The 53,536-nt window shown below is 61.7% G+C and carries 64 protein-coding genes (2 of these 64 running past the window's edge); 35 read left to right on the top strand and 29 right to left on the bottom strand.

Features of this window, described 5'->3' with window-relative positions; all coding sequences use genetic code 11:
* The 7 genes from mpaP to LDN85_RS18225 form a co-directional block, all read left to right on the top strand.
* Window positions 1–783: the final stretch of a daptide biosynthesis intramembrane metalloprotease gene (mpaP, locus tag LDN85_RS18255; RefSeq protein WP_051421617.1), read on the top strand. The gene continues 921 nt to the left of window position 1, outside the view; only the last 783 of its 1,704 coding nucleotides appear in the window; the start codon falls outside the window, past its left edge; the stop codon is at window positions 781–783.
* Window positions 761–1,471, top strand: a complete 711-nt coding sequence (locus LDN85_RS18250; RefSeq protein ID WP_026542025.1) for an ATP-binding cassette domain-containing protein — start codon at window positions 761–763, stop codon at window positions 1,469–1,471. The genes mpaP and LDN85_RS18250 overlap by 23 nt, the downstream gene beginning before the upstream one ends.
* The gene (locus LDN85_RS18245) at window positions 1,468–2,217 is read left to right on the top strand and encodes a hypothetical protein (protein WP_035761071.1); all 750 of its coding nucleotides are present in this window, start codon (window positions 1,468–1,470) and stop codon (window positions 2,215–2,217) included. The genes LDN85_RS18250 and LDN85_RS18245 overlap by 4 nt, the downstream gene beginning before the upstream one ends.
* Window position 2,218: 1 nt before the next feature.
* Window positions 2,219–2,902, top strand: a complete 684-nt coding sequence (locus LDN85_RS18240) for a hypothetical protein (RefSeq protein WP_026542023.1) — start codon at window positions 2,219–2,221, stop codon at window positions 2,900–2,902.
* A 30-nt stretch (window positions 2,903–2,932) separates the two neighbouring features.
* Window positions 2,933–3,118: a hypothetical protein gene (locus LDN85_RS18235; RefSeq protein WP_026542022.1), complete on the top strand. Its 186-nt coding sequence runs from the start codon at window positions 2,933–2,935 to the stop codon at window positions 3,116–3,118.
* Window positions 3,119–3,245: 127 nt separating this feature from the next.
* Window positions 3,246–4,526, top strand: coding sequence for an MFS transporter (locus tag LDN85_RS18230; protein ID WP_026542021.1), 1,281 nt, complete (start codon window positions 3,246–3,248; stop codon window positions 4,524–4,526).
* Window positions 4,495–4,878: a metalloregulator ArsR/SmtB family transcription factor gene (locus tag LDN85_RS18225; RefSeq protein ID WP_026542020.1), complete on the top strand. Its 384-nt coding sequence runs from the start codon at window positions 4,495–4,497 to the stop codon at window positions 4,876–4,878. The genes LDN85_RS18230 and LDN85_RS18225 overlap by 32 nt, the downstream gene beginning before the upstream one ends.
* Before the next feature lie 58 nt (window positions 4,879–4,936).
* On the opposite strand, the gene ggt is transcribed toward LDN85_RS18225, so the two are convergent.
* Together ggt and LDN85_RS18215 are read right to left on the bottom strand one after the other, a co-directional pair.
* Window positions 4,937–6,772: a gamma-glutamyltransferase gene (gene ggt / locus LDN85_RS18220; protein WP_026542019.1), complete on the bottom strand. Its 1,836-nt coding sequence runs from the start codon at window positions 6,770–6,772 to the stop codon at window positions 4,937–4,939.
* Between the two features lie 128 nt (window positions 6,773–6,900).
* Window positions 6,901–7,299, bottom strand: a complete 399-nt coding sequence (locus LDN85_RS18215) for a hypothetical protein (RefSeq protein WP_026542018.1) — start codon at window positions 7,297–7,299, stop codon at window positions 6,901–6,903.
* Window positions 7,300–7,371: 72 nt separating this feature from the next.
* On the opposite strand from LDN85_RS18215, the gene LDN85_RS18210 reads away from it, so the two are divergent.
* Genes LDN85_RS18210 through LDN85_RS18200 form a run of 3 tightly spaced genes read left to right on the top strand, consistent with a single transcriptional unit; the run spans window position 7,372 to window position 9,058 of the window.
* Complete coding sequence (locus tag LDN85_RS18210) at window positions 7,372–8,145, top strand: class I SAM-dependent methyltransferase (protein WP_223943738.1); 774 nt, start codon at window positions 7,372–7,374, stop codon at window positions 8,143–8,145.
* On the top strand, window positions 8,145–8,537 hold the full coding sequence (locus LDN85_RS18205) for a hypothetical protein (RefSeq protein ID WP_026542017.1): 393 nt from the start codon (window positions 8,145–8,147) through the stop codon (window positions 8,535–8,537). The genes LDN85_RS18210 and LDN85_RS18205 overlap by 1 nt, the downstream gene beginning before the upstream one ends.
* Before the next feature lie 17 nt (window positions 8,538–8,554).
* A complete protein-coding gene (locus LDN85_RS18200) occupies window positions 8,555–9,058 on the top strand; it encodes a GNAT family N-acetyltransferase (protein ID WP_035761070.1) in 504 nt (167 codons plus the stop codon).
* On the opposite strand, the gene LDN85_RS18195 is transcribed toward LDN85_RS18200, so the two are convergent.
* The 4 genes from LDN85_RS18195 to LDN85_RS18180 all read right to left on the bottom strand — a co-directional run bounded on the left by LDN85_RS18195 (window position 9,055) and on the right by LDN85_RS18180 (window position 13,272).
* The gene (locus tag LDN85_RS18195; RefSeq protein ID WP_223943737.1) at window positions 9,055–9,807 is read right to left on the bottom strand and encodes a hypothetical protein; all 753 of its coding nucleotides are present in this window, start codon (window positions 9,805–9,807) and stop codon (window positions 9,055–9,057) included. The two genes, LDN85_RS18200 and LDN85_RS18195, sit on opposite strands and share 4 nt — an antisense overlap.
* Window positions 9,808–10,132: 325 nt before the next feature.
* The gene (locus tag LDN85_RS18190) at window positions 10,133–11,221 is read right to left on the bottom strand and encodes a type I restriction endonuclease (RefSeq protein ID WP_026542015.1); all 1,089 of its coding nucleotides are present in this window, start codon (window positions 11,219–11,221) and stop codon (window positions 10,133–10,135) included.
* A gap of 119 nt (window positions 11,222–11,340) precedes the next feature.
* Window positions 11,341–12,243, bottom strand: a complete 903-nt coding sequence (locus LDN85_RS18185) for an NAD(+)/NADH kinase (protein WP_026542014.1) — start codon at window positions 12,241–12,243, stop codon at window positions 11,341–11,343.
* A gap of 9 nt (window positions 12,244–12,252) precedes the next feature.
* On the bottom strand, window positions 12,253–13,272 hold the full coding sequence (locus tag LDN85_RS18180) for an SPFH domain-containing protein (RefSeq protein ID WP_026542013.1): 1,020 nt from the start codon (window positions 13,270–13,272) through the stop codon (window positions 12,253–12,255).
* 107 nt (window positions 13,273–13,379) lie between these two features.
* Here LDN85_RS18180 and LDN85_RS18175 point away from each other — a divergent pair, with 107 nt between their 5' ends.
* The 4 genes from LDN85_RS18175 to LDN85_RS18160 all read left to right on the top strand — a co-directional run bounded on the left by LDN85_RS18175 (window position 13,380) and on the right by LDN85_RS18160 (window position 16,128).
* Window positions 13,380–14,114, top strand: a complete 735-nt coding sequence (locus tag LDN85_RS18175) for an NUDIX domain-containing protein (protein ID WP_026542012.1) — start codon at window positions 13,380–13,382, stop codon at window positions 14,112–14,114.
* Window positions 14,115–14,577: 463 nt separating this feature from the next.
* A complete protein-coding gene (locus LDN85_RS18170) occupies window positions 14,578–15,123 on the top strand; it encodes a hypothetical protein (RefSeq protein WP_026542011.1) in 546 nt (181 codons plus the stop codon).
* A gap of 120 nt (window positions 15,124–15,243) precedes the next feature.
* Complete coding sequence (locus LDN85_RS18165) at window positions 15,244–15,702, top strand: T6SS immunity protein Tdi1 domain-containing protein (protein WP_155854630.1); 459 nt, start codon at window positions 15,244–15,246, stop codon at window positions 15,700–15,702.
* Window positions 15,703–15,897: 195 nt separating this feature from the next.
* Window positions 15,898–16,128 carry a hypothetical protein gene (locus LDN85_RS18160; protein ID WP_026542009.1) on the top strand — a complete coding sequence of 77 codons (231 nt, stop codon included), beginning with the start codon at window positions 15,898–15,900 and terminating at the stop codon, window positions 16,126–16,128.
* A gap of 93 nt (window positions 16,129–16,221) precedes the next feature.
* Here LDN85_RS18160 and LDN85_RS18155 read toward each other — a convergent pair whose 3' ends face one another.
* From LDN85_RS18155 to LDN85_RS18100, 12 genes are all read right to left on the bottom strand, one after another.
* Window positions 16,222–16,569, bottom strand: a complete 348-nt coding sequence (locus LDN85_RS18155; protein ID WP_155854629.1) for a hypothetical protein — start codon at window positions 16,567–16,569, stop codon at window positions 16,222–16,224.
* A 532-nt stretch (window positions 16,570–17,101) separates the two neighbouring features.
* Window positions 17,102–17,971 (bottom strand): hypothetical protein, encoded by an 870-nt coding sequence (locus LDN85_RS18150; RefSeq protein WP_202900183.1) that lies wholly within the window; start codon window positions 17,969–17,971, stop codon window positions 17,102–17,104.
* 2 nt (window positions 17,972–17,973) lie between these two features.
* On the bottom strand, window positions 17,974–18,477 hold the full coding sequence (locus LDN85_RS18145; protein WP_026542005.1) for a sigma-70 family RNA polymerase sigma factor: 504 nt from the start codon (window positions 18,475–18,477) through the stop codon (window positions 17,974–17,976).
* Between the two features lie 145 nt (window positions 18,478–18,622).
* Entirely contained in the window at window positions 18,623–19,585 is a 963-nt protein-coding gene (locus tag LDN85_RS18140; protein ID WP_026542004.1) for a hypothetical protein, read from the bottom strand.
* Window positions 19,586–19,802: 217 nt separating this feature from the next.
* Window positions 19,803–20,144 (bottom strand): hypothetical protein, encoded by a 342-nt coding sequence (locus LDN85_RS18135; protein WP_035761067.1) that lies wholly within the window; start codon window positions 20,142–20,144, stop codon window positions 19,803–19,805.
* A gap of 165 nt (window positions 20,145–20,309) precedes the next feature.
* Entirely contained in the window at window positions 20,310–20,765 is a 456-nt protein-coding gene (locus LDN85_RS18130; RefSeq protein ID WP_026542002.1) for a hypothetical protein, read from the bottom strand.
* A gap of 362 nt (window positions 20,766–21,127) precedes the next feature.
* Window positions 21,128–21,541 (bottom strand): ester cyclase, encoded by a 414-nt coding sequence (locus LDN85_RS18125; RefSeq protein ID WP_026542000.1) that lies wholly within the window; start codon window positions 21,539–21,541, stop codon window positions 21,128–21,130.
* Between the two features lie 25 nt (window positions 21,542–21,566).
* Window positions 21,567–22,034, bottom strand: coding sequence for a MarR family winged helix-turn-helix transcriptional regulator (locus tag LDN85_RS18120; protein ID WP_051421616.1), 468 nt, complete (start codon window positions 22,032–22,034; stop codon window positions 21,567–21,569).
* Between the two features lie 32 nt (window positions 22,035–22,066).
* Window positions 22,067–22,657, bottom strand: a complete 591-nt coding sequence (locus tag LDN85_RS18115) for an AAA family ATPase (protein WP_026541999.1) — start codon at window positions 22,655–22,657, stop codon at window positions 22,067–22,069.
* A gap of 65 nt (window positions 22,658–22,722) precedes the next feature.
* On the bottom strand, window positions 22,723–23,574 hold the full coding sequence (locus LDN85_RS18110; protein ID WP_026541998.1) for an enoyl-CoA hydratase/isomerase family protein: 852 nt from the start codon (window positions 23,572–23,574) through the stop codon (window positions 22,723–22,725).
* Entirely contained in the window at window positions 23,571–24,806 is a 1,236-nt protein-coding gene (locus tag LDN85_RS18105; protein WP_223943736.1) for a CoA transferase, read from the bottom strand. The genes LDN85_RS18110 and LDN85_RS18105 overlap by 4 nt, the downstream gene beginning before the upstream one ends.
* Before the next feature lie 25 nt (window positions 24,807–24,831).
* Entirely contained in the window at window positions 24,832–26,211 is a 1,380-nt protein-coding gene (locus LDN85_RS18100; RefSeq protein ID WP_223943735.1) for an SLC13 family permease, read from the bottom strand.
* A gap of 113 nt (window positions 26,212–26,324) precedes the next feature.
* On the opposite strand from LDN85_RS18100, the gene LDN85_RS18095 reads away from it, so the two are divergent.
* The 11 genes from LDN85_RS18095 (at window position 26,325) to LDN85_RS18045 (ending at window position 33,400) form a co-directional block, all read left to right on the top strand.
* Window positions 26,325–27,089 (top strand): IclR family transcriptional regulator, encoded by a 765-nt coding sequence (locus tag LDN85_RS18095; RefSeq protein WP_026541996.1) that lies wholly within the window; start codon window positions 26,325–26,327, stop codon window positions 27,087–27,089.
* A gap of 230 nt (window positions 27,090–27,319) precedes the next feature.
* Complete coding sequence (locus LDN85_RS18090; RefSeq protein ID WP_167332882.1) at window positions 27,320–27,478, top strand: hypothetical protein; 159 nt, start codon at window positions 27,320–27,322, stop codon at window positions 27,476–27,478.
* Window positions 27,475–27,738 (top strand): hypothetical protein, encoded by a 264-nt coding sequence (locus LDN85_RS18085; protein WP_223943734.1) that lies wholly within the window; start codon window positions 27,475–27,477, stop codon window positions 27,736–27,738. The genes LDN85_RS18090 and LDN85_RS18085 overlap by 4 nt, the downstream gene beginning before the upstream one ends.
* Window positions 27,739–27,856: 118 nt before the next feature.
* On the top strand, window positions 27,857–28,060 hold the full coding sequence (locus LDN85_RS18080; RefSeq protein WP_026541994.1) for a hypothetical protein: 204 nt from the start codon (window positions 27,857–27,859) through the stop codon (window positions 28,058–28,060).
* Window positions 28,057–28,527 carry a hypothetical protein gene (locus LDN85_RS18075; RefSeq protein WP_223943733.1) on the top strand — a complete coding sequence of 157 codons (471 nt, stop codon included), beginning with the start codon at window positions 28,057–28,059 and terminating at the stop codon, window positions 28,525–28,527. The genes LDN85_RS18080 and LDN85_RS18075 overlap by 4 nt, the downstream gene beginning before the upstream one ends.
* Window positions 28,524–29,753 carry an Nramp family divalent metal transporter gene (locus tag LDN85_RS18070; protein ID WP_026541992.1) on the top strand — a complete coding sequence of 410 codons (1,230 nt, stop codon included), beginning with the start codon at window positions 28,524–28,526 and terminating at the stop codon, window positions 29,751–29,753. The genes LDN85_RS18075 and LDN85_RS18070 overlap by 4 nt, the downstream gene beginning before the upstream one ends.
* Window positions 29,750–30,172: a hypothetical protein gene (locus tag LDN85_RS18065; protein WP_223943732.1), complete on the top strand. Its 423-nt coding sequence runs from the start codon at window positions 29,750–29,752 to the stop codon at window positions 30,170–30,172. The genes LDN85_RS18070 and LDN85_RS18065 overlap by 4 nt, the downstream gene beginning before the upstream one ends.
* Window positions 30,159–30,494, top strand: a complete 336-nt coding sequence (locus LDN85_RS18060) for a PRC-barrel domain-containing protein (protein WP_223943731.1) — start codon at window positions 30,159–30,161, stop codon at window positions 30,492–30,494. Before LDN85_RS18065 ends, LDN85_RS18060 begins: the two co-directional genes overlap by 14 nt.
* A gap of 129 nt (window positions 30,495–30,623) precedes the next feature.
* Complete coding sequence (locus LDN85_RS18055) at window positions 30,624–30,977, top strand: hypothetical protein (RefSeq protein WP_026541989.1); 354 nt, start codon at window positions 30,624–30,626, stop codon at window positions 30,975–30,977.
* 79 nt (window positions 30,978–31,056) lie between these two features.
* Entirely contained in the window at window positions 31,057–31,686 is a 630-nt protein-coding gene (locus LDN85_RS18050) for an SRPBCC family protein (protein ID WP_223943730.1), read from the top strand.
* A gap of 181 nt (window positions 31,687–31,867) precedes the next feature.
* On the top strand, window positions 31,868–33,400 hold the full coding sequence (locus tag LDN85_RS18045) for a CYTH and CHAD domain-containing protein (protein ID WP_223943729.1): 1,533 nt from the start codon (window positions 31,868–31,870) through the stop codon (window positions 33,398–33,400).
* Here LDN85_RS18045 and LDN85_RS18040 read toward each other — a convergent pair.
* Both LDN85_RS18040 and LDN85_RS18035 read right to left on the bottom strand, forming a co-directional pair.
* The gene (locus LDN85_RS18040; RefSeq protein ID WP_223943728.1) at window positions 33,390–34,226 is read right to left on the bottom strand and encodes an alpha/beta hydrolase; all 837 of its coding nucleotides are present in this window, start codon (window positions 34,224–34,226) and stop codon (window positions 33,390–33,392) included. The genes LDN85_RS18045 and LDN85_RS18040 overlap by 11 nt on opposite strands.
* A 53-nt stretch (window positions 34,227–34,279) precedes the next feature.
* Entirely contained in the window at window positions 34,280–34,696 is a 417-nt protein-coding gene (locus LDN85_RS18035) for a helix-turn-helix domain-containing protein (RefSeq protein ID WP_223943727.1), read from the bottom strand.
* A 123-nt stretch (window positions 34,697–34,819) separates the two neighbouring features.
* Here LDN85_RS18035 and LDN85_RS18030 point away from each other — a divergent pair, with 123 nt between their 5' ends.
* Window positions 34,820–35,488, top strand: coding sequence for an NAD(P)H-dependent oxidoreductase (locus LDN85_RS18030; RefSeq protein ID WP_223943726.1), 669 nt, complete (start codon window positions 34,820–34,822; stop codon window positions 35,486–35,488).
* A gap of 6 nt (window positions 35,489–35,494) precedes the next feature.
* Here the strand turns inward: LDN85_RS18030 and LDN85_RS18025 are convergent, their stop codons facing one another.
* Both LDN85_RS18025 and LDN85_RS18020 read right to left on the bottom strand, forming a co-directional pair.
* Window positions 35,495–36,493, bottom strand: a complete 999-nt coding sequence (locus LDN85_RS18025; protein ID WP_091552093.1) for an aldo/keto reductase — start codon at window positions 36,491–36,493, stop codon at window positions 35,495–35,497.
* A 106-nt stretch (window positions 36,494–36,599) separates the two neighbouring features.
* A complete protein-coding gene (locus tag LDN85_RS18020; RefSeq protein ID WP_091552091.1) occupies window positions 36,600–37,082 on the bottom strand; it encodes a PASTA domain-containing protein in 483 nt (160 codons plus the stop codon).
* Between the two features lie 156 nt (window positions 37,083–37,238).
* On the opposite strand from LDN85_RS18020, the gene LDN85_RS18015 reads away from it, so the two are divergent.
* The 3 genes from LDN85_RS18015 to LDN85_RS18005 are packed head-to-tail and all read left to right on the top strand — an operon-like array spanning window position 37,239 to window position 42,404.
* Window positions 37,239–38,972, top strand: a complete 1,734-nt coding sequence (locus LDN85_RS18015; RefSeq protein ID WP_026546950.1) for an ABC transporter ATP-binding protein — start codon at window positions 37,239–37,241, stop codon at window positions 38,970–38,972.
* Entirely contained in the window at window positions 38,969–40,939 is a 1,971-nt protein-coding gene (locus LDN85_RS18010) for an ABC transporter ATP-binding protein (protein ID WP_275966388.1), read from the top strand. Before LDN85_RS18015 ends, LDN85_RS18010 begins: the two co-directional genes overlap by 4 nt.
* 4 nt (window positions 40,940–40,943) lie before the next feature.
* Window positions 40,944–42,404, top strand: a complete 1,461-nt coding sequence (locus LDN85_RS18005) for an HD domain-containing protein (RefSeq protein ID WP_223943725.1) — start codon at window positions 40,944–40,946, stop codon at window positions 42,402–42,404.
* Between the two features lie 82 nt (window positions 42,405–42,486).
* On the opposite strand, the gene LDN85_RS18000 is transcribed toward LDN85_RS18005, so the two are convergent.
* Together LDN85_RS18000 and LDN85_RS17995 are read right to left on the bottom strand one after the other, a co-directional pair.
* Complete coding sequence (locus tag LDN85_RS18000) at window positions 42,487–43,197, bottom strand: hypothetical protein (protein WP_223943724.1); 711 nt, start codon at window positions 43,195–43,197, stop codon at window positions 42,487–42,489.
* A 61-nt stretch (window positions 43,198–43,258) separates the two neighbouring features.
* Window positions 43,259–43,831: an MOSC domain-containing protein gene (locus tag LDN85_RS17995; RefSeq protein WP_223943723.1), complete on the bottom strand. Its 573-nt coding sequence runs from the start codon at window positions 43,829–43,831 to the stop codon at window positions 43,259–43,261.
* A gap of 76 nt (window positions 43,832–43,907) precedes the next feature.
* On the opposite strand from LDN85_RS17995, the gene LDN85_RS17990 reads away from it, so the two are divergent.
* Genes LDN85_RS17990 through LDN85_RS17980 form a run of 3 tightly spaced genes read left to right on the top strand, consistent with a single transcriptional unit; the run spans window position 43,908 to window position 45,368 of the window.
* Window positions 43,908–44,345, top strand: a complete 438-nt coding sequence (locus LDN85_RS17990) for a hypothetical protein (protein WP_223943722.1) — start codon at window positions 43,908–43,910, stop codon at window positions 44,343–44,345.
* Window positions 44,342–44,533, top strand: coding sequence for a helix-turn-helix transcriptional regulator (locus tag LDN85_RS17985; RefSeq protein WP_026541974.1), 192 nt, complete (start codon window positions 44,342–44,344; stop codon window positions 44,531–44,533). Before LDN85_RS17990 ends, LDN85_RS17985 begins: the two co-directional genes overlap by 4 nt.
* A 55-nt stretch (window positions 44,534–44,588) precedes the next feature.
* Window positions 44,589–45,368, top strand: a complete 780-nt coding sequence (locus LDN85_RS17980; RefSeq protein WP_223943721.1) for an alpha/beta hydrolase — start codon at window positions 44,589–44,591, stop codon at window positions 45,366–45,368.
* On the opposite strand, the gene LDN85_RS17975 is transcribed toward LDN85_RS17980, so the two are convergent.
* Window positions 45,365–45,964, bottom strand: coding sequence for a TetR/AcrR family transcriptional regulator; helix-turn-helix transcriptional regulator (locus LDN85_RS17975; RefSeq protein WP_223943720.1), 600 nt, complete (start codon window positions 45,962–45,964; stop codon window positions 45,365–45,367). The genes LDN85_RS17980 and LDN85_RS17975 overlap by 4 nt on opposite strands.
* An 80-nt stretch (window positions 45,965–46,044) precedes the next feature.
* Here LDN85_RS17975 and LDN85_RS17970 point away from each other — a divergent pair, with 80 nt between their 5' ends.
* Window positions 46,045–46,824 (top strand): SDR family NAD(P)-dependent oxidoreductase, encoded by a 780-nt coding sequence (locus LDN85_RS17970; RefSeq protein WP_026546940.1) that lies wholly within the window; start codon window positions 46,045–46,047, stop codon window positions 46,822–46,824.
* Here LDN85_RS17970 and LDN85_RS17965 read toward each other — a convergent pair.
* Window positions 46,819–47,298 carry an NUDIX domain-containing protein gene (locus LDN85_RS17965; protein WP_026541970.1) on the bottom strand — a complete coding sequence of 160 codons (480 nt, stop codon included), beginning with the start codon at window positions 47,296–47,298 and terminating at the stop codon, window positions 46,819–46,821. The genes LDN85_RS17970 and LDN85_RS17965 overlap by 6 nt on opposite strands.
* Before the next feature lie 299 nt (window positions 47,299–47,597).
* On the opposite strand from LDN85_RS17965, the gene LDN85_RS17960 reads away from it, so the two are divergent.
* The gene (locus tag LDN85_RS17960; protein WP_223943719.1) at window positions 47,598–48,917 is read left to right on the top strand and encodes a hypothetical protein; all 1,320 of its coding nucleotides are present in this window, start codon (window positions 47,598–47,600) and stop codon (window positions 48,915–48,917) included.
* Between the two features lie 86 nt (window positions 48,918–49,003).
* Here LDN85_RS17960 and LDN85_RS17955 read toward each other — a convergent pair whose 3' ends face one another.
* From LDN85_RS17955 to LDN85_RS17945, 3 genes are all read right to left on the bottom strand, one after another.
* Window positions 49,004–49,180, bottom strand: a complete 177-nt coding sequence (locus LDN85_RS17955; RefSeq protein WP_172325873.1) for a hypothetical protein — start codon at window positions 49,178–49,180, stop codon at window positions 49,004–49,006.
* A 7-nt stretch (window positions 49,181–49,187) separates the two neighbouring features.
* Window positions 49,188–50,345, bottom strand: coding sequence for a glycosyltransferase family 2 protein (locus LDN85_RS17950; RefSeq protein WP_223943718.1), 1,158 nt, complete (start codon window positions 50,343–50,345; stop codon window positions 49,188–49,190).
* A 305-nt stretch (window positions 50,346–50,650) separates the two neighbouring features.
* Complete coding sequence (locus tag LDN85_RS17945; protein WP_209320065.1) at window positions 50,651–50,821, bottom strand: hypothetical protein; 171 nt, start codon at window positions 50,819–50,821, stop codon at window positions 50,651–50,653.
* Window positions 50,822–51,863: 1,042 nt separating this feature from the next.
* On the opposite strand from LDN85_RS17945, the gene LDN85_RS17940 reads away from it, so the two are divergent.
* Window positions 51,864–53,536, top strand: the 5' portion of a protein-coding gene (locus tag LDN85_RS17940) for a rhamnogalacturonan lyase (protein ID WP_275966381.1). The gene runs 361 nt beyond the window's last position; 1,673 of the gene's 2,034 nt are visible here — the first part of the coding sequence; the start codon lies at window positions 51,864–51,866; its stop codon lies beyond the right edge, outside the window.

The following is a 53,536-nucleotide window of genomic DNA, read 5'->3' as shown; positions in this document are numbered from 1 at the left end:
GAGGCATTGGCTGAGGTGGCCGGCTACCGGCTCCTCGGATCCCGCCGGATGCCTGCACGGGACCGGTACCTTTCATGGTTTGGCCTTGCGAGCTTTGTTGCCGGGATCGCCTTCATGGTGGTCGGGTACCAGCGCCTGATGCCGATCTTCCTTCAGCTGGGTTATGCAGGCCATCTGGTGGTCCTTGCGGTCCTCTGCCTGCTGTTGGTGATGGCGCTCAGGGGAGTGGTCCGGTTCTTTCGGGCTGCGGCAGACAATGGAAGCCCACGCTGGCGGCGGATCCTGGTGGTGATGCTCGGGTTGCTGACCATCGGGGTGGTGCTGGTGATCATTCCCGTCAGGGCGGTGACCGTAGCGGGCTACACCTACCAAGGCGGCCAGCTGAAGATCGTGATGCCGGTCCAAGGGCCTTCCGGCGTTTTGGCGCCCGGGGACCAGGTCACGTTGCAATCGCAGGGGATGATCATCCACGAAAACCTGGGCAGGGCCACCATTGGTGACCAGCCGCCGTCGAACTCCATGGCACCCCTGGACACTTTGGTCCCGGTCGTCTTCCCCGGTGACCCAGTGCCGGTACTGACCTTCTCCAGTGAACTGGCCTCGGGGACCAACCTCGCGGCCGCCGGGAGGGCGGAAGTAGCGAGCCAACGAGAGATACGCCTGGGGGAGTGGCTCTGGGCTTCCATCACCACGTCGCCCTTGTGGCCAGGGCAAACCGGGGCGCAAACCGGGACGCCCTCAGACCCACGAAAGGTCAGCCGTGACAAATCACGCCAGTTTTGAACATTTCAGCAAGAAGAGGGGACCGCGTCTTGTCGTCGAGGATCTGACGTTCGATGTTCCAGCCGGACGGGTGGTTGGACTGATCGGTCCCAACGGAGCAGGGAAAAGCACCGCGCTCGCGGGCCTCACAGGATTGCTGGAGGCGACCTCCGGCAAGGCAACGGTGTTCGGCGTCGGCTACCGATCCCTCCGGCGGCCTGCCATCAGGGTTGGCGTGAACCTGGACGGGATGGATGTGGAGCCAGGGCTGACGGGTCGGCGGCATCTGCAGATCTGCCAGCTCGCTGCGGGAGTGGGCAGGGAAAGTGTGGAGCGTGTATTGGAACAAGTGGGTCTGGCGGGCGAGGCCAACAAAAAGGTCCGCGATTACTCGCTGGGCATGAAGCAACGCTTGGGCATCGGCTCCGCACTGGTAGGGAATCCCGGGCTGCTTGTTCTGGACGAGCCCGCCAACGGACTGGATCCGGAGGGCATTCAGTGGCTGCGGAGTTTCCTGCGGGAGTTCGCCGCTGCCGGGGGAAGCGCGTTGGTTTCCAGTCATCAACTGATGGAACTGGAGCAAGTGGCGGACCAGGTTGTCATCCTCAAACAGAAGGTCCTGTTCCGCGGGACTCTCGGGGAAGCCAAAGTGCTTGGCGGTGGCAGCCTTGAATCGGCCTACTTCAAGATCCTGGCCGGTGCCCAATGAGCAGCGGAGCCTTCGCCGCTGTGATCAGCGGGATCCGATCCGAGCTTCTGAGGTACGTTAGCGGGTACTCCATTCTGGGCATCGTAGCGTTCAGTGCTTTGGTGCCGTGGTTCGTGGCCAACTTCCTTGGGTGGCCGGACAGCTCGGGTGCTTTGTCGGTTTCGGACAACATCCAGATCTTCAGGTCACTGGCCGCAAGTATTGCGCCTGTGGCCACGTTCGCCGGGAGCTATCTGGTCACCCGCGAAGCCTATTACGGGACACTCCGCCGAACTGTGGTGGCAGCGGGGATGGCGAACGTGGTGGCGGCCAAATACGTGGCTGCGGTGATAGTGGGAATCGGCACCCTGTTAGCGGGACTCGTGGCCTGGGGTGGGACCATCGCGTTCTCGCTGCCACCGGACGTTGTCCCGCGACTCCTGGCCCCGGATTCGCTGGGACTGTTGCCGGGGGTGGTGGTGGCCTCAGCAATAGCCGCCGTCTGGGGTTGCTCGTTGGGATGGATCTTTCAGCACTACTACGCGACGACGATCATCACCCTGGTGATTCCACTCGCCGTCGAACTGCCTCTGTTGGCGAACGCTCCGGACATGGCCCGCTGGCTTCCGTCCGGCGCGTTGGCGGGAATAGCTTCCGTGCCTTTTGAAGGCTTGCTTGAACCGGTTCCGGCCTTCTTCGTGTCCCTTGGATGGCTGCTTGTTGCGGGCCTTTGTGCAGAGTGGTCCCTCCGCCGGAAGGAGCTCTAAGGTGGGTTCCGCATTCCTCTCGGAGCTGCGACGGCCGTGGCTGTGGAAAGGTTCGGCGGTGGGGGCCGCACTGGTGCTGGGGTTTATTGCCTTGATGGTTCTTGCAGCTGCCCTTGAAGCCGGACCATCGCTGGCGAGCCTCGGCGGACCATTGATGGAAGCGGGCCTGACTCTGACATTGACGGGGTCCGCAGTGGTGGGTTCCTTTGCCTTCACCGCTGATTTCCGCACAGGAAGCTTCAGCCGGCGGGTCTTGATGTTCCAGCGTGTTCCGGCGTTCCTGGGCCGGGCAGCAGCTACAGCACTGGCAGCGCTGATCAGCGGTGCGCTGATCGGGCTGATCTTTGTCCTGGCAGGGGAACTACTGGGTGAAGCGTGGCAGTTAGGTTTGCCAGCTTGCCCGGCCTTTGCGGGGGTTGCCGGCATGGGATCCATCTGGGGCTTCGCAGCGGGGTCGCTCATCCGAAATCATCTGGTGAGCTTGTTCGCCGTGCCGCTTACTTTGCTGCTTCCTGAGATGTTGCCAGGATCAGGCCTCCCTTTCTTTCCCGTCCTGGCAGCGGACTGGGCAACCCAAGCAACTGTCAACATACCGGCCTGGGGCTCTTTCGCCGGGGCTGCAGCCTGGCTTTTAGTGGTCTTAGCAGTAGCCTTCGTCATTTTCCTGAAGCGCGACCTCGCCTGACTTTCAAACCCTTCTCGAAGGAAGATAAAAATGAATCGCAAACCCCTAATCTGGCTGCTGCTGGCCCTGGTGCTCGCCGCCTATTCAGCCTCGATCTTCGTTACCGGCCCGGGCCAATCGCCGTGGTCCGTACTCTCGGGAGTCATCATCGGGGCGGCTTCGCTGGTGATGGTGTGGAAATACAGTCGGGAGATCAGGAACAACCGGCCATCTTGACGGGCGCGACAAAAGGGGCGCGAGATCGGTCACCCACCCAAGAATCCCCGACCGGAGGCCCGGGACGAGCCTGAGTCTATTACAATAGGTGCACATATATGTACTTGTGCACCTAAAGGATGGGTAGATGTTAGCGGTTCTGCGGAACGTGACGTACCGGCAATTGTTCGCCGCCCAGATTGTGGCGCTGATTGGCACGGGCCTTCTTACGGTTGCTCTTGGCCTCTTGGCCTACGATCTGGCCGGGAGTAGCGCCGGTGGCGTGATCGGGACCGCGTTGACAATCAAAATGCTCGCTTATGTGGGACTGGCGCCGGTGATCAATGCCCTGGTTGCCCGTTTGCCGAAGAAGCGCGTGCTGATCGGGGCCGACCTGATCCGGGCCGCCATGGCGTTGTGCCTGCCTTTCATCACTGAGGTGTGGCAGATCTACGTGGTGATCTTCCTGCTGCAGTCGGCCTCGGCGACGTTCACTCCGGCCTTCCAGTCTCTGATTCCGACCATCCTGACCGCTGAGCGGGACTACACCCGGGCTTTGTCGCTGTCCCGTCTGGCATATGACATGGAAGCATTGGTAAGCCCTGCCCTTGCAGCGCTGCTGCTGACCGTAACCAGCTACAACAACCTCTTCGTGGGCACGGTCGCCGGATTCCTCTTCTCCGCATTGCTCGTGGCGCTCACAAACCTGCCCAGGGGAGTCACAGGGACTGGATCGCCGACCACGTCGCTCTGGCACCGGACTACCTTGGGTACCCGGATCTTCTGGCGAAACCGGCGGCTGCGATCCTTGCTGGCCTTAAACCTGGTGGTTGCCGCGCCGACGGCTCTGGTTCTGGTCAACACCGTGGTCTACGTCCGGAACGTTTTGCACCGGCCGGACTCGGATCTGGCGCTTGCCCTGGCCTGCTTCGGTGTCGGTTCCATGCTGGTTGCTCTCAGTGCTCCACGGTTCCTGGACCGGTTCGGGGACAGGGCCGTGATGCTCACCGGAGCCTCGCTGATCCCCGCTGCTTTGGCCGTGGCGACAATCGTGACTGCTGCGGGGGTTGCCGGGGCCGGGTGGTGGTTCCTGCTGGCCTTGTGGCTTGTGCTGGGAGCTGCCAACTCCACTATCCTGACTCCGTCATCGCGGCTGCTGCGCGATGCGTCAACAGACGAAACCCGCTCCTACGTTTTTACCGCCCAGTTCTCCCTGTCCCACGCCTGCTATATCCTGACATATCCGCTGGCAGGTTGGATCGGGGCCACCGCGGGATTGGGTTGGGCTGCTGCAGCCTTGACGTCTATCGGCATTATGGGCGCCGTTGCCGCGTTCCTTTCCTGGCCAAGACCCGGTAAGCCGGCAACAGAACCAACCAACGCCAAGGAGCAGACCAATGACCGCCCAGTCGAGTCCAACACCAGATGACACTCCCGGGCGCGGGGAATCTTCACTTGTTCACGAGATCATCCCAGGTCCGGCTTTGCTGAACACCGCCGCTGAGACCCTGCGGATGCTGGCCGAACCGACCCGGTTGCACCTGCTCTGGCAACTCGCGGACGGTCCTAAGACTGTCACCGAGCTCACCAGTGTCGCAGGGGCACCACGGACCGTGATCAGCCAGCATCTGGCGAAACTGCGCCTCAGCGGGTTGGTGGACACCCGCAAGGATGGGCGTCACGTCATTTACTCATTGCATGACGGTCACCTGATACGGCTGATCAGGGAAACCGTCAATCATGCCGACCACCGCCTTACCGGGGAGCCTCTCCACGACTAAAGGCACCTCCAGGTGCAGGCTGGATCCTCCGGAGTGCATGTGGGCGGGGCGCAAACAGCTACCTGCCAGGTTTGACCGGTTTGACCACGATGGCTGAACCACCACCACGTCTGGTGGGTTCGGCAGCAGCGGTCATCTGTCCGTCTTTACCGAACTCGATGGCTGTCGCAGCACCGATCTCGGCAGCCGATGTGAAGGCGTCCCCGGCCGGAACCAAGTCATGTCCCAAGGACTCAAGCGCAGGACCATAAGCCTCGATGAAGGCCGGTTCCGAGCTGACGGTGGCGCCATTCCGTGGTGCGGCCCGCGGTGCAGCGAGGGCCTCGGAGACTGTCATCCCCAGATCGACGCGGTTCAGGATGGTCTGCAACACCGTGGTGATGATGGTCGACCCTCCGGGGGAGCCCAACGCCAGGAACGGCTTCTGGTCCTTGAGGATGATGGTGGGGGACATCGATGAACGGGGACGCTTGTTCGGCTCGATCCGGTTGGGATCCTTCGGATCGTAGACCGTGCTGAAATCAGTGAGCTCGTTGTTCAGCAGGAAGCCGCGGCCCGGTACAACAATCCCCGAACCACCGGTCTGCTCGATCGTCAGCGTGTATTCCACCACGTTGCCCCACTTGTCGGCGACCGTCAGGTTCGTCGTGGAGATGTTTTCTGTATCCGTCTCATTGGCGAGGGGCGCTACAGCAGCCGGGCACGCGCCGTCGTACGTCTCTATATTGCCGGGGGCTACCGGTTTGGGAGCGGCCGCCGTCGGATCGATTTCGCAGGAGCGTTCCTTGGCGAAGACGTCGTTCAGCAACGTGGTGGTGGGCACCTTGACGAAGGCGGGATCGCCCACATAGGCGCCGCGGTCAGCGAAGGCGAGCGAGCTGGCTTCGAAGTAGTGGTGCAGGGCATCAACGGGCTTCATGCTTTTGAGGTCGTAGTTTTCCAGGATGTTCAGCGCTTCGCCCACCGTGGTGCCGCCGCTGCTGGAAGGAGCCATGCCGTAAACGTCGTAGCCCCGGTACCCCACTTTGGTGGCGTCCTGGTCCAGGGCCTTGTAGTTGGCAAGATCCTGGGTGGTCATGGAACCGACCGGGACGGGAAGCGTGGTTTCGGCAGTCTTCGGCGGGGCCTGCACGGTCTTGGCGATCTCCTCCGCGAGCGGGCCGCCGTAGAAAGCGTCGGTGCCCTCCTTGGCGAGCAGGCGGTAGGTCTCGGCGAGGTCGTGGTTCTGGAAGACACTTCCGACGGCGGGAGCGTCACCACCGGGGAGGAACAGGTCGCGGGTAGGAGTGAACGCGTCGAAGCGGACCTTGTTATCCAGGGTCTGCTGGCGGAATGTCTCATCTACAACGAAGCCACGGTTTGCCACTTTGATGGCGGGTTTCAGAGCCTCGCCCAGGCTCACCGTCCCCCACCGCTCAAGGGCGCGCTCCCACGTTGCAGGCGTGCCGGGGACACCGACGGAGACGCCGCTGGTGACCAGATCGGGCGTGAATTTGTAAGGTTTCTGGGTGGCAGGGTCGATAAAGGCATCAGGCTTGATGCCCGCCGGAGCTGTTTCCCGGCCATCAATGGTGCCGACCTGCTTGGTCTTCGCGTCATAGAACACGAAGTAGCCGCCGCCTCCAATGCCGGCGCTGTACGGTTCGGTGACGCCGAGGGTGGCTGCAGCTGCAACAGCGGCATCAGCTGCGTTGCCGCCCTTCTTCAGTACCTCGATGGCTGCCGCGGAAGCCTCGGGATCCACGGTGCTCACGGCACCCCCGTAGCCGGTGGCCGTAGCGTTCTTGTCGGTTGCACGGGGATCGGCGAAGGCCGGACTGGCCATCGCCCCGCTCGTCGCGGTAAGTGCCAGGGCTGCCGTTACGGCAGCCAGCTGACGTCTCACATGTGTCATGGTTTCTCCCAGAGTTGTTCCAGACGGTGATGTGGGTGGACGGTTTGGTCACCCTACCCCGGGGCTCTGCGAGGGGACAACGGTTGAAATTCGGGGCGGATTGGGAGTAAGGCGAGGCTCGCGTGAGCCTATCCGTCGGCTCCCTTTTCAGGGAGCTCGCCGATTATGGCTGCGGGGGTGCGGAGAACGGGGCAAGCCCAAACGGCTTGGTCGCCGACCAGCTGAGCGGCCATGGGGTGATTGTTGGGGTGCCAAGGGCACTGCGGCCAATTGCTGGTGGTGTGGCTGTTTTCTTCGATCACCCATTCCTGGACCTGGTCTGCCATTGATGCCAGCTGGTCCGCTCCGGGGATGTTGGCCCTCACCGACACGCCCTGTCCGGTGGAATCCCTGGTGCTGTAAATCATCGCCGAGATTGCCTGCGGGTCTTCGTCCCAAGCGACGACCTCAACGCGTGGCTCCGTAAGCCCGGAGGAATTCACATCCCGCAAGACGCGGTTGATAATCTCTACAATTTTTGGCTCCACGGAATCCGTTCTGGCTGGAATCAATACTTGATGCCACGGTACACGGGCAATCAGGAAGGTATTGTTCCTAGGGTGACGAGGCCAGACGACCAAGATATGCAACAAAGGCTGCGTGAGGCCGGAAAGCCGTGGGTTGATCTCGCGCCGGACTACGAAAAGGCCCGGGCCCGCGAGGACTCGCTTGACCGGCTGGTGGAGTGGCCTGCTCAGCGCGAAATTCTGGGTGACGTTTCAGGGCGCTCAGTGCTGGATCTTGGCTGCGGCAATGGGGGAAAGCTCGTTGAATTGGTTCGCGACGGAGCCGTTGCTTCGATTGGTGTCGACATCAGCGGGAACTTCGTCGCTGATAGACCCCCAGGCCTGGAACTCATCAAGGGCGACTTGTCCGATTTGGAAGCGATTCCTGAACTCGCGCGACGCGAGTTCGACAGCATTCTGTTTCTTCAGTCGTTCGGATACACGCCCGACCCGGTTCGTACACTCCGAGAGGCCAAATCGCTTTTGAAGGATGACGGCTACATTCTGTTGACTAGAACTCAGCCCATCCGATATGCGTTGGAGCGAGCCGAAAAAAACTCCACGTCGTTAGGTGAGGAGTACTTCTCCGGTACTACGTTCTCCTATCGCAGCGGATGGAACGAACACATTGCACTGACAAAGCGGGCTTACACGATCTCTGATTTGCTCAATATCTTTAGCGCTGCGGGTTTATGGATAGAGTCCGCCGTTGAGCCGCAATTATCTGAGGATGCAGGCCATCGTCATCCCCACAAGCTGGCATGGATGAACAAGTACCTCGGAATCATCATTTTCAAGCTTCGCTCACTTGCCCGAACAAAGGAGTGATGCTGGAAACCGCCCTTGAATTTGTCAGGTACCAGTCGACACAAGTAAATGCCCGCGGAATCTACGTCGGCATATTCGGCCTGGCCAACGGACTGGCGAAGGACGGAAGGCTAAGCGAAGAGGATCACCGGTGGTGGCAGACCGCGAATGCTTGGTACGACGCCGCTTACCCTGATCCCAACCTCATAGATCCCACGGTGTATGACCGCACCATCAACCCTTACGCCCAAGCGTGGTTCAAAACCAGCGCAGCTCATCTGCTGACAAGGGTCCCGGGCTATTTGGACCTCTTGGATCGTCACGACGTGAAATGGCAGGAACTTCGTTCATCAGCCCCGGGACGTGTCCTCTACGAGGACGACGTTCAGGTTGTGGTGGTACCGATCCGCTGAGTAGGTACCGTTGAGCCATGGCAATCAACTTTGAGGTGCGTCGTGCTGATCCTGCGGATGCGAGTGTCATGGCAAAAGTGCATGTGGATACCTGGCGCGAAACGTACCGGGGCTTGATGAGCGATTCTGAGCTGGACGATCCCGGGCTCCTGGAATGGCGCGAGAAATTCTGGACCGCAGCGCTGACTGATCCTCGTTATGAAAAGAACAACGTTGCTGTTGCCTTGCAGGACGACAGATTGATCGGCGTTGCCATGTCAGGTCCCTCTTCTGATCTTCCAGAAGAGCCGCAGGAGTTGTTTGTCCTTTACGCCTATGCCTCGTCCCACGGCTCGGGTGTGGGAGCTGCCCTTCTCAACGCAGTGATCAACCCTGCCGCTTCTGCCGTGCTGTGGGTGGCGGACCCCAATCCACGAGCCCAGGCCTTCTACCGGAAGAACGGTTTTGTTGCCGACGGGGCGGAGAAGGTTGAAGACGGCGTAAAGGACATCCGGATGGTCCGTACGGCCCGCCAGAACTAGCGGGCAGCCGGGGAGCGCCGAGCAGCGACAGCCTGAACCCCGACACCTACAAGACCAATGCCCAAGGCCAGCAAAAGCGTCGGAAGTGCCGCTCCGGCTGGACCAAGGGCCAGGCCGAAAACATCGCGTCCCATCGCGAGCATCTCGGGGATATCTCCAGCCAGTACACGTGTGCCAAGGACGGATTGGACCGTGGTGAAGAGTGCAGGAAGCAACCACAGGAAGACAAGGTTGAGCACCCAAGCCACCACGTGACGGGCGTGCCGGAGCCCGCACCAAGCCAGCGCGCAACCGACCAAAACGGCCGGCACCCAGCGGGCAACGGTTGGGACAGCGGTTGGTACGTTCAGGAATCCCACAACGTTCACCACCCACACCATGGCCCATGAGGTTACTGGTATGGCCATGAGTCCGAACCCAATGGTCGCCTTGACCGTTGAAGGTGAAGCGATCAGCAATAACGCGAGCAGCGCTGCAAGTACGCAACCGATAACGCCGGCCAGAAGACCTCCGAAGTAAAGCCCGGACAGGCTTCCAGGCAATAGCCCTTCTTTGAGTACCGTGAACGACTGGATGGTGGCGGTGAAGTGCACCACGAGGACGCCGGAGGCGGCGCACCACGTAACGAGTCGACGGCGAACGGGCGACCAGATGCGAACCGCCAGCCCGGCAACACCCCCACCAACTGTGAGAAGAGCCAGGATAGTGGTCGCCTCGTACTGGCTCAGGGGCAGCAGGGCGGGAGGCATCTGCGCTGGCAAAACCTGGGTAGCCCACAAATTTTGTAGCGGTAGGGTGGCTCCAGTGATCCACCAAGGCGCCAGGCCAAGAACGCCGGCGAAAAGCCCTATCAGCCACCCCCGCAGAGCGTCACGTCCGGGAGTACTGGGTGGTTTCCCGGACGGCACGGAATGCTGCACAGTTTGCTCGGGCTGGCTCACGAGGCTCCTCGTTTGAGTCTTGAATGGAGTGCCCAGCCTCCAGGAGGAGGGCCAACCGCCAAGACTACACCGAGTGGACTAATTGCTTCTCGCGCTTGAGGAAATGAAGTGGCCAGCTGGCTGCTGGCCCAAATCAGAGGTAGCTCTTCACACTTGCGCGGAGAACTTCGGCATGCTCATAGATCTCATCGAGTGAGCTGATGGGAATGCGGGTCTCGTCCTTGTTGGCGTCGAAAAGGCCGATGTACTTCTGCGCTCGGTTGAAGTGGAGGCGTGCGATTGGCTTCCTGTTGTTATTGTCCAAGAGCACGGCAAAGTATGACTTTGCATCGCGCTGTACGACGCGGGTGGGTTTCACTTCACTGCAAACGATCGCGCGAACAATCTGGTAGCCCTCAATTTCTTCAAGGGTGGTTTCCAGGGCGTCTGCGTCTGCGAGATCTGCCGCAACGACTGGCTGACTCGAGACGGCTGCGGCTGCAATGTCGTCGGTCGGTGAGTAAGCCTGTGCTCCCAGCGCTTTCTTGAGCCGCTCGTTGACTTGGTCATTCAGGAACTGCTTTGTGGCTTTGCCGACCAGGGCCGTGAACTGCTCGCGAACACGCTGAGTGTAGGCACCCGTATAAACACGGGACGTCAGGAACTTTACCCATTCATCTTCGGGCTCGCGAAACTGTGCTGCCAGCGTCCTCTTCAGTTCTCCGATGTATTTCAGTTCACCCGCCGCACTGATGATGGAATCCAAGTCAAAGACGTCCTTTGAGAGCTTCTGAAGCTCTGGCAGGAGCGTCTCGTCGATGTCATTTAGGTCCAAGACGAGGAATGGCTTGGCATCCATCCGGTTGGGAGCATCGAGATCAGTGAAGAACTGGTAGATCTCGCCGTTAGTGAGGATGGCGATCCTTGCATTGGTTACGGCAAAATAGCGGAACAGCTGGGAAGCGTGCTCGATTTTCACCGGTTCAATGGACTTCTTGCACTCAATGAGAATCTGAATTTCGCCATCCTTGACGATGGCATAGTCGACCTTCTCACCCTTCTTTACTCCGACATCTGCGGTGAACTCGGGGACAACCTCCAAGGGGTTGAAGACGTCGTAACCCAAGATCGAAGAGATGAAAGGCATGACGAATGCGTTCTTCGTGGCCTCTTCCGTCTCGATAACGCCCCGCTGCTGACGGACTTTGGCTGCCAATGCTGACAGTCGTTCTGCAAATTCCATTTGACCCCCATGGTCTGAATTCAACACTTGAGCCAAACATTAGCTGAGGACCCCGGGAAAACGCGGCAACGCGAAATTATCGATTTTGCGTCGATGCTACTCAGTCCTTGAAATCACGTTCAAACAACCAGCCGCAGCGGCCTCTGCCCCAGCTGCACCGTGATTTCCTGCCCCCACGACGCCGTCAGCCGGTCATCCTCAATGCCATCGCCGAAGACCACCAGCTGATCCGACGCCACGGTAATCCGCAGGGCTTCGCCGGCTTCTAGGACACCTTCCGTCAGTGAAGCGCCCGTGACGGGTGAGGGCCAGGCTTCGCGAACGAACCACGCGAGCCGAGGATCGGTGGGTGCCGGCAGTGCCCGTCCGCCGCGTTCCAAGGCAATCGAAGCGCACCAGCCGGTGGCGCCGGTGCCTGTGGAAACGATCAGGCCCGACGACGACTGCCGCTCGGTTTGCCCGCCGGGCTGGGTGAAACTGGGTGCCGTCACGGCGTACCTTGCCGATTGGTGTGAGGCGTGTCCGACGAAAACTTCGTTGAGGGCCGAAAGCTGCTGGCCGTCGTCGAGCGTTGCCGTCACTGTGGTGAGATCCTGGCAGCGCAGCCGTCCGATGTCGGCAGTGGCCAGCAGCGCTGCCGCCGCTGCCGGAGTGTGGCGGACCAGGACGCCGGGGTTGGCGCCGGGCTCCGGGTCGATACCGATCACCGGCTGGCCGTTCAGGTATTTGGCGACGTTCGCCACCAGCCCGTCCTGCCCCACTACGGCGATGATGTCCTCGGCGGTGAGCAGGAAGCGGCTGAGGTCTGCGCGTTCCACTTCGGCCTGACGCCAATCGGACGGCACGGCGGCGCGGATGGTTGCCAGGGCTGCGGTGAGGTGATCGTGCCGGTCCTGCACGTCCTGGATGCTGCGGCTGCGGGTGCGGAGGAAGAACTCGGCCTGGCCGCGGGTGGCGTGTCGGTCCAGGAGTTCCTGGAGTTCGGTCCGCCGGTGGACAATGACGATGCGCGGGGTGGCCATGATGGGTCCTTACTTGGTGGCTTCAACAGTGGCGGTGGGTTCCTTGAACAGCCCGGCAAGTGCTCCGCTGAGCAGGTCCGGAGTGATGGTCAGGTTCCCGATGTTCGGCAGGCTGCCCGCCGCGTCCTTCAGAGCCAGTGCCAAAAGCGTGGCCTGATCCATAGTGCGGTACACCTCCATGGTGGCGGCTTCGCGGGCAGCGGCGGCTTCACCAACGAGGCGAATCTGGTTTGCCTCGGCCGCTGCGCCAATGCCCTGCCGTTCAGCGGAGCCCCGGGCCTCGATCAAGCCTGCGGCGGCCTTCTCTTCCGCTGCCCTGCGGGCGTTTGCACCCTCTTGGGCTACCAGGTTTTCACGCCTCACGGCCAGTTCGATCTGGCTCGCCATCTCGTTCTCGGAAATGGTTCGTTCACGCTCGACGGCGACTGCCCGCCTCTCGTACACGGCCCGGTCCGCTTCGGCTTGGAGCTGTTCACGCACCGGCGTCTGGAGGGCGCGTTCGACGTCGGCTTCGGGCCGGACGGCCAACACCTGCACGCCGAGGATTTCGATGCCGGTGGACTGCAACCGGGCGTCTGCACGCAGTGCCTCGGTGAGGACAAGCCGGAGTTGGCTGACTCCGCGTTCGAGTGCCTCGGCCAGTGTGGTGGTGGCGATCTGGTCGATCGCGTGACTCTGGCACAGCTGGCCGATGATCGTGGAGACCTGCTCGCGTCCGGTGGCCGGTGCCTTGCCCGCGGTCTGCAGGCCGAAGTCCAGGCGGGTGGAGACAGCCACGGGATCGATGAAGCGGTACGTCACGTTGGCCTGCACGCTGACGTCCTGGTGGTCGCGGGTGATGGCGTGGAACAGGGTAGGGAGCTCCTGGTCGTCCACGGGAATCTCGCTCAACACGGAGTTCGCGGGGCGGAAGAAGAAGGCTTGGCCCACTCCCTGGTGTTTGACGGCGCCCTTTTGAAGGTGGACGACGTATCCGGTGGGGCTGCCAAGGAAGTGGCTGATCCAGGGGTAGCGCTTGATGGTGGCCATGATGTTCTCGCTTTCACATTTCTGTTGTCGTCGTTTTGACGATAACTACACGATAGAGTCGGGGAATCTTTATTGTCAACATGACGATAACTTCCTACACTTGATACATGCCTGCATCCCATTCCGCCCCCGAGCGCTTCCCGGTGACGGTGGACGTCGTCGCCCTCACTGTCCGTAACAGCCAGCTGAACGTCCTGCTCATCACCCGGCTCATCGAGCCCTTCAAAGGAAAGCTGGCCCTCCCCGGCGGCTTCGTGCTCGCTGACGAGGACCTGCTCGAAGCGGCAGGCCGGGAACTGGCGGAGGAGACCGGCGTCGAGCATCTTCCCGGGCACCTGGAGCAACTGGGAAGTTACGGCCCCAAGGGTCGCGACCCCCGCGGCGACGTCCTGACCGTCGCCCACCTGCTGCTCGCGCCGGACTTCCCGGTGTTGTCAGCCGGCAGCGACGCTGAGCAGGCCGCCTGGTACCCGGTGCGGGAGGTCCTCGACGGGACGCACCAACTGGCGTTCGACCATCCGCGGATCCTCGACGACGCCTTGGAACGCGCCAAGTCGAAACTCGAATACTCGCCGTTGGGCGCGGCCTTCTGTGGGGAAGAATTTACGATCGCGCAGCTCCGGGCCGTTTACGAGGCTGTGTGGGGGACACGCCTGGACCCCCGGAACTTCCACCGGAAAGCGACCGGGACGCCCGGTTTCCTCGAGGACACCGGGCGGATGACAGCGGGCGACGCCGGACGGCCGGCTGCGCTGTTCAGGCTCGCCCCCGAAGCGCGCCCGACGCCGGGCCACCCGGCCCGTGCGGTGCTAAACCCGCCGCTGATGCGGCCGAGGGATTGAGTGGCTGGCCCTTTGGTTGGAGGGCGGCTTCGGGATGTTGTAGAGCTAACAAGAACGAACCTTCACGCACCAATGATTATCGTTGGGAGTTAGCGCTTCCGGGCTCAGGCAAAACTCCGGCTAATTGGGACACGTTTGCGTTGTCGCCTAAGGGGATCCCTTACTGGACACAGAAGCTTCCGGTGAGCCCCCGGTTTAGAGCGCAAAGACGATGCCCTGAATTGGCCCGCATATTCACGAGCGAGTTGTCCTCCGGGGTCATGACAGTATGAATTTGTGGTGATAGAGATGATGAACGACGCTATGCGGCCTCTCCGTGTCTTGGCCCAGCCCTTCCTTGAGTCCGGCAGCATGGATCCCCGTGTGCAGGCTGAGCTCGATAAGGGGCTAACGGTTCGTGACGGGTGTCTGCTGTTCGTATCGCAACTGCACAACGTAAGGCAGTCGTGCGTGGCAAGCCTCGGTGGTCCCACAGGATTCGAGGGCTCATACTGACTACGGTCAGTTCGATCTCACATGGGGCGAGGAGTTCGCTGACGGTGTTGGTTTCAATGGAATCCCCGAACAGTTCTTCAAGGGGCAAGTCAATGGCCTAATTGGCGCGTCCGACCCTGCGGGACTGTACGTTCACTTTGGCCGCCGCTCAGGGGGCTCTGCTCTTCGCATCATCCTCACCGAAGAGCGGCCCCCGGACGCCACTGACGACGCGCTGTGGGAGGACATCGTCGAAGTATCTTTCACTCTCCCCGCTGGAAGAACGTTGAAATGGAGCTCCTGGGCGGCTGAAACCAGCGGCGCTTTGGACGCGATCCTCCCGGGCACATATCGGCTCCGGGCCAGCGAAAAGGGACGAGACGAGGGCGCTGAGGGTGAGTTCACCGAACAACTCCTCGACTGGTATCTGCTGGAGGTCTGGACGGAACCACGCCCAGACCAAATACTCCGTTCTATGAGCATCGACGGCCAGTACTGGCACCGCACCCTGGGGGAGCAACAATCAAAGCCCTAAAGGGCGCGAGGATTAGTGCAGTGCACGGGTAGAGACTGAGAAGTCCAGAAGTGGCCCGTGCGCATAAGCCGATCCCTGACCGGACGGGCGTTTGCAGCGCGCTCACAGTACTGTCAGAGCATGGAACCAATCCGTCGCTTTCCTAATGACGCTTATGCGGGCGCTCTCGAGTCCTGGACGTTTCTAGAGCTGGCGGGCAAACAACCGCTGTTCACATCGCCCTTTGGCGATGTGTTCTTACAAAGCACTGATGGATTCTGGTTTCTTGACGTGGTTGGCGGCGAGCTAAGCCACCGATGGTCAACGGAGAAGGAATTCTCCGAGTCCCTAAACTCCCGCGCCGGTCAGGATGAGTACCTCATGCTTGGACTGGCCTCAGGCGCCGATGAGGCCGGCCTGAAGCCCGGGGAACTCGAGATTTACGATTTCAAAATCCCTCCGGTTCTCGGCGGTGCAACCGAACTAAGCAACGTTGCATTGAGCGACTTCGTCGTGGCGCTCAACCTGGCCGGTCAAATTCATGGCCAAGTGCGGGACCTTCCATCCGGCACTCCCATTAGCGGTGTCTCACTGAAGTAGACGCTAAGTATGTCCCCGGCCCGCGATGTACGGGCGAAGGCAGCAGCCGGAGTTAGGCAAACCGGCGGGCGGAGTCGGAGCCCTACACGCACACAAACCGATACCGGATCCTCCGCCGGATTTGCTCCCGGCGGTGGGCCAACAGCAGCGGTAAACTAACGGACCGAGGTTCTGTCGGGAAAGGTAAGACGTGGTATGCCAGAGCAGGTGACAATCGAACTCGACGAGGATCAAGCACTGGTGTTGTTCGATTGGCTATGTCATTTGAACGACGGTAAGGCCCCTGTAGTTACTCATCAGGCCGAGAAACGGGTCCTGTGGGACATTCAATCTGACCTTGAGTCAGTTCTTGTCGCGCCCTTCGAAGCAAATTACACCGAGCTGCTCGCGCAAGCGCGGTACCGCGTGGCAGACGCTGGTCAATAGTCCACTTAGTTCGTCGAACAGGGACGTCCGGTGAAGGATCGGCACGCGGGCACGGATAAAAGCAAGCACAGTTCCCGAAGGCTTCGGTGTGGGTTACTCAGATGGCGTCTCATCAATCCGGGCGAGGAAAACCCACCAAAGATTGTCTCTTCCATCCAGTGAGACTCGGCGTTCCTTTCGAATCTCGTAGGCGGAGTCCACCTCGACGTCTTGACCGACAAGGGCCTCAAGCTCACTGAGGATGTCCTCCATGTCAGTTTTATCTTCGTCAGTGACCTGCGAGAGCTGGAATAGCAGCCTGATCTTGACACCAAGGATCTCCACACCCACCGCGAGAGCATGTCTAGGGATCTGACCGCGAGTGGCGGACACGGTTTGAGCGACGATGTATATCTCCCAAAGCGGCGCGTGAGCAAGGTCGTTCGGTGCTGGCATGCGCATGGCTTTCATCCTTTTGGCTAAACGACCAAACTCAATCGCGTCCATCCTTTTTCTAAAAAATACATCAGTCGCCACAGGCAACACGCCTTAGGGCGCGCGCCCGTGAGCCGGTCCTTAACCGGTCGCTCTGCACTCGCTTGGAGCTCCGCGCCAAGCCCTTGACGCCTTGGGGCATTCGGATTCCCGTAAGACCCGCGCGCAAAATGCCCGGTGAAGGTGCACTAAACGCTACACATACACCCAGGTCCTTCGGGCTGGCCCGTTAGCAGGAACGTTCACAACAAACTGGGTGCGACGACCGCTGGAAATCCCTTGCCGGTCGCTTCAGAGTCTTCTGGTTCCATCCACGGGCGGCTGTACCCATGTCCATGTTCTTCTGATGGTCCGTACGGCGAGGGCTCCGGTGGATGCTGCGGTCATTACTGCGGCGGCGGATGCGGCGACGATCGTCACTCCGATGAGGTGAACGATCACGACACCTAACATCACGAGAGCATGCGGATTGATGGATTCCATCTGTAGTTTCTCTGCTTTAGGGGGTTGCTCCGCCAGGTGTGGCGGGGCCCGGTCCAACAAGTTGCACCCTCAACCGGACGGGAATGCCGTTCGCGGCGAATTCGGCATCCATGTAGCCCTGCGGAGTGGCGAACTTTTTGGCGGGGTCGTTCTGGACCGCGAAGCCTTGAAACTCCCAGTTATAGACGCTCGTCCACATCTCTCCGAAGTCTGACAGGTACCGTCCGTTGTCCTGCAATCTGGCGAGGTTGTAATAAACATTGCCTCCATCCAGCCCGATGGCTTTGATACCGGCATCGGAGATGGAGTAAGCCAGCCAGCCTTCAGCGCAACCGAGCACGGTGTAATACTGCTGCTCCGGTTCCGGGATGGGCTTGATCGCCCGGACCTGGTCGTTGCGACGGATGTCGATGTTCGCAGGTACGCAAGCGCCCGCGGCGGGACCGGCCGGTGCCGTTGTCGGTGCGGTAGTCGTCGGGGCTTGAACCGGTGGTATCACCGGAACTGTCGGCGTCGGCGCTGTGGTGGCCTCCGCCGTCGACAATGGCGTTGGTGTCGATGTAGGTGTCGGAGTCACTGTTGGTGTTGGTGTCACCGTGGGCGTTGCTGTGGCCGAGGCAGTTGCTGTGTTCGTGGTTGCCGGCGCCGGCGCCGATTGTGGCGTAAGGTTCCCGGCAACCACCACGGCCCCGACGACGGCTGCGGCTGCGAGGACCACGCCGGCAGTGGCGCCCCAGGGGGTCCGGCGCGTTCTGCGCTGAGCCATCGGCACGACCTCGGGGTCGGTGGAAAAGACTTCCGACCGGGTCGGGAGCACACCCGGGCTTGTTCCAGGTGCGGGTAGTGAAGGTTTGGCGTTCTTCATGAGTTGTTCGATGCGGTCCATGGTTAGACTTCCCGTTCTGTCATGAGATGTGAAGGGGCGGCTTTCGCGAAGGCCTTGCGGGCCCGGTGAAGCCTGACGGCCGCGGCCGACGCCGTACATCCCAGGCTCTCTGCCAGTTCGGCGGTGTTGAGATCGTCCCAGTAGGAGAGCATGAGGATCTCCCGGTCCCGGTCCTTGAGCTTGGAAAGCACGTCAGCGACCTCAGCCTGATGGTCACCGTTGCTCTCGGCGCTTTGGATGCGTACCTCCTCTGCCAGGCGGACCATGAGCTCTTCCCGGCGGCGGCGGCCCTTGTATTCGTTGCCCAGAACATTCCGGGCTGTCGCTATCAGCCACCCAATGCCAGGCGGTTCGGCCGGCATTTTTTCCCATACGATCCGGAACACGTCGTTGGCCAGCTCCTCGGCCCGTTCCCGGTCATTAATCCGATACGCGATGTATTGGTAGATGCGGCTGAAGTGTTCAGCATGAAGAGCACTCAGTTCCTGCTCTCTGGTAGCCAACATCTTTATTTCTTTCCCCCGGGCTAGCTCTTGACGATTCAAACACTTAGTTTCCGGCAGGAGGCTGTTTCTTACATAACTGACGAAAACTTAAAAAGAGATGCCCGGCAGGCCTCTGGTTGACTTGCCGGGCATCTGGAGCGCGTGGTCAGGCAGCGTAGCGAAGACTGGTCAGCAGTGCCCGCAGCTTGACGTATTGGTCCGTTTTCATCCACGTTTCAGCGGTTTCCGCCGTCATGGACGCGTCGATCTCGGCTACCGCTGTTGCTACGCCGTTCGGCATGATCATGAAGCTGTTCAGGGAAGTGCTGCCGGGGCCTTCCGTCATGAAGTAATCAGCAACAACCCCCATGTAGTAACGGACCGGAAAATCAGGGAAGGGATAGTCATCCCGAACGAAGACGAAGTGCGAAGCGCCATCGCGGCTTTGGAACGCGCCAAGTTCCTGGGAGTCGAGGATTTTGCGGTTGACTGGTCCTCCAACAAGACCGCCTGTACCTCCGCTGGAGATGTGGGCAACCTTGCCGCCGGTCTCGTCGAAGATGTAGGCCACCAGCGAATTCTCTTTCCCACCGGGATTTTCAGCGTTTTCGTTATACGAATCCTGCTCCACCTGAATACTCCAGCCTGCTGGCACATCGAAGGAGATGTGGCCGTCCGGGAAGGTGTACGTGCCATTTCCGTAGCTAGGGGAGACATGCGGTGTTGAGGGGACAACGGGGGTAACCGGCGCCTCTACGTTGACTGCCGGCGGAGTGGCCACCTCTGAAACGGGGACCGTAGGCTCGGCAGGGACAAGGGGTGCTGCCGGCACTGAAACCGGTGTTGACCTTGACGGCGTCGCAATAACCGGTGTGACTGCTGCAGGTGCCGGAACAGCGGCCGTGGCAGGCTCATCGTTCTGCGTAACAGCCCCGGATCCGGCGGAGGGAATCTCTTCTTCCACGGAAACAGCCGGTGGCAGTGTGAAGGCCGGGACTTCCTCTGAAGCTGCAGCTGTGGTTGACGTTGCAGCCACATGTGCAGCCGGCGCGCAGGCAGTGAGAGTAAGTGCAAGAGCAAGCGATGTGAGCGTGGCAAACTTCGCGTAGTCGGATCGGCGGTACTTCATGGCTGGGTTCCTTCCCCCTTGGACGAGCCGAGCAGATCAGCCTGCTCACACATATTGTTTCCAGGTAAGAACGAGTAATTACACCCGACTCCAAGATCTTTTCGAAACCTGATTCTTTTCCATGGGGGAGGGCCGCTCAAGTGCCCGTAAGCCGGCCTTCCAAAGGGCATTGCAGGGCCCAAGGGGAACTTTTGCCGGAACATGGCGGCCCATCCATTCAAGGAATGGAGACGTGTTCGTCGACCCGTTCTGTGAACGGGGGCTCGTCCGGACAGGCGACCGAAGCCATGACGGGACCCCCGGCATTCGCCGTGTAGCGGACACATGCGTTGACAGTCCGCTGCTCCGCCCACCAGCCACCACTGGTGGTGAGATGTTCGCGGTAGTACCGGTCGGCGAAGAAGTTACCGTCGGGGTCCCAGCCGAACGAGTATGGAGCACTAACTCCTTGCAACCGTGAGCGCACCTGATCCCGGTCGGATGTATCTACGTTGGCAGTGAATTGGGTGAACCACTCCATGCCCTCTGCAGCGCGTTCCCGGATGGTCCGTTGGCCCATTTCCTCGATGCTTGGACGAGCGCAGGAGGACAAAGCAAAGAGAATAACCATTGCGCAGCAAAGCTTCCAGACACGTGCCATTCATTCCCCCAAGGATGGTGAAGCCCTAGCCTAGCCTTCCGAACTGAAAGGCGGGCTGGCCGAAACTGCCATACCGTTTGGAAGTCATCTGTCCTTCATTTTGCCAACGTGGGCCAGGACCGCCGTGGCTGTGGACCCGGGGTCAGGCGTGGAGATCAACCACGTGCGGGTGGGGGTCTCCACGACCATGGCCGGACCGCCGACCAACAGTCCCCACGTTCGCTGGCCCAAGTACCGGACGCCGAAGCCTTCAGTCAAGGAACTGGACGGTGCCGGGGAGGCATCGATGATGTCCTCCAGCGGGATCGCCTTGGAGTAGAACGGCCGGCATCTGACCTTTAGGCTCTGCTCAGCGGCTTCAACCGTCACTCTGATGCGAAGTACTGAGACTGTCAGGAGCGCAATGAGCACAACCAGCCCTGCGCTGATCAACAGGACGCCACTGGGAATTGCGGTCACGATGATGAAGACGCACAGCAGGCCCACCACAGTTGCGATGACTTTCTGAGAGCCGCGGCTGATCCCGGCCTCCGAAATCATCGTTGGCGTTCTACTGCCGCTCAAGATCGTGCGTTTCGCTCAGTGAATTCCTCTGCGCACGTTTCGATTGCACCAGCCGATCAACATATAGAACGGCCGCAACTACGACGAAACCGATCAGAAGGGCATAAATAAAGCCCAGAGGCCTCAGTAATGCAACGTACGTCCCGAATCCGAACACGAAGACCAGCAGGCTGCGTCTGGTTTTGGCACTCATGAAATCCCCCAAAAAAACGCCGTGGTTGGCATGGGGCGAGCCTACCCGGCGGGCGGGCGGGAGCAAGCCAATCAGTCGAATGCCAGAGGAACAGGTCCGAGGAGGCTCCCGCAAAAGGAGCGGACCTCAGCAGGGGCACGCGAGCCTACCCCTCGGCAGGCTGGATCTGCATCATGAGCCCAAAGAGGTCAGGGAGGCCGTGTTCTTCATTGATTTGGCCGTCTACGAAGCGATAGATGTTCATTGCCTGCGCCTGTATAGCTTTACCGGTTGCCGCTATGCCCAGGAATTCTCCTTGGTGGGTGCCCCGGAGCGTGAATCGCGCGGCGACGGTGTTTCCTTCAATAACGGTCTCCTCCAGTGACCACTGGACGTCGGGAAAAGCTTGCCGCATGATCCCGATGATTTGGAGGTAGCCGCTCGGGCCCTGGACCGGCTCGGGCAGGAAGGGCACATGGAACGTGGCCGATGGTGAAATGATCTCATCACCAATCTGCTCATCGGCTGTATTGATGAATTCAACAAAACGGTTCATGCGTTCACGAAGTTCTTCAGTCATTTGCTTGCTTCCTTTACTTAGCGGGTCAGCTGTATCGCTCGGCTGCAGCCATCGGACTGACATCTCGAAGACGTCTCAGCAGTTCCATCAGTTCCTCAGCGCCCTGCTGGCTCAGCGCCGGAGCGAGCCGCAGTTCAAGTTCGGCGTCAACTGTCTTCCGGGCACGTTCCAGGATGGTGCGCCCTTCAGCGGTTAGCTCGATGAGGGAGGACCTGCGATCATCCGGATTGTTTCTCCGACGGCAATAACCGGACTTTTCGATGCGGTCAATGAGCTTGCTGGTGCCGCCGACTGAAATCGCAAGAGCCGTGGCTACGTCCAGAACCCGGCATGCACCTAATCGATCCATGACAGCCATCGGCTCAAATCTGCTCATCGGGAGGCCGTGCTCCTTGCGAAGAGTGTTATCGAGCCCGTCCCACAGTTCCGTTTCCAACCGGGTCAGTTCACTGAAAAGGGGGTACAGGGAACGGATTTCGATGCCCTTGTTCATATCGGAAGCCTAGCATTTAGTTTCCATGGAACCTAGTTCCTTGGAATGCTTGTGGCTCCGATCCCTGCGATGAACCCATTCAACCCCGCCAGCACCTGCTCCTGGGTCCCGCCGGCGTCCACCACCACAAAGTCATCGAACTCGGGCAGCGAACGGTACGCAGAACGGAAGGCCTGCAAGTCAGCAATGGTCTCGTTGTCGGTCCCGCGGGCCGTGACCCGTTGGTGGGCAAGGCGGGGATCGACGTCGAAATGGACTGCAAGGTCCGGTGTGGGCAGTTTCCCAAGTAGCCATGGAATCAGCCTGCCTCGGCCGAGCCCGTTGGCCTGGCGCAGTGCGAGTTGGCAGTGGAGATGGCGGTCCATCACCACCAACCCGTCGAACTTGTGGGCGCGGGCATGGTTGACCAGCACGTTGAAGAGCCGGACGGTGGTCTCGATGATGTCGGCCGCGCGGGGTGGCAGCTTCCACCCGTACCGCTCGGACCACAGGGATAGTCGCCGACGGGCAGCGTGGTTGGCGAGCAGCAGGGCATCCCGGCCCTCAGCGCGAGCCGATTCAACCAAGGCGCGGGCCGCCGTCGTTTTTCCTGAACCGTCAATTCCTGTCAGAACAATGAGCATGAGGCCTCCCCTCGTTTCCTGACCAACGAAGGGAGGTGCCCTCTTGTCCCGAGGTGTGGCGGGGCTCACGCCCCGGGCTGCCACCGGAACTGGGGTTGCTCCCGGGTCAGGAAGGCCTGGATGCCGATCCCCATGTCAGGACTATCCGGCATCGCGGACCACGCCTCCGCCCACTCTTGCTCAATGACCGCCAGACTGGAACCGGGAACATCCGCTAAGTCGGTTAGATCCACGAGTCGCTTCATGGCGTGCATCGAGAACCGCGAACGGCTCCGGAGCGTACTGACCAGCGCTGCGCACTTCTCCTCAAAAGATTCGGAAGGCACGACGTCGGCCACCAGGCTGAGCGCGCAGGCTTCAGTGGCGCTGAACGTCTGTCCGGTGAGGAGGATGTACTTCGCCTTGGCATGACCTACCTGCCGGATGAGCCGTTCCAAACCGGGCCGCGGGTAGATGATGCCGATCTTGGCAGGGGTCAGCCCAATGACGGCCTGATCGTTGGCGATGATGAAGTCGCAGGCCGAGGCAATCTGCCAGCCGCCACCCATGCAGGCACCCTCCACCAGGGCCACCGTTGGCTTGGACACTGAAGCGATGGCAGCATCGGCTGCGCTGAGGTGATCCACGGTGGAACCGTCCGCCTGAGGATCGATCAGCACTGACGCTAGTTCGCTGATGGCCGCCCCTGCGCAGAACGTATTGCCATCCCCACGCAGCACCACAACTGCGACGTCGGGATCGGCGTCCAACCGCGGCATCAACTCCTGTACCTCCCGGCACATGGCCCGGGTCAGGGCGTTCCGCTGGGAGAGGTTGCTGATTTCCACGGTGGCCACGCCGTCAACCACGGAAAGGGAAATGTGGCCCGCGCGGGAAACCTCGGGACGGGCAGTTGCCGCAGGGGACATAACAGTCATCGCTGTGCTCCCATCGTTTCCGGTACCTGCGCGGAAGCCGGTGCGCAGACAAGGCGGCCCTCGCGCTCAAGCCGGGTGACGTCGTCGAGCGTCATTCCACGCTCCATGAGTATCTGGGCGGTGTGCTCGCCCAGCAGCGGCGGGGGAAACAGAATTTCGCTGGCCTCGCCATCCAGGGTCAGCGGCCCGCGGAGAAGGGGCAGGGGTGATCCGTCGCGGCGTTGGCCGTGCTGGACGAGTCCCAGGGCGGCAACCTGCTCCGAGGCCAGCGCCTGGATGTAGTTGTAAATGGGGCCGCAGGGGATGCCTGCCTCGCTGATCAGGGGTACCCACTCGGACGCGGGCTTGGCGGAGAGGGCAACTTCTATGAGCTCCGTCAGCTGGTCCCTGTTGGCCGAGCGGTCCGCGCCGGTGATGAAGCGGGGATCCTCCACGGCGGTGGGCATGCCCAGCAGACCGCAGAAAGCGCGCCATTGCTTCTCGCTGCCCACGGCGATATTGATGGATTCCGTGGCTGTGGCGAACATGCCATAAGGGGCGATGACGGGGTGGTTGTTGCCCTGGGGAGCAGGTGCTTCGCCGAGGCTGAGCGCCTTTTGCCCTTGGAAGGCGGACAGGTTCAGGGCGGTCTCCAGCAGGGAAGTGGACACTCGGCCAGGGCGCTCGCCGTTCCGTGCCCCCAAGAGCGCTGACACGATCCCGAACGCGCAGATCATTCCGGACGTGATGTCCACGATCGGTACGCCCACCCGGTATGCCGAGCCAGGCCCCGGTCCAGTGACGGACATCAGCCCCGACATTCCCTGGATCACCTGGTCCAGTCCGGCGTCGTCCTTGAGGGGGCCCGTGTTGCCGAAGCCGGTAACGGATCCCACCACGAGCCCGGGGTTCAGCTCTTCAAGCCGGGATGCCGGAAAGCCCATTTTCTCCAGTGTTCCGGGCTTGAAGTTCTCCACCAGGACATCGGCGTCGGCAATCAAGCCGGCCAGGATTTCGCGTCCCTCGGCTGAATAGAAATCCAGGCACACGGAGCTTTTGTTGCGGTTGACGGACTCGAAGTAGAGGCTGTGACCGTCCTGGAACGGGGGCCATTGACGGGCAGTATCGCCACCGTTGACGCTCTCGACTTTGATGATCCTGGCGCCCATGTCGGCAAGGAGCGCGGTGCAATAGGGTCCGGCGAGGGCACGGCTGAGGTCGATCACGGTGATTCCGCGGAGTGGTTGAAGCATGGTTTCTGTCCTGTCTGTAAAGGGTTCAGAGGCTGGATGGCAGCACCAGGGCGCCTACCAGGAGGAGCGGCCCTGCCATCACCATGGACAAGCCCCAACGGGTGAGGAGCCTGGTGATGCGGGGGCGTTCATCGGCGTCGACGGTGGCCACGAACGTGGCGCCGACGGTGGAAAACGGCGAGACGTCAACAATCGACGAGCACACGCCCAGAGCGGCAATGACAGCCCACCCGGCGACGTCTCCGGAGGCCACCAGCGGAAGTGCCAGGGGCACCAGGGCGGCGAGCATCCCGGTGGTGGAAGCGAAAGCCGAGACGAGGGCGCCGATAGCGCAAATCACCAGGGCCGCAAGCAGCGGCGTCCCGACGGCGCCGGCTGCTTGGCCGAGCAATGCGACGGCTCCCATGGTCTGAAGGACTCCGACGAACGTGATGATCCCGCCCACCAGCAGGACTGTGGACCAATCGATTTTGGTCACAGCCGATTTGCCGGACAGGGGATCGCAGAGCGTGAGGACCGAGGCGAAGGCGAAGCACAGGACGCCGATGTCCGGGCTTGCACCGAGAACTGACATGAGGATGACGGTCAGAACCAGTCCGGCCATACACAGCACGGTGATGATCTGGTTGCGGTTCAGCCGTGAAGGCTGCGGCTCAGGGGCCGGTTCGTCCAGGACCTGGACGGCCTGTTCGGCGGCTTGCTTGCCCCGCGCAATGTTGCCTTCGCGCTCAAAAGGGTGCGACGGCGTTGGGCGGCTTGCGCTGAAGCGCGGCACGTTGCTGCCGAAACCGTCAGCCGTGCGGGTGTTGAGCAGCTTAAGCCCGCCGAAGAGGACATAGGCGGCAGCCAGAAGCAGGATGTTGGTACCCAGGGCCACGCTGAAGAGGACCAGTGGATCGAGGTCGATTCCGGCCGCCCTTGCCGTGCCGTAGGTGACGATGCCGAACAGGCTGGTGGGTGCGAATCCTCCGGCGCTGAGGCCGGAACCGATGGCCAGGCCCATGAGCATGCGGTCGATGCCGTACCTCTTGGCCAGTGGCATGCCGATGGGTGCCATCACCAGTCCCGCCAACGGCGAGCCCATGGCGGAGATGCCGATAGTGAGGGCAAAGAAGGCCAAGGGCAGGAAAAAAGCGCGGTCACCCACTTTGGCGATGGCCATCTCGATGATTCGATCGATGGTCCCGTTGGCTTGGGCGATCGCGAAGAAGTAGGTCACCCCGACAAGCAGGACAAGGATCCCGATGGGGAAACCTGCCACCACCTTCTCGATGGTCATTCCGGCCATCCAGACGCCGACGCCTGCTGCCGCTGCGAACATGAGCACTCCGATGTGCACTTTGCGCAGGGTTGCCAGGACGAAGACGCCTACAAAGATGGCCAAGGCGAGTATCTGTAATTCCATAGGCCCGGTCTCCAATCAAACTACTTCGGTTCACTGGATGAACCAACGGTTCATTTTGGGAAGTCGCCTGTAATGTAGGGCACTGGAAGTAGTGGGTCAAGCGGGAGGGTTGCATGAGTACGCAGAGCGTCGTCACGGCCATCAGGGTGCTGGAGGCGGTCTCGGACAATCAGCCAGCCGGCCTGTCCGAGCTCAGCCGTGAGGTGGACGTTCCCAAGGCAACCGTGCTCCGCATGCTCAGGACGCTGGCCGAATTGGGCTGGGTGGCGCAGTCCGAGGTCCAGTCCAGCAAGTGGGTGCTGACCAACCATGCGTTCGCTGTAGCCAGCCGGGGGAGCAGCGGATCGGTAATCCGTGACGCTGCCATGGGGCCCTTGAACGCACTTCAGCTGGACACCACGGAAACCGTCCACCTGGCGGTTCCGGACCGGGGATACATGCTCATCATCGAGCGGCTGGACACCCCGCACGTCCTGAGGGCGTTCCTGCCGCTGGGTTCCAGGCTGCCGATGCACGCCTCCTCCACGGGAATGGCTTACTTATCCGCTGCCGACGAGGCTTTTGTTGACGAGTACCTGGCCGGGCCGTTGGAAGCGCTGACCCCACAAACCGTGGTGGATCCCGCGCAGCTTCGCACGATGATCGTGGACACCCGCGCCCGCGGGTACTCCATCAACGAGCAAGGACTCAGTACGGGGATTACCTCCATTGGCGTTCCACTGCTTGGCCCCGGTGGTGTGGCAGCCGGATCCATCTCCATCTCCGGCCCCTCCAGCAGGATTGTCCCGGACAAGTATCAGGAATATGGGGAGGCCGCCGCCGGCACCGCCCGGGAGATCAGCCGCGCCCTCGGAGCCTTTTCCGCCAAGGGCTACTAAGTTTCCTTTCAAAATACGTCGCCGAAACACAAATGCGCGCTTATCATGATGCTGTGGACGTGCTTCCTTGGAGTATCGGTTCCGTTTGAACCTGTTTCCGAGGGGTACTAAAGCGATATGGAGAACTATTTCTTCGATCGGTGCCCGTTGGCATGGGTGGCGCCCCGTTGTGGGGTACCAGCGGACGCCTTCCTGAATAGACACAATTTATTGAAGGGATGCGTAGCTCAATGAACACACTCTTAGTAATCGCCGGCGTAATCGCGATCATCCTGCTCCTTGTGGGTGGATTCAACCAAGCCCTCAGCTTCTTGCTGTGGGTGGGAATCATCCTCTTGGTGCTGGCCCTCCTGGGCTGGGTCCTTGGCCGTGGCCGGTCGCGCGTATGACCACTGATCCAAGTGAAGTAGCCGGTTTTGCCCAGGTTCGCGATGGAACCACGACCCCCGGAAACCCCATCCCCAGGGACCCGGGAGCGCCTGAATCCAGCGGCCGGGCACCCGTAGACGATGCGTCGCCCGAAGGCACGGACGACGCCGTCGACGCGGGTCCCAGCGAGTCAGCCAACCCGCCGGGACCGGCAGAAGAAAAGGACGAAGGGACCGCGGACGACCGTGGTCTGACCACCGAACCAAATCCCACGGATTGATCGGTACAGCATGGTCGCGGGCGGGAGGTTTCCTGTCCGCGGCTGCGCTGTTGGTGAACCTTCTCCTGCCCTTCGCCACTAATTCCGTGAATTTGCACGTTTTGCGATGGGTGAAGAAATGCGTATCGGTTCAATCATCGGGCTGATCGTTGTTGTTTGGCTCGTTATCGGCGCAATTGCGGCCGGCCAGCGGGGTTATTTCAGTGCCCCGCCTGCCCAGTGCTCGCAGTTTGCAACCATAGCCCTGAATATTGTCGCGGGCCCCCTGAATTACACGGGCCTGGACCCGCAGGGCGGCTGTGAGGTTCCGCAGCCGTCATGAGCAGATCCGCGCGATGCCTGGTTGTTCTCCTCGCATCCTTGGCGGTCATGACCGGAGTGCTGACTGGATGCTCACCGGCGTCTGCCGCCGACGCACTGCAACGCCCCGCCAAGGAAGTTTCCTCGGCAGTCCGGGCGGCCAGCCTCGCGGTGGACCTGAGGATGGAGGACAGCACGACGGCGGCCGCCTCCTCCACCGCCGTGGATGACATGCTGGGCGAGGTGGAGTCGGCCACCCATGAAGTCCATGGCGTGAAGGCCCCGCTGGAGGATGAGCGCGCAGTCCGGAACGATCTCCTGGCATCCTTCTCCACCATTTCCCGCGCCCTCCTGCACGCCCGGGACGTCCTGGGCGCACCGGCCACCGGCCCTGGGGAGGGGCAGTCCCAACTGTCGGCAGTGCGGGAAGAACTCCGCGTTGCCACTGGGCAGTTGGACCGTCTCATGGCAAAGGCCGGCATCCAGTGAAGCGGCTCCTCGGTGTTGCGCTTGGCATCCTGACAGCGATCGGGGGCTTTGTCGACATCGGGGACCTGGTGACCAATGCCGTGGTGGGTTCGCGTTTCGGATTATCGTTGGCATGGGTTGTGGTGGTCGGTGTCGTGGGTATTTGCCTGTTTGCCAACATGTCCGGGCGCGTAGCGGCTGTCTCGGGCCGGGCCACTTTCGAGGTCATCCGTGAACGGATGGGACCAAGGGCCGGACTGGCCAACCTGGGCGCGTCTTTCCTGATCAACCTCATGACGGTCACGGCGGAGATCGGCGGCATCGCGTTGGCCCTCCAGCTGGCGAGCGGTGTGTCTTACATGCTCTGGGTCCCGTTCGCCCTGCTGGCCGTGTGGTTGGTGATCTGGCGGGTCAAGTTCTCCATCATGGAGAACGTCACCGGGCTTGTGGGCCTGTCCCTGGTGGTCTTTGCGGTGGCGCTTTTCCTCCTGAAACCGGACTGGGGCGCCTTGGCCGGGCAGGCGTTTTCCCCTTCCGTTCCCGGCAGCGAGGGTGCCGGCACGTACTGGTATTACGCCATTGCCCTTTTCGGAGCTGCCATGACCCCTTATGAGGTGTTCTTCTTTTCCTCCGGCGCCGTTGAGGAGCGCTGGAAGGTCAAAGACCTGGTCCAGTCGCGCATCAATGTTCTCCTGGGTTTCCCGCTGGGCGGGTTCCTGTCGCTGGCGATCGCTGCTTGCGCCGCCGTCGTGCTCTTGCCCGCCGGCATCAGCGTCACAACGTTGTCGCAGGTGGCATTGCCGGTAGCGCAGGCGGGCGGGCAGCTGGCGCTGGCTGTCCTGATCCTTGGCGTGGTGGCTGCTACCTTTGGTGCGGCGTTGGAAACGACGCTTTCGAGCGGGTACACGCTGGCGCAGTTTTTCGGGTGGCCGTGGGGCAAGTTCCGCCGCCCTGCGGAGGCCTCGCGCTTCCACGTGGCCATGATGGTGGTGTTGCTGGCTGGTGTTGCTGTTCTGGCAACGGGGGTCGATCCCATCCTGGTGACGGAGTACTCAGTGGTTTTCTCCGCGATTGCCCTACCCCTGACGTACCTGCCGATTCTGATTGTGGCGAACGACCCCCAATACATGGGCAAGCACGTGAACAACCGGGCCGTGAATATTGCCGGGCTCGTCTACCTGGTCATCATTCTGGTGGCTTCCCTGGCGGCCATTCCCCTGATGATTGCGACAGGAGCAGGAGCGTGAGTAAGGCCAAACGCATCCAACCGCCTACCATCAGGCCTGCCCCGTGGCCGGCAGGACTGGTGCTCGATGCCCAGTTGCACTTGCTGGACCGGCAGATGTTGGACGTCGACGGCGTCCCCGTCACCACTGTGGACGATATCGAGCTGAGCGGCCCCGAGCCGGACGAGTTGATCCCGGAGGGCACTGAGCCGCCGCGTATCACGGCTTTGCTGACAGGGCCGGTGTTGGGGACGCGCATCTTCGGCGGCAGGCCGCCGTCGAGCAGGTTGATCCGCATTCCGTGGAGTGTGGTGGCAGGAGTGGACACTGTGGTGACGTTGGGCGTCCGCTCGGACTCGCTGGATGCATCATGGGTGGAGCGGTGGTTGCGGAACCATGTCATCGCGCGGATCCCGGGCGGGCGCCATGATCCTGAATGACATGTTGGGAAGCGACGTGGTGGACAGCGACGGGCAGCGGCTGGGCGAAGTGTCGGATGTGCGGTTCGCCGTTGACGCCGCCCCGGGGCAACTCCTGAGCCAGGCCAGGATGGTGGGGATCGTGGTGAGTCCCCGGACCGCGTCCTCGTTCCTGGGGTTCGAGCGCCAGCGTATCTCCCAGCCCTGGCCCGTGGCGCAGCTCCTGCGGTGGTGGCACCGGGGATCGTTCCTGGTGCTGTGGGAGGACATTGCGAGCATGGGACCGCGGGAAGTGAAGCTGCGTCCGGGGTTCGAAGCTTACCGTTCCGCGGTGGAGCCTTAAGGCCTCGAATGGCCTTTTACTAAGTTTGCTGACTATTATCGTCAAAGGCATGGACATGCCACTAAGGGGCCTTATAGGTTCGAAGTGTTCCATAAACACGTTCCACCGCTCAGGGAAAGGACAGTTCACATGGACCAGCACAATGCCACACCGGAAGAGGAAGTGGGAGGCTACGGCACCCCCACCGCAGAGCAGGAAGCCGGCGGAGGCCAAGCACAGCCCCGCGTGGAAGAAGACATTGAGGAGGCCTCATTGGGAGAAGGTACGGGCGCGCCGAACCTCAGCCACCTGGATCCGGAAGATTCCGACAGCTCCGGAGAGCCCGGCGCAGGCCGATACGGCGGAACCGACGAGCAGTACCTCACCGAGCAGTCCATCCAGCCTGACGGCAACGATGGGGACCTGCCGGACGGCAGCGGCAACGACCTTCCGGAGGAAGAGTCGCCCAACGATGATGACGAAGAAAGTTTCGACGCCGGCTAAGAGCTTTGGCTGGCGGGCTTAAGACAGGCGCGCCACTGGTTAAGCAGCCAGCTGGATGGCGCGCCACCAGCATTACAGCATGAGCACCCGAGACTGGATCGAAGGAGCAAAAACCATGGCAACGGTCAATAAGTCAATTGAAGTAGATGTCCCCGTATCTGTCGCCTACAACCAGTGGACGCAGTTCGAGACGTTCCCCCAGTTCATGAATGGTGTGGAGGCAGTAGAGCAAATTGACGAGACGGGCCTGCACTTTTCAACCAACGTGGGCGGGGTGAAGCGCGAATACAACGCACAAATCATCGAGCAGGTGCCGGATTCCCTGGTGAGTTGGGCCAGCGTTGACGGTCCCCGCAACGGGGGAACCGTCAGCTTCGAGCCCCTCGACGCCGGCCGTACCAGGGTGAATGTTGAAATTGTGTGGGAACCCGAAGGCCTCGCCGAAAAAGCAGGTTCAGCACTGGGTGCGGACAGCTTGCGGGTTGGTGCGGACCTGGACAAGTTCAAGAAGTTCATCGAGGCCCAGGGCCATGAAACCGGGGCTTGGCGCGGCACGGTATCCGGCGGCGACGTTGATGACACGGGGGAAACTTTTGGCAGCGGTGGAGCAGTAACAGCCGAATTTCCTCCCGTCGATCCTGACCTCGCCGCACCTTCAGCAGGCGAGGGACCGGTTGAACCACCCCAGCCACGCGCTCCGGGACTGTAGCCCGGGACTGTAGCCCGCGGTTCCAGCACGGGGTTGTATCCGCGGCGGTGCGTGGGAAGTCACTGGCGCCAAGATGATGACTGGCTCACACTGGATACAGCACCAAGAGACAGCTCTACGGAGGGCCGGCCACCATCACGGGCCGGCCCTCCGGCTTACCCGGAAGGGAGTCCCGACAGCCATGGCAACGTCCAGCACAGTGGAAGCAGAGCGCAAATTCGACGCCGAGGCATCCACCCCGCTGCCTGCACTCGACACCATCGACGGCGTAGCGTCCGTAGGGGCACCGGAAACCCACACCCTGGAAGCGATCTACTTCGATACCCGCCACCTTGCCCTGGCTGCGCGCGGCATCTCCCTGCGCCGGCGCACCGGAGGACACGACGCCGGCTGGCACCTTAAGCTGCCGCTCAGCCCCGGCAAGCGCACAGAAATCCACGCGCCATTGGGTAACGCGGACACCGTCCCGGACGAGCTGATGGACCGGATACTCGCCTATACGCGTGAAGGTACGGTGGCGGCGGTGGCCACCCTCACCACTGAACGCACCAGCTACGCCCTGTACGGGTCCGACGGCGGACGACTGGCCGATTTCGTTGACGACCACGTGCACGCCCACGTGTCAGTCGGTGAACCGCGGGAAATGGAGTGGCGGGAGTGGGAGGTCGAATTGGCCGCCCAGGATGGTGCCGATGATTCCATGCTGGACAACCTCACCGGACAGCTCGCAGAGGCGGGGGCGAAACCCAGCGAACGGACCTCCAAGCTGGCCACCGCCCTGGGTGGTTCCTGGCCGGACGCCAAGGGGACCGCGGGGACGGAATACAGCAACGGGAAGGCCGCCGTTGCTCCGGTGATCAGCTTTCTGCAGACCCAGATGGCCGACCTTCTTTTCCAGGATGCCCATGTGCGGTTGGGCCAGGACGACTCCGTTCATCAGATGCGATCAGTGATCCGCCGTCTCCGGTCGGTATTGCACTCGTACCGGACCCTGTTTGAACCGGCCGCGGTGGAAGAACGTGAGCGCGAACTGAAAACGCTGGCCAAGACCCTGGGCCACTACCGGGACATAGAGGTCCTGCATGCACGCTTGAGGAAATACCTTGAAGAACTCCCGGAGGAACTGGTCCTGGGACCGCTGCGTGATGAATTGGACCAACGCATGGCTGCCAGGGCGGACACGGCCATGGCCGCTGTCAGGAACCACATGACCAGCCGCAGGTACTTCCGGCTGCTGGACGAACTCGAAGCTTTCATCGCCGATCCCCCCTTAACAGCCCTTGGGGAGAAACCAGCGCGGAAAACCGTGGCGAAGCTCGTCAACAAAGCAGCCAAACGGCTGGGCAAACGCCATGACGCAGCGGTGGGTGCCGCCGTCGGGCCTGAACGTGACGCGGCCTTCCACGAAGTCCGGAAGGCCGCCAAGAAACTGCGGTTTGCCGCTGCGGCAGCGGAAAGTACCTACGGCAAACGGGCGTCGAAAGTGGAGGCTGCCGCGCACAAGCTCCAGTCGATCCTGGGCGATCACCAGGACAGCGTGATGGCCCGGGCGGAGCTGCATAACCTGGGTTCAGCGCCGGGCATCGGCAGCGCTGCGTTCACCTACGGCGTGCTGCACGCCATGGAACGCAGCGTCGCCGACGCCACGGAAACCGAATACCTCCGCCACAGCAGGAAGGCGCTGAAGCTCCGCCTCAAGAAACCTACTTCTTGAGGAACCCCAGGAGTGCCTGGTTAATCTCCGCGGCGTGGGTCCAGAGCAGGCCGTGCGGCGCGCCCTCGATTTCCTGGTATTCGGCGCTGGGCAGGGCCTCCTTGAACCGCCGTCCCGTGGCGTCGATGGGCAGGATGTTGTCAGCAGTGCCGTGGACGATCAAGGCTGGAACGTCGATCTTGGGGATGTCGGCGCGGAAGTCCGTGAGCCATGTGGGCTGGGCTGCAACTGAAGCGAAAGCACCGGACTTGCTGGCCAGGTTCCAGCTGGCGTCCACGGCCTCCTGGCTGAGGCGGTCCGTGCCCAGGAAAGTTTCCGTGTTGTAGAAGTTCTTGAAGAAGTCGGTGAAGAAGGCATAACGGTCTGCGGTGACAGCTTCAGCGAGGCCGTCGAAGATATCCTGCGGCACGCCGTCGGGGTTGTCGTCGGTCTTCAGCAGGAACGGCTCCAACGAACCCAGGAACACGGCTTTGGCAACGCGGGCCGAGCCGTAAGTGCCGAGGTACCGGGCAACTTCACCTGTGCCCATGGAGAAGCCCACCAGGACGGCATCGTTCAGATCCAGAGTTTCCAGGATGGTCTTCAGGTCCGCGGCGAAGGTGTCGTAGTCATATCCCTCGGTGGGTTGGCTGGACTTCCCAAACCCGCGGCGGTCGTAGGTGATGACGCGGTAACCGGCGTCGAGCAGTGCGGCCGTCTGCTTCTCCCACGAGGAACCATCCAACGGATAGCCGTGAATCAAGACCACTGCCTGGCCTGTTCCGTGATCCTCGTAGTAAAGCTCAATCTCAGTGCTGTTTTCGTTTCCGACGGTGATGTAAGCCAAAACCCAGTCCCTTCGATGCGGTTCAACACGAACGTTTCCAGCCTACTGTCCGGCTACGACACCGGCACGGTGGTTGTCATGGCATGGTCATGGTGCTGCCTCGACACCGCCACGGCATCCATGTTCTCCTCGGCCCATTCCTTCAGGTCGAAAATGATCGGAAGCAATGATCGTCCACGGCCAGTGAGCTCATAATCAGTCCGGACCGGAACAGAAGCAGTGACCTCACGGGTTATCAGGCCGTCCCGCTCGAGCGTTCGGAGGGTGGAGGTCAGCATCTTCTGGCTGGCTCCGGGAATATGGCGGCGAAGTTCACTGTGCCGTTGCGGACCTTCCTCCAGGGCGAGCATCACCAAAGTCACCCATTTGCTGCTGATGGCTTCCAAAAGTTGGCGGGCAGGGCAGAGCTCCAAGGAAGCGTTGTAGTGGTGCTGTGCTACCCGGCGGCTCTGGTCGGCTGTGAGTGTCATGCCCTCATCATTGCAGGCACGTGGAGGTGCCGTGGGCACAAAAAAGTGCCCTCTTACGCTGCGTGACAACCCCGGGTGAGGATCGAGGAGGGGTCAAAACACCCCCTGTACTGAAAGGAAACCATGCTCTCCATCCTCCATATCAACGCCTCGCCCCGGTATGCCAACAGCGATTCGCTGCGTCTGGCCCGCCACTTCATTGACTCTCTGCGGGCTGCAACTACGGAGACCTTCGAACTGGAGACCTTGAACCTGTTCGACGACGGCGCGTTGCCGGCTTTCGGCCACACCGCGGCTGCCGCGAAGATGGCAGTCTTCACGGGCCAGGACCAGACTCCGGATCAGATTGCAGCCTGGGAGTCCGCCCGCGCGGTCTTTGACCAGTTTGCCGCCGCGGACGCCTACGTGTTCAACATCCCCATGTGGAATTCCGGTGTGCCCTATGTCCTGAAGCAGTGGATTGACATCATCACCCAGCCAGGCTGGAGCTTCGGGTTCGATCCCGAAAAGGGCTACACCGGACTGATGGAAGGCAAGCCCGCCCTGGCTATCCACAGCAGCGGCGTCTTCGCTCCCGGGGTTCCGGCTGCCTTCGGTTCCGATTTCAGCAGCACCTTCTTTGCCGACTGGTTGAACTTTGTGGGCATTGAGGACGCCACACACATCCGATTCGCCCCGACGGTACTCAATGTGGACGTGGAGGGCACACGCCGTGCTGCCGAGAATGAACTTAGCGACGCCGCGCTCCTGTTCGCGGGCAAGCTCGGTACGTTCGAGTTGATCCGCGGCTGATGTCCGCTAAAGGTTGGTCATCCGTTCACCGGCCTCGTTGTACCGTCCACCCTCAACGGTGATCTTTGCCGCGGCCGCCTCGATTTCGTCCAGCTCCGCCCGCGAAAGTTCGACGTCGGCCGCGGCCAGGTTCTCTTCCAGGCGGTGCAGTTTCCGCGTGCCTGGAATAGGCACGATCCACGGTTTCTGTGCCAGCAACCACGCCAAGGCGATCTGGCCCGGCGTCGCGCCTTTTCTTTCAGCGATTCCGGTGAGGAGGTCCACCACGGCCTGGTTGTTCTGCATGGCCTCAGGGGTGAAGCGGGGGATGGTGCTGCGGATGTCGTTGCCGGAGTCGAAGTTGGTGGAGGCGTTGATGGTTCCGGTCAGGAAGCCCTTGCCCAGCGGACTGAAGGGAACAAAGCCGATGCCCAGTTCTTCGCAGACGTCCAGGACCTCTTCCTCCGGCCGCCGCCACCACAACGAATACTCGCTCTGGACGGCGGCAACGGGCAGGACTGCATGGGCGCGGCGGATGGTGCCCGCAGCGGCCTCCGACATGCCGAAATGCTTGACCTTTCCGGCGTCGACGAGGTCCTTGACCGCGCCGGCAACATCCTCGATGGGGACCTCCGGATCTACGCGGTGCTGGTAATAGAGGTCCAGCGCATCTACCCCGAGCCGTTGCAGTGATCCTTCGACTACTTCCTTGATCACTTCGGGCCGGCTGGTGACCTTGCCGCTTGGCTTACGTGCGGCGGAATCGATGTCCCAGCCGAACTTAGTGGCGATAACCACCTGGTCCTTGAACGGGGCCAAGGCTTCACCGACGAGCTCTTCGTTGGCGTAGGGTCCGTAGATCTCGGCGGTATCGAAGAACGTCACGCCACGCTCCACGCCCGTGCGGATCAACGAGATCATTTCCGCGCGGTCAGGCCGTTCGCTGTAGCCCCCGGTCATGCTCATGCATCCCATGCCGATTGCGGAAACTTCCAGTCCGCCGGTGCCGAGTGTGCGCTTTTCCATGGTTGCTCTCCTATGGTGTTCGGGCTGTGGGCTACTTCGACGGTAAGCGCCGGCGGAGGGGCGAGGGAGTCCCTGACATTACCCCTCAACGGTCTCGTCAGGCAGGCTACTTGCCGGAGTTTGCTGCGGCTGCCGCTGCAGCTGCGGCCGCTTCAGCCGCAGCTGCTGCTTCCGAGGCGGCAGTATTTGCGGAGTCCACGGCACCGTCTGCTGCCGCGATGGCATCGTTCATGATTTGCTGATCCACCTCGGTCGTATCCACAACCAGTTTGACCGTCTTGGCGTCGGTCTCGGAGCCTGCCGATGGTTCCGTCGATACGGCTGCCACTTGCTGGCCCGGCTCGAGCGTGGTCCAGGGAGTTCCGTCAGGTCCCACGATGGAGATGGTCAGTCCGGCTCCTGCCAAGGCAGCCTTGGCGTCGGCGAACGGCTTCCCTGCGATGTCCGGAACCGTGGTGTGCTTGGTCGCAGGGCTGGAGGTCGCGGCTTCAGAGGGCTTGGCTTGCGTGGCTTCCGGCGAACCGTCGGAGCATCCTGCCAGCGCTGCGCCGATTACCAATGCCAGCGCCAATGCTGCGGTTTTCTTCATAAGCCATACCCCCAAAATAGTTCGCCGGCCGGCTCCTGGTTTGCCAACTCAACGTGGTGCATTTCCAGCGGCAACTTTACCGGCAATCCTCTAGTTGCCCGCAGCAACCAGACGTAAACTGGCCTTCGGTTCACTACGCTTTGGCTCGGAGTCTCCATGCTGTGGAAGGTACTTGTTCGTTTCCTGCGGCCGCACCAGCGGTTGCTGATCGCCGTCGTCGTCTTCCAACTGGCGCAGTCCATCGCCTCGTTGTATCTCCCGACGCTGAACGCAGACATCATTGATAACGGCGTGGCCGCCGGGGACACGGACTACATCCTGCGCATGGGCGGACTCATGCTGCTCATCACCTTGCTGCAGATCGCGTGTGCAGTGGTGGCCGTCTACTTCGGCGCGAAGGCTGCCATGGGGATGGGCCGCGACCTCCGCTACGCGATCTTCAGCAGGGTAGGGGAGTTCTCCGAGCAGGAGGTCACCCGGTTCGGGGCGCCGTCGCTGATTACCCGGTCCACCAACGACGTCCAACAGGTGCAGCAACTGGTGCTCATGTCCTGCACACTGATGGTCGCAGCTCCCATGCTGAGCATCGGCGGTGTGATCATGGCCGTGCGACAGGATGCGCAGTTATCGTGGCTGATTGCGGTGTGCGTGCCGGTGCTGCTGGTGGCGGTCGGGCTGATCGTGACGCGGATGGTGCCGCTGTTCCGCAAAATGCAGGTACGGATCGACGCCGTCAACCGTGTCCTGCGCGAGCAGCTCACCGGCATCCGCGTGGTGCGGGCCTTCGTCCGCGAGGACATGGAGGCCGCCCGGTTCGGCAAGGCGAACGACGACGTCACTGACGTTGCGCTCCGGGCCGGACGTTTAATGGCGCTCATGTTCCCCGTGGTCATGCTGGTGATGAACGTTTCGTCCGTGGCGGTGATCTGGTTCGGCTCGTTCAGGATCGAGGACGGCTCCATGCAGGTGGGCACCTTGATCGCCTTCCTGAGCTACCTCATGCAGATTCTCATGTCGGTCATGATGGCCACGTTCATGGCGGTAATGATCCCGCGCGCGTCTGTCTCGGCCGACCGGATCGGCGAGGTGCTGGAGACCGAGTCCAGTGTCCAGCCGCCGTCGAACCCTGTCACCGGGGGTATCCGCCGCGGGGAGCTGGAAATGCGCGACGTCGGATTCGCCTACCCGGGTGCCGAGCAGCCGGTGCTGAGCGGCCTATCCTTCACGGCCCTGGCCGGCCAGACCCTTGCGATCATCGGCAGCACGGGGGCTGGGAAAACCACGCTCGTGAACCTGATGCCACGGCTCTTCGACGCCACCTCGGGGTCCGTGCGGATGGATGGCGTGGACGTCCGCGAGCTGCATCCTGATCTGTTGTGGGGCCACATAGGGCTGGTGCCGCAGCGGCCGTTCCTCTTCTCGGGTACCGTCCGCAGCAACCTCCAGTACGGCAAACCAGACGCCACCGAGGACGAACTGTGGCAGGCACTGTCCGTAGCCCAGGCCCGGGATTTCGTGGAAGAGATGGAAGGCGGCCTGGACGCTGTCATTTCACAGGGCGGCACCAACGTTTCCGGCGGCCAGAGGCAGCGGCTCGCCATTGCCCGGGCGCTCGTGAAACAGCCGGAGCTTTACATCTTTGACGACTCCTTCTCCTCCCTCGACACCGCCACTGACGCCAGGCTCCGGCAGGCGCTCAAACGCCACACCAACGGTGCCACGCTGGTGATCGTCGCCCAGCGCGTCTCCAGCATCGCCGACGCGGACCAGATATTAGTGCTCGACGACGGCAGGATCGTGGGGCGCGGAACGCACGATGAGTTGCTGGAGACTTCCGAAACGTACAGGGAAATCGTGTCATCCCAGCTCGCAGCGGAGGAGGCAGCATGAGCGGCGCGGCAGCCGGCCCCCGTGGTCCCCAGCGTCCGGCCATGGGGCCGGGCCGTGGTGGTCCGTTCGCCGGGATGAACATCCCTGCTGAGAAAGCCTCCAACTTCTCCGCCTCTGCCCGGCGCTTGCTGGGCACGCTGCGGCCGGAGCGTCTCTGGCTGATCCTGGTGCTGGCGTTCGCCGTGGTCAGTGTGTCCTTGTCCGTGATCGGGCCCAGGCTGCTGGGCGAAGGCACCAACCTGATCTTCGCCGGCGTCGTGTCCAAACAACTGCCCGCGGGGGTTTCCAAAGCCGAGGTGATCGCGGGGCTGCGCGCCTCAGGCGAGAACAGCAAGGCCGACATGTTGGGCGCCATGACCCTGACACCCGGCGTCGGAATCGACTTTGGCGCCCTCGCCTCGGTGCTGCTGTGGGCGCTGGCGCTGTATGTCCTGGCCTCAGCGTTCGGCTGGATGCAGGCCTACGTGCTCAACGGCGTCGTACAGCGCACCGTCTACCGCCTGCGGGAGCGGATCGAAGCGAAAATCCACCGGCTGCCCCTGCGCTATTTCGACTCCATCCAGCGCGGCGAGCTCCTGAGCCGTGTAACCAACGATGTCGACAACATCTCCCAAAGCCTGCAGCAATCCATCAGCCAGGTGGTGTCCTCCCTGCTGACGGTTCTTGGTGTGCTGGTGATGATGTTCCTGCTCTCGCCGCTGCTGGCACTGATTGCCTTGGTGACGATTCCGTTGACTCTGGGTACCACGTTGCTGATAGCCAAGCGCTCCCAGAAATTGTTCGTTGCCCAATGGAAGAACACCGGCGAACTGAACGGCCAGATCGAGGAAAGCTACACAGGCCACGCCCTGGTCAAGGTCTTCGGACGGCAAAACGAAGTGCAGGAAAAGTTCCGCGCGAAGAACGGCGAGCTGTACCAGGCAAGCTTCGGGGCGCAGTTCGTGAGCGGCCTGATCATGCCGGCCATGACGTTCATCGGAAACCTTGTCTATGTGGGGATCGCGGTGGTGGGTGGCCTGCAGGTTGCCTCCGGCTCCATGCAGTTGGGCGATGTCCAGGCCTTCATCCAGTACTCGCGGCAGTTCACCATGCCCCTGGCCCAGCTGGGGTCCATGGCGAACATGCTGCAATCCGGTGTTGCCTCGGCGGAACGGGTTTTCGACCTGCTTGACGAGGACGAAGAATCCCCGGAGCCGGCTCCTGTCCCGGGGACTGGCCCGGCGCGTGGGCGGCTCGTGTTCGAGAACGTGTCCTTCCGCTACTCACCGGACAAGCCGCTCATCACCGACCTCAGCCTGGTGGCTGAACCGGGGCAGAGCATCGCCATTGTTGGACCGACGGGTGCAGGAAAAACCACCCTGGTGAACCTGATGATGCGGTTCTATGAACTGGATTCAGGACGGATAACGCTCGACGGCGTGGACATCGCCTCGCTCTCGCGGCAGGAACTGCGTTCGCGGATGGGCATGGTCCTGCAGGACACCTGGCTGTTCGGCGGGACCATCCGGGACAACATCGCTTACGGCCGGCCCACTGCTTCCGAGGACCAGATCCTTGAAGCGGCGCAGGCTACCTATGTGGACCGGTTCGTGAAGTCGCTGCCCGAGGGGTACGACACCCTTTTGGACGACGAAGGCGGCAACGTTTCCGCCGGTGAGAAGCAGCTGCTCACCATTGCCAGGGCCTTCCTGTCCCGGCCCTCGGTACTGATCCTGGACGAAGCCACAAGTTCCGTGGACACCCGCACCGAGGTCCTGGTTCAGAAGGCCATGAACGCCCTGCGCTCGGACCGGACCAGCTTTGTGATCGCCCACCGGCTCTCCACCATCCGGGACGCCGACCTCATCCTGGTCATGGAAGCCGGGCAGATCGTGGAGCAGGGGACGCACTCGGAGCTGCTTGCCACGGGTGGGGCCTACTCACGGCTCTACGAGGCGCAGTTTGCGGCGCCGGTGGCTGAGGTTTGAGGGCTTGACGACCATCACCATCATTCCCGATCTGATTCAGCTCACCCCGGAAGCCCGGCAGGTACTTGACGGCCTGCGGGCTGCAGGCGGCCGCCCCCTCGTTGTTGGAGGCTCCGTCCGGGACGCGTTGCTCTCCCGTGCCCGCGGTGTGCTGGTGGATTCGAAGGACATCGACATTGAGGTCTATGGGTTGACCACTGCACAGGTGTCCGCAGCGTTGCCTGGGTACGTCATGGAAGTGGGGCAGCAGTTCGGGATTGTCTCTGCGACAGTGGGCGGCCAGGTTTTCGATGTTTCGCTGCCTCGCCAGGAGTCCGAGGCCGAAGCCTTCGCCCGGCGGGACTTCACCATCAACGCGATGGGCTGGGACGACCTGAGCGGGACCGTTGTGGACCCGTTCGGGGGACAGATCGACCTGGCAGCGGGAATCCTTCGCCACACAAGCCCGGCTTTTAGCGATGATCCGCTGAGAGTTCTCCGGGCCATGCAGTTCAGTGGCCGTTTTGGGTTCCGACTGGTTCCGGAGACAGCGGAGTTTTGCCGCAGCCTCTCTCCAGCCTTCCCGGATCTGCCGAGGGCTCGGATTTGGGGGGAGTTTTACAAGCTGGCCTCGAAAGGCGTCTATATCTCTGAGGCGCTGGAGACGCTTTTCATGTCGGGGTGGGAAGGTCACTTCCCAGAGCTGGCTGCCACCCGGGGCGTTCCGCAAGACCCCGAATGGCATCCGGAAGGCGATGTGAACATCCACCTCGGTTTAGCCGGCGACCAAGCAGCCCGGATCGCCCGGCGCGACAATCTGGGCGCCGATGAAACCGCAGCCTTGGTACTGGCCGCCATCACCCATGACTTCGGCAAGGCTGTCTCTACCACCATCGATTCGAACGGCCGGATCACTTCCAACGGACACAACGTCACAGGGGTTGAGCCCGCCCGGAGTTTCCTGCGCCGGATCGGAGCGCCTGGCCGATACGAGGACAAGATCCTGCCGCTTATCCGGGAGCACATGTGCCACACTCCTGAAGGTCCCCAAGGTGTCATCAGTGATTCGGCGGTCCGGAGGCTGGTACGGCGCCTGAACCAACCCAACGGTGGTCCGTCCATCAAGGACTGGGCGCGCCTGGTGGAAGCCGACAAAGCAGGCCGTGGGGTGGGTGCACGTCAGGGCGTCAACCATCTGCCCACTTGGCTGGCAAAAGCTGAGCGGCTGGGCAAGGATCCTGTTGCAGGGACCACTCTGTTGAAGGGGGCTGCCTTGGCCGAGGCCGGGATCCCGCGTGGACGGCTTTGGCGGTTCGTGATTGAGCAGAGCCGCGACGCTCAAGACGACGGGTTGTTCGGCGACGAGGAAGGCGCGGCGGCTTGGCTTCATACCAACCGGGATCCGGTTGTGGCGGAGGCAAGGCGGCGGCTGGACGAATTCGAGGCTGCGGGGGAGAAGACCCAAGCAAAAGGTGTGGCTCCCTGACCTTGTTTGCCGGTCAGACCGCTGGTTTCCAACCTGGGAGGGTTGAATAGCCGGTCCTGAGGCGGCAAAGAGGGTCAGGAAGCTAACGGTCCTGGACGCGGCGTCGGGCCACGGCGTAGGAAGGTTCACGGAGTCGCTTGGTCCAGCCGTAGGTCCCGGCTGTTGGAAGCGGGTTCAGGACCGGATCAAATCTTTCGGCAGTGTCATTGCCGTGGATATCAGCCAGGGTGAGAGTCAACGTTCCAAACCTGGTCCACGGTCCCAACGGGCTTGCATGATGGAGTTCGAGGATCCAGGGATGTTGGCCAAGATGCGAGCGGAATGCGCGTGGTTCGGCCGGCAGCTGTGGCGGTCCTTCGATTGTCCTTGCCGCTATCAGGACAGGACCCGCCTCCGATTTGTAGGGCATCATCGTGGTGAAGATTGCTGATGCGGCATCCCGTCGGAGCCTGAGGATAAAGCGGCCAAGTCCCGTGGCTCCCGTGCTCGCGAGGAGCAGGTCGGACCGTTTGTCCTGCTCGGTGAAGCGGACAGCCAGGCCGATGATGTCCGGGAAAGACCCCGGCATTCCCAGCGAACGTGAAATTCGTGCCTCCACCCGGTTGCTTCCGGCCATGTCCATCCACGGGATTCCCGATGCCCGGAGCGGAAGTCCGTCCCTCTCCAGGGTCCCCACAAGATGGACCCCTTCGGGGTGGTTGGGCCTGTTGGGACGAACTACTTTGATGGCCCGGAATAGTGCAGCGAAAGCAGACCCTGCGAAGGCCTGGGCGTTCTTGCTCAATCTCTTCACGCATTTACCTTATGCGCGCGCAGCCCTGAAAGACAGGTCCCTTATGATTTGCGGACGGTGATCACGGCAATCGCGACGGCCTCAGCACGTTTGCCTCGCCTGCTTTGCCCGGATCCAGGGCAACGGGGCTGACCAGTACCGCCGGTCCCCGGCGCAGCAGCCCACCTGCAATGACCTGGCAACGGACACCGCCACGCCCACGCATAGACTTGTGGGCTCCCGGGGCAAGCATTTCATCCATCCAGGCGCAGGGGTGTGCAGGCCGCCCGGCCTTGAGTTGCACGGCATGTCCGCCGGATTCGATCGTGAACTCGTGACCGAGCAAAGGAGCAAGCTCAACTCCGCGGAGAACCACGTTCCTCCGTGTCAGCAGGGGATCGAAAGGCCCGGCCCCAAGTTCGGCGGCGATCGCTTCCAGTGCCTCCACGGCAAAGAGGGTCACGGCGGCATCCATGTGCGCGGCTTTCCCAAAGAACCTGTCGCCAACAATTCCTTTGCCGGCCACCAGTTCTGCCTGCCCGGCATCGGTGGTGGGAACATTGGCGGCGCCTTCCCTGGCGCGGCCAAAGTAGGCGTGGGCCGGCGACACCAAAAGGTGCAGCACCTCGACGTCGTACCTGTACTCGGTGGTCATCCCTCAACGCTAGCTCCAGCGTGGGAAGTATGCACCAAGGATTGCCCCTCTGTGTAAAGGGTGCTTTACTTCAAGCATGAGTAAAGTTTCCTTTACATCGAAGCGTGCGCCATTTCATCATTACGTCCTGGCCGCCACCCTCGCGGCCATACTGACCTTGGCCGTCGCGCTTTTGGTCGGAGCATCAAACCCGGCTGACTTCTGGCCTGCTGCAGCGATCGGAGCCCTTTGTGCCGCCTACCCCGCGATATCCCTCGGTGCCAAGCTCTTCATTTCGCGCCACACCGTCACCCGCGACCCGCATGGTGAGCAGAGCGTGGAGTTGCAGTGGATGAGACAAGCGGGAGCTGGGGCGTTCCTGGATGTCCTGGTCGCCACCATCGTTGTTGCCCTGGTGCTGACGGTTGGTCGGTTTCAGATCGAAGCACTCCCGGTGTTGCTCGGTCTTGTTGGGCTGAGCGCGGTTGACGCCGGGCTGCGATACGTGGCCATTCGCCACCGCGCGCTGAAGTGAAGAACAACCTCGCCGGGCGTCGAGCTGAACGCCGCTGGACACAGGCTGACCTGGCGGCGGCACTCGGGGTTTCCCGGCAGACTGTCATCTCCATTGAGAAAGAGAAATTCGACCCCTCGCTGCCTCTGGCCTTCCTCATTGCCCGGACGTTCGACTGTGCCATCGAGGACATTTTCACAGCGGAGTAAGGTCCTTGTGTCCCACGCCGCAGCGCTTTGAAGGCCTCCCGGATACTGTGGCACGGTGAACTTTGCGCAGGCCCCCGACGGCGCTGAACTCGCCTGGACTTCCGAAGGCGAGGGCGAACCAATGCTGCTCATCGCCGGACAGGCGACATCAATGGACGGTTGGGGCCCGACGGCGGAGCTTTTGTCCCGCCATTACCGCGTCATCCGCTTTGATCACCGGGGGATTGGGCGGAGTGGGAAGGGCGAAGCGGACCGGTACACCACGCGGCTCTTCGCCGAGGACGCCGCCGCAGTCCTTGATGCCGCCGGAGCCGATTCAGCACACGTGTACGGCCATTCCATGGGTGGGCGGGTTGCCCAGTGGCTGGCCGTGGATTACCCCCGGAAGGTCCGTACCCTGATCCTCGCCGCAACGAGTGGCGGGAAATGGCCGGATGCCGGAACGCAACCGGACAAGGCAGCTTTGGAAGCCCTGGTCAGCGGCGACATGTCACGGCTTGAGCCGCTCTTCTTCGATGCCGAATGGGTGGGTGCCAATCCCGTGGCGACACATACCTTCTTCAACTCGCCAGCCTCGGCCTGGGCCAAAGCGCGTCATTTCAAAGCCAGCCGGGAACACGATGCCTGGCGTGACCTCGGATCGGTCCAAGCGCCGACGATGATCCTGCATGGCACCGAAGATGCTCTGGCGCCTTTGCCCAATGCACTCCTGTTGCGCGAGCACATCCGTGGCTCAGTGCTGGTGCGTGTGCCTGGAGCGGGTCACGGCCTGCACTTGGACCATCCTGAGACGGTGGAGTGGATCCGGCAATTCACCGACAGGAAGAGCAGCTAGCGCGGGGGAACCCTCAATACTTCGAGCGCCGCCATCAGGTACGGGACCGGGTCAGGATCGGAGCCGGCGGCCCACTGCATCCATGCCTCGAAGGTCGCGGCCAAGTAGGCGGCACTCAGGAAGCGGGCCGCGGAATCGGACAGGCCGTTGTCGACCAGGAATGCCAGGGCCCTCTCCCGCTGTGGTGCCAGGGACTCGTAGCTGCGGCTGGTCAGCTCCGCGTGCTCGGCAATCAGCCGGAGCCGTCCCCGGGTCACGGATAGGTCGGGGATGACGGCGACCCCGGCAACAGCTGCTTCGCGCAACCCGGTCAGCACATCGCCGTCGGACTTTTCCTGCCTGTGGAAAGAACCGAAGGCGAGGGTTGACGCTTCGACTACAGGCTCGGTGCCACCCCACACCAGGTCCGCCTTGCTGGCGAAGTAGCGGTAGAGGCTCTTGCGCCCGATCCCGGCTGCCCGGGCGATGTCTTCCATGGACGTGTTCTGGTACCCGTGTTCGGCGAACAGCTCCAAAGCGAGCCCGGCTACGGCGTCGGGGTCGATGGTGACGGGGCGACCACTGGCACGCAGGGTCTTGGCATCTTCCGAAGTCATCCCTCCAGTATTCACTCTTACATAATGACACAGAGTGTCATAAGCTGGCTTCATCACCCGGAAATTATTGGAAGGACATCATGGGCAACGACGCTTCATGGCAGGAGGCCACTACCTCCGGCCGTTTTGCCGGCAAGACCATCATCGTCACGGGCGCGGCCTCGGGAATCGGCCAGGCCACCGCTTTGCGCATCGCCAAGGAAGGCGGCAGGGTGATTGCGGCGGATATCAGCAAGGACCGGCTGGATGCCCTGGTGGAGGAAAACGCAGGACTTGAACTGGTGCCCGTCGCCGGGGACATCTCCACGGAGGAGACCGTAGCCGCAGTCGTGGCGGCCGCCGGTGGACGGGTGGATGCCTTGGCCAACGTTGCCGGCATCATGGACAACTTTGCGCCCATCCATGAGGTGGATGACGAGCTCTGGGAACGGGTCTTCCGCATCAACGTCACCTCGCTCATGCGACTGACGCGCGCCGTGGTGCCGCTCATGCTCGACGCCGGGACCGGATCAGTGGTGAACGTGGCGTCCGAGGCAGGCCTGCGTGGTTCAGCAGCCGGTGCTGCCTACACGGCATCCAAGCATGCGGTAGTGGGCCTCACCAAGAACTCGGCCGTGATGTACGGACCCAAAGGTCTGCGGTTTAACGCAGTAGCTCCCGGTCCCACCATCACCAACATCGTTGCCAACTGGGGCTCGCAGCTGGCTGCGGAACGCCTTGGCCCGTTGATGCAAGCCACGGTTCCCACTCCAGCGTCGGCTGCGCAACTGGCCGCGTCCATCACTTTCCTGCTCAGTGACGACGGCACCAACGTCAACGGCGCCATTTTGGCGTCCGACGGCGGGTGGTCGGCTCTATAGGGATTCCCCGCCAAGGTGCCGGACCAGTGCGTCCACAATGGGGAGTTGCCCCTTGACGAGTTTGGTCCGGGCCTCGGCCTCTTCAAACCAGCGGGCATCGTCGATTTCCGGGAAGTCCTTGATGACACCTGAGCCCTTGGGCCACTCCATGGGAAAGGTGTTGCTGATGATCTGCTCCGGCTGGAAGTCAGTCGCTTCGGCTGCGTAAGCAGTGATGAGCTTCCCTGAGGGCTGCCGGAAAACCCCCAACAATTCGTAGCTGGCAGCAGGCGCAGCAGAACCTATCTCTTCGGCAAATTCGCGTTTGGCGGCAACCAATGGGTCTTCATCGTCAAGAAATTCACCCTTGGGGATGGACCATGCATGTTGGTCTTTGCGCGCCCAGAAAGGGCCGCCCATGTGGGCGATCCATAGCTGCAATTCGCCGCTGTTCGAGGTTCGGTGGAGGAGGATGCCGGCACTTCGGATGGTCATGTTTTTCCTGGATGACGTGCTGATCAGGGGTTTTCCTGGCGGGGACGGATCTGTCCAGAGTACTGCGCAACTATCGACCGTTATCCAATTGATGTTGAAACAGTCATATTCAATGCCTATTTCGCTTCCAGCAGCGTCCCGGCTACTCGATAATCGAGGAGTTGCACGTTCCTCGGGGGTGGAACGTGACTGCGGTCTCCGGCAATTGCCGGAGACGTTTCTGGGCGCATCAACTGGAGGACACAGCTATGGCATCGTCAATGAGTCTCCTTCCAACCGGGGGAAGAAAAATAATGGGAATGGCCGCCGTCATGGCGGTTGGTTTATCACTGTTCACGGGCATCAACCCCTCACACGCCGCGGATACCACGCCCATGGCCGAGGATCCTGGACCTGTGGGCAGTTTCGCGTGGAAGGGCTTCAACTGGCAAAAGCGTTTTTGGGGCGGCGGGCCCATGTACAACGCCAGCTGGGACGCCAACAACGTCAGCAATCCTGACGCCAACGGGTATGTGAAACTTTCCATCAGCAACCCCACTGGTTCTGCTCCGAAGGGCGCAGAATTCCAGTCCACCCGTGAAGGCTTCGGCTACGGCACGTACAGCACCACGGTGGAGAAGGATGTCAGTGCGTTGCAGAAGGAAGTAGTGTGGGGCTGCCTCTTCACCTATGATCCCGCAGCGGAACCGGGCTACACGGAGATCGATCTGTGTGAAGCGTCGGCGTGGGGTGGTGGGGCTGCCTATGGCGAAGACTGGCCGGTCACGCAGGGCCACGGATATTGGTTCGACGCCACCAAGCCTCCGGGCCAGGGCAATAACACCATCAACTTCGATGTCACGAACGCTCCGATCCTTACGCACAGAATGGTCTGGGAACCGGGCAAGCTGACGTTTGAGACCTTCGCGGGGGAGGGCTACGGCGGAACCCTGTTGAAGAGGACAATCCTGCAAGGTTCCACTGTTCCGCTTCCGGCCAATGAACAGATCCACTTCAACCTCTGGGTTACCGGTGGCGGCGGCGGAGATCCGGCGCATGTAGCTCCCGAAACCGTGACCATCCGTGATTTCTCGTTCGTCCCGGGGATTCCGCTGACCGCTCCCGTTCCAACAGTGACTGGAACAGCAGCTGTAGGTTCAACCCTGACCGCAAACCCCGGAACCTGGACCACCGGAACCGCCTTGACGTACCAGTGGTACCGGAACGGTGTTGCGATCGCCGGCGCCACCGCTGCAACAAGGGTGCTCGCAGCAGCGGACCAAGGCACCACCCTGACGGTAAGGGTGACGGGAACCAAAACCGGTTATGCAACCACCACCAAGGAATCAGCCCAAACGGCCGCAGTGGTCCCGGGTACCTTGGTGGCACCTACACCCACTATCACTGGAACGTTGAGCGTCGGTTCCACATTGACGGCCAACCCCGGGACGTGGACGTCCGGAACCACCCTGGCGTATCAGTGGTACCGCTCCGGTGTTGCGATTACCGGAGCCACGGCAAAGACCTACACCCTGGTGGGCGCTGACCAAGCGGACACCATGAGGGTCAGGGTTACCGGCACCAAGGCCGGTTACACCACGGTGGCCAAGTTCTCGGCCATCTCTGTCCCTGTCACCTGACACATGGGCTTGCCGCTTAAATGACAAACCCGCAGTTGTGTCGCGCTGGGGGGTTTGCGACACAACTGCGGGACTGCCAGGCCTGGTTAGTTCTTCTGCGCCCTGACGGGGACGATCCTCTTGACGGCGAGGCCGAGTGCCAGCATGGCGAAGGCAGCCAGTGCGAACCAGAAGAGGTCTCCTGCTCCGGTCATTGCGAGGGCTCCTGAGCCCATACCGGCTGCGGTGGCTCCTGCGAGGGGGGCTGCTGGGTTGTTGTACATGAGTCGTTTACCAAACTTTCTTTCTGTTGAGTGCTGCATCCAGGTACGCCTTGGCGTGAACAGCCTGGAGGAAGATATCGATGACGGTTTCGTACATGGTTGCGGCCAGCAACATGTACCTCCAACCCCGGAAGCGCAGGGTTACTATGCGCTCCAGGACGAAGATTGCAGTAACAGCTATCCAGAAGGGGTGCAGGTTCAGGCCCATTCCGGTGGTCAAAGCGAAGATGATGGAGCCGAAGTAGGCCAGCGTCACCACGACGCCGATCATGGACAGGAACTGTCGTCCCCAGTAGGGCCTGGTGATTTTGGTCCACCCGTACTGGACGCAGTTCTCGACTGCACCGCGCTTCCAGCGAAGCCGCTGTGCCCACAGTTCACGCCAGGTGGGCATGACCTCTGTGACCAGCGTGCAGTTCGAGGGTGAAGCGATCCGGTAGCCGAGGGTCAACAGTGCAAAGGAGAGCTCGTTGTCCTCAGTCAGCACCGAGGTATCGTAAACGCCGCCCTTGCCGTTGCCGGGAGGAAGCGTGCCCTCCAGTCGGGCTGAAACCACGTCACGGAGTGTCTTGACCCTGAACAGGGCCGCTGTGCCGGTAACTACCAGGCACTTTCCGTGGAGGCGCTTGACGTCGCGGGCGTAGCGGGCGTATTCGTTGCGCTGCAGGTGACCCACGAAACCACCACCGGGACCGCCGCTGAATACTCCGCCCACTGCGCCGAGGAGTTCGTCGGTCAACAGGTTCTTGGTGGCATTCTCGATGAAATCGAGGGCCAGTTGTGAGTCCGCATCCTGCACCAGGAACAAGTCCTCGGGGTCGGCGTAGGGAAGCAGCTCACTGAGGGCGAAGTTCAGGGCTCCGGCCTTCTTGTCCTTGTTGCCAACAGTCCGCATGACCTCGACGCCCTGGGCAAGCGCGAGAGTCTCGGTGTCGTCGGTGCAGTTGTCCGCCACCACGATGATGCGGTCCGGGCGGCGGGTCTGGTTGTTCAACGAGGTGAGGGTCTCGGTGATGCCGGCGGATTCGTTGTGGGCAGGAACCAGAACGGTGACTACGCCTCCGGCTGCACGGCGGGAGCCGCGGGGTGCGGTGGCCGTTGCCAGTGAGTCTGTGCCGGACGTTTGTTCAGCGAGTTCCCTGACTTCCGTGATTTCCGCGAGCATTGTGATCCCTCCGTTCGTGCGTTGAAGCGTTGACTCACTTAGAGTTCCAACGCCAACGCAAGATCCGCACAGGGAAAGCGTCAAGGAAATATCAAGTTTTGCTCAGGACTTGAGGAATGCCGTCACGAACGGCTCCAAAGGGGTACTAATGCCCAATTTCGCGCAGCGATGTGGCTCTTTGTCCGACCAACCTGCCTCACATCCCGGGGAAGGCGGTGGCCAATGCCTCAAGGCAGCAGCCTTTAACGCAAGAGGACGACGCCGGTAAGTTCCGGCGTCGTCCTCTTGCGTTGCGTGTGAGCTGCTTAGCGGCTCAAGCTCACGGTGAAGGTCTTCGGTCCGCTGAGGGTCACTTCGATTCCGCAGTTTTCTGCAGCTGCACGGTGTGAGAGGGACTGGATGGCGGCGTCGATGGTGTGGTCGATGGCCGACTTGTCCCAGATCTTCAGCGTGATGGAGTCAGTATGTGTCGTCATTGTCAGTACTTTCACTCAGGCCGTTAACAGCCCCAAGCCTCTTCGCCCGGGGCCGCATCCTCGTCGGTGAGGATTGCTGATTCAGCTTGTATGGGAACGAATTCCCTCATTCATGGTTCATGCTGCCCACCATGGTTGACAAGCGAATCCAGCCAAGTGTGACCGATTACACGTTGCTGGTTACGCTGTGTAACCCGTGCTGACGCTGACTTCCCGCCGGCGGTCCACCTCGGCGCGCTGTGCGTCGGCAACCGGCCTGCCGCTTCCTGATCCTCTCTCACGTCCCCCTTGTTTGCGGCCAACGCTCTCTCACGTCCCCCATGTTTGGGCCGAACGCTCTTCCATATCCCCCGGGCCTGGGCCTAAGGCTCTTCCACATCCCCCGGGCCTGGGCCTAAGGCTCTTCCACATCCCCCGGGCCTGAGCCAAACGCTCTTCCACATCCCCCGGGCCTGAGCCAAACGCTCTTCCACATCCCCGGGGTTGGGTTGGAACCTGGGGGATGTGATTGGGGGTTGGGTTGGAACCTGGGGGATGTGATTGGGGGTTGGGTTTGAACCTGGGGATGTGATTGGGGGTTGGGTTTGAACCTGGGGATGTGATTGGGGGTTGGGTTTGAACCTGGGGATGTGATTGGGGGTGGGGTTTGAACCTAGGGGATGTGATTGGGGGTGGGGTTTGAACCTAGGGGATGTGATTGGGCGTTGGGGTTCGAACCTAGGGGATGTGATTGGGCGTTGGAGCTCAACCCAGGGGATCTGATTGGGGGTTGCGGCTGGAGGAGCCTCGTCATAAGAGCCGCTGGCCCGGGCGCAAAACCCGATCACACTTGTGAACAATAAACACCGAAATCTCACAGTCATTTCTTGTCAAACCCTTGACGGTGCCGTGGAATCGCTGGTAAACCTTGTGTGCGGAAAGCGTTTTCTGAGCTACGCCCCCCACCTCCTTATTCCGAATAAGTGGATCGGGCCGAAGTTGTGAAACGTTCCAAAAATGAGCGCGCAGACCCACTGCCGCCTCGCATCAAAGGAGATGTTCTTTGGCCTACCCCTCGAAATGTTCCTACGGCACTCCCCGGAGCCGTACATGGAAAGCAGTCCCGCTTGCGGCCTCGGCTTCCCTCGCTGCCGCCGCCATTGCGCTGACGGGTGTCCCGCTCGCGCAAGCAGCCCCCACCCAACCCGTGCAGGCAGCGCAAGCCAACCTTCCCGGCGTCGTGCCTGCCGCGAAGGACCCGGCAACGCTCAAGCGCCAAGTGGAAAACCTCGACCGCGCACCGGTGGCCGTCCTGACTGACCAAGGCGTCACAGTCAGTTGGCGCATGCTCGGCCTGGACAAAGACAGCGTGGGCTTCCAGGTCCTGCGCGACGGCGTCAACATCACCCCGGAACCCGTCCGGAACGCGACCATGTTCCTGGACGCCGCCGGCACCGCAAACTCCAGCTACGTCATCAAGACGGTGGGTAATGGCCAAGGCCAGGACAAGCTGACCGAAGCCGTGAAGCCGCTGGCGCAAAACTACCTGGCCATCAAGCTGGACAAGCCGGCAGATGGTGTCACGCCCGACGGCAAGCCCTATACCTACTCGGCCAACGATGCCACCGTGGCGGACCTCGACGGCGACGGCAAGTACGAGGTCATCCAGACGTGGTCGCCGTCCAACGCCAAGGACAACTCCCAATCCGGCTATACGGGCAACGTCTACGTAGATGCCTACAAGCTGGACGGCACCAAGCTGTGGCGCATCGATCTGGGGCGGAACATCCGCGCCGGCGCGCACTACACCCAGGTCCTGGCCTACGACTTCGACGGCGACGGCAAGGCCGAGGTTTCGCTCAAGACCGCAGATGGCACCAAGGACGCGGCGGGTACGGTGATTGGAAACCCCGACGCCGACTTCCGCAACACCGCTGGATACGTCCTGTCCGGGCCCGAATTCCTCACCGTCTTCAAGGGCGAGAGCGGCACCATCATGGACACCGTGGCCTACGAGCCCGAGCGCGGAGCGGTAGCCGGTTGGGGCGACAACTACGGCAACCGGGTGGACCGCTTCCTGGCCGGCGTGGCCTATCTGGATGGCGAGCATCCGTCCATGATGTTCAGCCGCGGCTACTACACCCGCACAGTTCTGGTCACCTACGACCTCGTCAACGGCAAGCTGGTGAAGCGCTGGACCTTCGATTCAAACCAGGCCGGCGACGAATATAAAGGTCAGGGAAACCACAACCTTTCCGTGGCCGACGTCGACCAGGACGGCAAAGACGAGTTCGTCTTCGGTTCAATGACCATTGATGACAACGGCCAGCCGCTCTACAACACCAAGCTCGGCCACGGCGATGCCATCCACACCAGTGACCTGGATCCGTCGCGGCCCGGACTGGAAACCTTTGCCGTCCACGAAAGCATGGGCCAGAGCGGCAATCGCGGTGCAACATTCCGCGACGCCGCCACCGGCGAGGTGCTGTGGAGCATCCCGGCCATCAAGGACACCGGCCGTGGCGCAGCAGGGGACATCGACCCCCGGTACGCAGGGGCTGAAGGGTGGGCCATTGGCGGTTCTGCGGCATGGGATTCCCCTGTTGGCCAGCTGATGTCTGCAAAGGGCGAGCTGATTGCCGAGAAGATCCCGGCCGCCAACTTCCTGGCGTGGTGGGACGGTGACCTGCTCCGCGAAATCGTGGACCACGATTACGACGCCAGTGTGTCGCGGGG

This window comes from Arthrobacter sp. StoSoilB20, from assembly GCF_019977295.1.
GTDB classification, from domain to species: domain Bacteria; phylum Actinomycetota; class Actinomycetes; order Actinomycetales; family Micrococcaceae; genus Arthrobacter; species Arthrobacter nicotinovorans_A.
The sequence above is the reverse complement of the archived record's forward strand: the minus strand, read 5'-3'. Positions and strand labels throughout refer to the sequence as shown.

Excerpts from the sequence above, each read along its gene's own strand:
- LDN85_RS18245 (WP_035761071.1), top strand. The coding sequence starts at position 1,468 with ATGAGCAGCGGAGCCTTCGCCGCTGTGATCAGCGGGATCCGATCCGAG.
- LDN85_RS18235 (WP_026542022.1), top strand. The coding sequence starts at position 2,933 with ATGAATCGCAAACCCCTAATCTGGCTGCTGCTGGCCCTGGTGCTCGCC.
- LDN85_RS18230 (WP_026542021.1), top strand. The coding sequence starts at position 3,246 with ATGTTAGCGGTTCTGCGGAACGTGACGTACCGGCAATTGTTCGCCGCC.
- LDN85_RS18225 (WP_026542020.1), top strand. The coding sequence starts at position 4,495 with ATGACCGCCCAGTCGAGTCCAACACCAGATGACACTCCCGGGCGCGGG.
- ggt (WP_026542019.1), bottom strand. The coding sequence starts at position 6,772 with ATGACACATGTGAGACGTCAGCTGGCTGCCGTAACGGCAGCCCTGGCA.
- LDN85_RS18205 (WP_026542017.1), top strand. The coding sequence starts at position 8,145 with ATGCTGGAAACCGCCCTTGAATTTGTCAGGTACCAGTCGACACAAGTA.
- LDN85_RS18200 (WP_035761070.1), top strand. The coding sequence starts at position 8,555 with ATGGCAATCAACTTTGAGGTGCGTCGTGCTGATCCTGCGGATGCGAGT.
- LDN85_RS18195 (WP_223943737.1), bottom strand. The coding sequence starts at position 9,807 with ATGCCTCCCGCCCTGCTGCCCCTGAGCCAGTACGAGGCGACCACTATC.
- LDN85_RS18190 (WP_026542015.1), bottom strand. The coding sequence starts at position 11,221 with ATGGAATTTGCAGAACGACTGTCAGCATTGGCAGCCAAAGTCCGTCAG.
- LDN85_RS18185 (WP_026542014.1), bottom strand. The coding sequence starts at position 12,243 with ATGGCCACCCCGCGCATCGTCATTGTCCACCGGCGGACCGAACTCCAG.
- LDN85_RS18180 (WP_026542013.1), bottom strand. The coding sequence starts at position 13,272 with ATGGCCACCATCAAGCGCTACCCCTGGATCAGCCACTTCCTTGGCAGC.
- LDN85_RS18175 (WP_026542012.1), top strand. The coding sequence starts at position 13,380 with ATGCCTGCATCCCATTCCGCCCCCGAGCGCTTCCCGGTGACGGTGGAC.
- LDN85_RS18165 (WP_155854630.1), top strand. The coding sequence starts at position 15,244 with ATGGAACCAATCCGTCGCTTTCCTAATGACGCTTATGCGGGCGCTCTC.
- LDN85_RS18160 (WP_026542009.1), top strand. The coding sequence starts at position 15,898 with ATGCCAGAGCAGGTGACAATCGAACTCGACGAGGATCAAGCACTGGTG.
- LDN85_RS18155 (WP_155854629.1), bottom strand. The coding sequence starts at position 16,569 with ATGCGCATGCCAGCACCGAACGACCTTGCTCACGCGCCGCTTTGGGAG.
- LDN85_RS18150 (WP_202900183.1), bottom strand. The coding sequence starts at position 17,971 with ATGGACCGCATCGAACAACTCATGAAGAACGCCAAACCTTCACTACCC.
- LDN85_RS18145 (WP_026542005.1), bottom strand. The coding sequence starts at position 18,477 with ATGTTGGCTACCAGAGAGCAGGAACTGAGTGCTCTTCATGCTGAACAC.
- LDN85_RS18140 (WP_026542004.1), bottom strand. The coding sequence starts at position 19,585 with ATGAAGTACCGCCGATCCGACTACGCGAAGTTTGCCACGCTCACATCG.
- LDN85_RS18135 (WP_035761067.1), bottom strand. The coding sequence starts at position 20,144 with ATGGGCCAACGGACCATCCGGGAACGCGCTGCAGAGGGCATGGAGTGG.
- LDN85_RS18130 (WP_026542002.1), bottom strand. The coding sequence starts at position 20,765 with ATGATTTCGGAGGCCGGGATCAGCCGCGGCTCTCAGAAAGTCATCGCA.
- LDN85_RS18125 (WP_026542000.1), bottom strand. The coding sequence starts at position 21,541 with ATGACTGAAGAACTTCGTGAACGCATGAACCGTTTTGTTGAATTCATC.
- LDN85_RS18120 (WP_051421616.1), bottom strand. The coding sequence starts at position 22,034 with ATGAACAAGGGCATCGAAATCCGTTCCCTGTACCCCCTTTTCAGTGAA.
- LDN85_RS18115 (WP_026541999.1), bottom strand. The coding sequence starts at position 22,657 with ATGCTCATTGTTCTGACAGGAATTGACGGTTCAGGAAAAACGACGGCG.
- LDN85_RS18110 (WP_026541998.1), bottom strand. The coding sequence starts at position 23,574 with ATGACTGTTATGTCCCCTGCGGCAACTGCCCGTCCCGAGGTTTCCCGC.
- LDN85_RS18105 (WP_223943736.1), bottom strand. The coding sequence starts at position 24,806 with ATGCTTCAACCACTCCGCGGAATCACCGTGATCGACCTCAGCCGTGCC.
- LDN85_RS18100 (WP_223943735.1), bottom strand. The coding sequence starts at position 26,211 with ATGGAATTACAGATACTCGCCTTGGCCATCTTTGTAGGCGTCTTCGTC.
- LDN85_RS18095 (WP_026541996.1), top strand. The coding sequence starts at position 26,325 with ATGAGTACGCAGAGCGTCGTCACGGCCATCAGGGTGCTGGAGGCGGTC.
- LDN85_RS18090 (WP_167332882.1), top strand. The coding sequence starts at position 27,320 with ATGAACACACTCTTAGTAATCGCCGGCGTAATCGCGATCATCCTGCTC.
- LDN85_RS18085 (WP_223943734.1), top strand. The coding sequence starts at position 27,475 with ATGACCACTGATCCAAGTGAAGTAGCCGGTTTTGCCCAGGTTCGCGAT.
- LDN85_RS18080 (WP_026541994.1), top strand. The coding sequence starts at position 27,857 with ATGCGTATCGGTTCAATCATCGGGCTGATCGTTGTTGTTTGGCTCGTT.
- LDN85_RS18075 (WP_223943733.1), top strand. The coding sequence starts at position 28,057 with ATGAGCAGATCCGCGCGATGCCTGGTTGTTCTCCTCGCATCCTTGGCG.
- LDN85_RS18060 (WP_223943731.1), top strand. The coding sequence starts at position 30,159 with ATGATCCTGAATGACATGTTGGGAAGCGACGTGGTGGACAGCGACGGG.
- LDN85_RS18055 (WP_026541989.1), top strand. The coding sequence starts at position 30,624 with ATGGACCAGCACAATGCCACACCGGAAGAGGAAGTGGGAGGCTACGGC.
- LDN85_RS18050 (WP_223943730.1), top strand. The coding sequence starts at position 31,057 with ATGAGCACCCGAGACTGGATCGAAGGAGCAAAAACCATGGCAACGGTC.
- LDN85_RS18045 (WP_223943729.1), top strand. The coding sequence starts at position 31,868 with ATGGCAACGTCCAGCACAGTGGAAGCAGAGCGCAAATTCGACGCCGAG.
- LDN85_RS18035 (WP_223943727.1), bottom strand. The coding sequence starts at position 34,696 with ATGACACTCACAGCCGACCAGAGCCGCCGGGTAGCACAGCACCACTAC.
- LDN85_RS18030 (WP_223943726.1), top strand. The coding sequence starts at position 34,820 with ATGCTCTCCATCCTCCATATCAACGCCTCGCCCCGGTATGCCAACAGC.
- LDN85_RS18025 (WP_091552093.1), bottom strand. The coding sequence starts at position 36,493 with ATGGAAAAGCGCACACTCGGCACCGGCGGACTGGAAGTTTCCGCAATC.
- LDN85_RS18020 (WP_091552091.1), bottom strand. The coding sequence starts at position 37,082 with ATGAAGAAAACCGCAGCATTGGCGCTGGCATTGGTAATCGGCGCAGCG.
- LDN85_RS18015 (WP_026546950.1), top strand. The coding sequence starts at position 37,239 with ATGCTGTGGAAGGTACTTGTTCGTTTCCTGCGGCCGCACCAGCGGTTG.
- LDN85_RS18010 (WP_275966388.1), top strand. The coding sequence starts at position 38,969 with ATGAGCGGCGCGGCAGCCGGCCCCCGTGGTCCCCAGCGTCCGGCCATG.
- LDN85_RS17995 (WP_223943723.1), bottom strand. The coding sequence starts at position 43,831 with ATGACCACCGAGTACAGGTACGACGTCGAGGTGCTGCACCTTTTGGTG.
- LDN85_RS17990 (WP_223943722.1), top strand. The coding sequence starts at position 43,908 with ATGAGTAAAGTTTCCTTTACATCGAAGCGTGCGCCATTTCATCATTAC.
- LDN85_RS17975 (WP_223943720.1), bottom strand. The coding sequence starts at position 45,964 with ATGACTTCGGAAGATGCCAAGACCCTGCGTGCCAGTGGTCGCCCCGTC.
- LDN85_RS17970 (WP_026546940.1), top strand. The coding sequence starts at position 46,045 with ATGGGCAACGACGCTTCATGGCAGGAGGCCACTACCTCCGGCCGTTTT.
- LDN85_RS17965 (WP_026541970.1), bottom strand. The coding sequence starts at position 47,298 with ATGACCATCCGAAGTGCCGGCATCCTCCTCCACCGAACCTCGAACAGC.
- LDN85_RS17960 (WP_223943719.1), top strand. The coding sequence starts at position 47,598 with ATGGCCGCCGTCATGGCGGTTGGTTTATCACTGTTCACGGGCATCAAC.
- LDN85_RS17955 (WP_172325873.1), bottom strand. The coding sequence starts at position 49,180 with ATGTACAACAACCCAGCAGCCCCCCTCGCAGGAGCCACCGCAGCCGGT.
- LDN85_RS17950 (WP_223943718.1), bottom strand. The coding sequence starts at position 50,345 with ATGCTCGCGGAAATCACGGAAGTCAGGGAACTCGCTGAACAAACGTCC.
- LDN85_RS17945 (WP_209320065.1), bottom strand. The coding sequence starts at position 50,821 with ATGACGACACATACTGACTCCATCACGCTGAAGATCTGGGACAAGTCG.